This window comes from Vibrio sp. 10N.222.52.C3 (assembly GCF_041474195.1).
Classification (GTDB): domain Bacteria; phylum Pseudomonadota; class Gammaproteobacteria; order Enterobacterales; family Vibrionaceae; genus Vibrio; species Vibrio crassostreae_C.
Window position 1 is genome coordinate 1 of record NZ_JBFRTQ010000052.1, and the last position, 41,809, is coordinate 41,809.

The following is a 41,809-nucleotide window of genomic DNA, read 5'->3' on the forward strand; positions in this document are numbered from 1 at the left end:
GTTGGTTAATCAAATGTTAAAGAATATTAATATTAATATTAATGTTAATGCATATCATTGTGAGCAAAGGCATTAGATAACTTCTGGAACTCTTGCTTCCCAAACTAACTACACGACTTTTTCTTATCTAAATTTCTATTTATATCTTTCATAAACAGTAGCTTGCTGTACTTCTCGCAAGATCTTTAAGATACTCACCTTTGATTTATGTTGCATCTGAAACAAAAATCAATACAATGAGCGCATTATTTTGTTGCAGGTGAAACATTATGGCTAATAAAGCGTATCAATGGATGCTCTATCTAACACTTGGCACCAGTGCCTTGTTTGCTCTTTTCTTGGTGGCAAGTGACAACCTTGCGCCGTTCACAACTCAAGCTCAATTGCACATTCCAACCAGCCGTATTGCTGCAGAAGTGTCGGCGCCAGTGGTGGAGTTGGCTGTTAAGAATGGTCAGGATGTAAAAAAAGGGGAACTGCTAGTTCGCTTAGATCCAACTCGTTTTGAATTGGCGTTAACTCAGGCTGAAGCGGCTTTGGTTGAAGCAGAGCAAAGCTATGAAGCAAACAAGCAGCACTTGCATGGCGCGGAAGCGACGTTACGTCAGCGCCAACACGAAGCTCTGAATGCCGAGAGAAAATTGAAGCGTAACCAGCAATTGATTTCGAGAAAACTTGTTAGCCAAGAAACGCTAGACGATAGCCGATCGGACACGATTGTAAGACAGCAAGCCGTCGAAGCTGCGCAAGCCGATATTGAGCAGATAAAAGCTGAGCTTGAGAAAAGCAGCGACAACGGTGCTTTGGCTGTTGCTCGAACTCGCGTTGAACTGGCGCAATTGGATTTGGACAAAACGACAATCGTCGCGCCTGTTGATGGCGTAATCAGCAATCTCAACCTTAACTCAGGAACCTATGTTGGCGCTGGCAGCCCCGTTTTGTTTTTGGTTGATCGCCAGCATGCTTGGATTAACGCAGACTTCAACGAAAAGGGCAGTGCAAATCTGACTGCGGGAACAACCGTTCGTTTGGTGTTTGATGCAATGCCTGGTGAGGTGTTTGAGGGAAATATTCAAGGTCGTGAACTGGCTATCTATGATGCGAGCAGCGACAACAGCGGCCTCGCGAAAGTCGTGAATGATGATCGCTGGATTCGAGACCAACAAAAAGTGCGTACACAAGTAACGTTGCCGTCACTTGATCACTCATTGTTCTCAGGCTCTAAAGTGAGCGTGATGGTGGTGCCTGAAGCGACGTTTTGGGATGTGATCGGAAGTGCATGGATGGAAGTGCTAGCTCGCATTCGTTACCTAGTTTAACTGTGCTCTTCAATCATCGACTAACTGACTACCCACTGACGAAATAACGATTTACGACCTAAGAGGCAGATTATGAATAACGAAGTTCGAGGCCCGATTAACTGGTCTGAAGTAGCTTGGATCAGCGCTATCGTGTCTTTGGGTATGTTGGCTCAACTTTGGCTACAGCTAGGTGTTGCGGCGTACCTCGCTCTTTATCCGGTAATGGCGGCGACCAAGATTAACGACTACTCAGTGAGAGGTATGCTCAAAGCGTTTCTCCCTATCTTGGGTGTCGCTTGTGTGGCTCTGCTTGTCGATCAGTTATTTGCCTCACACCCGGCAGTGGTTTGGGGGATCAGTTTATGGGTATTTGATTTAGCAAGAAGGTGGGCCGACACGCCTGCCAAACTTGGGAAAATCTACATCCCATTGCTCAATTGGTTTTTGGTGATTGTGTTTGCACAACATGGCCCAATGCCGATGACGGACTGGGTTCGCGATATAGCAGTGAGCATGGTGACGACCATGGTTGTGGTGAGATTTGTGATGCTGTTCTTAAAGCCGCCCAAAGCGATGTCGCCGCTGCCAATGCAAAGTGTTCCTGTGACGTACCAGCAGCGAGTGATATATGTGGTCATGCTTGGAGTTGGTTTAGCATTTTTGATGATGGTCGATTTGATTGCCGCGACGTTCTGTATGATGCCTGTGATTATTGCGGCTGCGCAAAGTGAACGCATGAACTATCAAATGGTGGTGAAAAACTGTTTACAAGCCCACGTTGGTGGTTGTGCATTGGCGTTGGTCTTCGTAACCTTGTTAGCGGGGCAACACTCCTATAATTGGGTGTATATCATTGGACTAACAAGCTTGGTGACCATGATAGCAATTTGGATCAGCGGCAGTCGTGGTGGCGTGCGAGGTATGCATACTGAAGCGATGTTAGGAACTATGCTACCATTGCAACTCTATGTTTCAGCAACCGATCTTGGTTTGCAAGATACCTACTTTCGTGCAGAGTTAATGTCCATCGTGTTGGTATTATTAGTGGTCTGCCAAGGAATTATATATGGAAAATCAACCAGCATTATCCATCACCGGAATTGATGCACTCGACAGCAATCCTATGTTCTTAATGGGCTTTGCTTACAAACAGTTTCGAGCTCAAATCACCGCTGAGATGGGCACCACTTCGGGCATTTCTCTAGAGATGTTTGGTGCGCTTCGAGTGTTAGATAAGCATGGCAAAATCACTCAGCAAGAGTTAACCAATTACTTGCTTCGAAATCGCTCTGTGACCAAGCGTTTGGTTGATAACGCGATTAAGCTGAACCTTATTGAGGCCAGCAAGAGTGAAACGAACAAAAAGGTAAAACTTCTTTCTTTAACGGAAGAGGGCAAGAAGCTTGCCGAATATTGTGAGCCTATGGTCGATAGTATCAGCGAGCAGTTTCAGAGTGCGTTGAGTGAAGACGAATCCAAGCAGTTACAGACCTTGTTGGCTAAGCTTGTAAAAACAGACCAATTCGTCGACTGATTATGCGATCGAAGGTGTGGGTCTAATAACAATCGAATAAAGAGTAAGTGACATGACATACAAAATATTAGCGATGCTAATGATTAAGCTGTTGTTTACGTTTCGTGGCAGTAAACCTACGTCTAAAATCCCCGCCTCTGACTTTGATGCCGAACGCTTCGCTGGTACATGGTATTCCGCTTGTTTTATCCCGCATCCATTGCAATCAAAGCTCGGTTCTTTGTCGTTTAGCTTTTTATTTGAATCTGACGGTAATCTTAAGCTGACAACTCGAGGCTATAACGCGAAAAAGAATGAGTGGAAGACCAAAGAACAAGCCGCAACATTTAAGGGCTCTCAAACCGAAGCGTGGTTTTCAGTCGAAGCGAATAGCCCTTATGAGAAGCAGAGAAAGGTAATTTTCTTGAATGAAGATTACACTCAGGCTTTGTTGGTGGGTCCTACCAAAAATACCTTACAGATCTTGTATCGCACTGCAGAGTTCACCAAACAAGACTTAGACTCGCTGATTGAACGGGCGCAGAGCATGGGTTTTAAAACCAGTAAGCTAGTTCGTGTGTCACAACATATCAATGATGTGCCTGAACAATAAAGTAAGTTCGGCTAGTCCTGACTAGGTAGCTCGGCTAATAAGCAAACAACATTGCTAACCCGTTCTAATTCGCTGGCAACACCACTGCCGACGCTTCTTCCTCTGAATCTTCTTTGCCTTCTACTTGGTCAGCAACCCAATCGATTGTCTTGGTTAAATAAAGCTTATTAGTTTCGGTGTCACACCAACTTTTTGATAACCCTCTTCGATTGAATTCACTGCCAATTGCTGCGAGTGTCTGGTTGCTTGAGCGCCCGTAATACAAGGTGTCGCACAGTTGCAGGTCCGACATCGATTGAGGATATGTATTGACCGACGAGGAGTTCATGCTCAGTGCTTTTGATTGGTTATGAGTGCACCCTGTTAGGCTCAGGAAAAAGAAAAGGATTAGCGTGTCTTTCATGGTGTATCAGGTCTATTGCCGATGATTTGCAGACAGTATTGGCGTGTATGATTAAATTATTGTCAATTTTTTGCCAACTAGTTATAGACCAAGACTTTCCTCCCAGTTAGAAAGCGTTATTAAGCCAACGACAAAAACAGTATTAACAAACAAAAGCGCAATTTTGTACAAAAGCTGAAAGAGACAATAGAGTAGACTGATAAGTCGCTCGATAATTAACAGGCTTAGGAATTGTTATGGAGAACAAGAAACGCTCTAAAGAAAAGGCCGAATATAAGATAACCGAAGAGCTCGGCGGCCTTGAAATTCTTAATGCTGAATACGAAAAGCAGAACTTCTCGCGCCACAGCCACGAGGGCTATACGCTGGGAGTCATCGAGCAGGGCGCTCAGCGTTTCTATCGAACGGGCGGACATCATATTGCGCCACAAAATGCGATTATTCTGGTCAATGCCGACGAAGTCCATAGCGGTCACTCTGCCACTGAAGGCGGTTGGGCGTATCGAGCCATGTATCCACTCCCAGAGCAACTTGCTAAGATCACTCAAGAGCTTAACCTACCCAATTACGGCGCGCCTTACTTCCCAAGAGCGGTTGTTGAAGATCCTGAACTCGCTAATCAATTGAGGTTGGTCTTTAACACGATAGATGAATCCGACAATCGCCTGTTAAGAGAGACCTTGATGTATGGGATGTTGGTTAAGCTGATTAGCCGACATGGAAAATCGCCGCTTAACCCCCAACTCGATGGGAAAACTCAGCGCCAACTTGTCTTAGTGAAAGAGTTCTTAGATGACTTTCCACAAGCCGATGTGTCCCTAGAAGAGCTATCTAAGTTAGCGGCATTGAGTCCGTTTCACTTAGTACGTTCTTTTCAAAAAGAGTTTGGTCTTCCGCCACATGCGTATCAGATCCAATCTCGGCTAAGGCTTTCTCGTAAGCTATTGAAGCAAGGGCATACCATTTCAGATACCGCGCAAGAGTGTGGCTTTCACGACCAAAGCCATTTTCATCGACACTTCAAAAAGGCCAATGGCTACACGCCGGGGCAATACATTAAAATGCTCTAAATCGGACACCTTAATTGGTTCGCGAAATCGAGCAAGTTTGTGCAATCGAACCGACTCCACTCTTCTTACATTGAATAGCGAATGTAAAGAGAGAAAAGAATGATATGGACAGTGAAACAATGGATAGACGAACACAGTTATGGAAAGGCGTTTTAGCGGGAATGCCTTTGAGTATTGCGGTAATCCCTTGGGGAATTCTAGCCGGTTCATATGCGATAGATGCCGGATTGAATCAACTTCAAGCGCAAGCGATGTCGGCTATTTTGTTTGCTGGCTCAGCACAACTTGTTGCTGCAGGTATGTTTAAAGCGGGTATTGTTTTAGGCACTATGTTGTTGACCACACTGTTCATCACCTCAAGGCACTTTCTGTATAGCGTATCGATGCGTGACAAAATCAGCCATCTTCCTGCGCGTTGGCGTCTATTACTCGGTTTTTGGCTCACCGACGAGCTGTTCGCGATTTGTAGTGGGCAGTCTCAGAATGAATTTAATCGCTGGTATGCTGCGGGTGTAGGCGGCGGTTTTTATCTCGTTTGGAATATTGCGAGCTTCGTTGGCATTGTCGCGGGAAGCCAAATTCCTTCACTCAATGAAATTGGGCTCGATTTCGTGGTCGCAGCAACCTTTATCGCTTTGGTGTTCCCATTAATCCGAACTCTACCCGTCGTGGTGTGTGTGGTGGTTTCACTGGTCACTTCGGTTGCCATGTCGGTTAACAATATTGAGGGCGGACTAATGATTGCAGCGATTGCAGGTATGTTAGCGGGCTTTTTGAGTGAATCGTTCCAAGAGCGAAACAACGGTAACAAGACAATCGTGGAGGGGAAATAGAGATGATTTGGTTAACGATATTCCTCATGACTGCGATTGTTTTCTTTAGTCGGTATCTGTTTCTTGAGCCTGCAATCCCGCTTCGACTCAATCAAACCGCAAGGCGCCTATTGCGCTATTCAAGCCCAGCGGTGCTGACTGCGATTTGGGGGCCAATTGTATTTGCTCCTGAACAAACATTTTGGCCAAGCCTTGAAAACCCATACTTGATAGGCGCGGTGGTGACTGGCTTATTGATTTGGAAAACAGGCAATGTGCTACTAACGATCGGCGTTAGCATGGCGGTGTTTTTGTTCTATAACCTTGTCGCGGTTGATTACCTTTTCTCGTGAGCTTCAACTTCAATGTCAACTTAGGCTTTGTGTTTCTCCTATTATTTAAGGGCTGTATAAATATGATTACTTGTTATGTTCGATATGTGATTGATCCTAAAAAGGTAAATGAGTTTGAGGCATACGCAAAAATGTGGATTCCTCTGGTCGCTAAATTCGGGGGCCAACACAATGGTTATTTCTTACCGTCGGAAGGGGCGAACAATATTGCCTTGGCGCTGTTTACCTTTGAAAGTTTGGCTGCCTATGAAGAGTATCGGATTAAATCGTTGAACGATGCTGAGTGTATTAAAGCGTTTGAATTTGCAGACGAAGTTGATTGCATCGTGAGTTATGAACGCAGCTTTTTTAGACCTGTTTTAGAGTGATAGACCTTGCAACGTATAGCGTGGTGGCATCTAATGTACTGATTCACTGTTTGTGTGTTTAGGTTTTGGTAAGGAGTTAGTTTGGCTAAGAAATATTATGTGGTTTGGAAAGGTCGCACACCGGGTATTTTTACCACTTGGAACGAGTGTAAATCCCAAGTCGATGGTTTCGCTGGTGCGAGATATAAATCGTTTCCAACACTAGACGAGGCTGAGTCTGCTTTCGGTGGTAAAACGTCGTCTGCGTCAGGTTCTACTGCGACAAAGCCAAGCTCTGCGGGTAAGTCGACGAAAGCTAAGGTGCCGCCTCTTTCGGAGCAGCAAATCACAGATATGCCTTTTGATATCAAGATCTTTACCGATGGTGCGTGTGAACCAAACCCTGGTGAAGCAGGGACGGGGTTAGCGGTATACCAAAACAACCAATTAACCGAATTGTGGTATGGCTTGTATCAACCTGTTGGTACCAATAATACCGCTGAGTTGCATGGCCTTAAACAGGCGTTTTTGCTCGCAAAAGAGAAGTTAAACGCGGGTCTGTCTGTAGCGATCTATTGTGACTCTAAGTACTCGATAGATTGTATTACTAAGTGGGCAACGGGTTGGGAGAAAAAGGGCTGGACTAAGTCGGGCGGCGAGATCAAAAACCTCGATATTATTAAGCCGGCGTATGCGCTCTACCAAGAGCTGGCTTCAAAAATTACCATCTACCATGTGAACGGACACGTTGGTATTGAAGGTAACGAATTGGCCGATAGAATGTCGATTGTGGCTATTTCATCGAAAGAGCAACAACTCGCTCAATATCGTGACATCGACGATATTGAGTCTATTTTGGCACTGCGAGCAGGCTAGTTAGGCTTCTTAATGAAAAGCTACTGAAAGTCACTGAAAGCATAAGTCGCCATCATTAGGCAGTGCTAGACGAGCGTTACATTTCAAATGGATGTAGCGCTCTTTTGTTTTTGTGGTGCTCCGTTTTCTTATGGAACTGGGTTCTCTATCCAACGAGATAATTGCTGAGCTTGTTTGATCGAGTTAAAACTGTCTTTCACTCTCTCACGCGCCTTTAAACCCATCGATGCTTTATCGTTGCTGCTTAGCTGCGCGAAACGCTCAATCGCTTCTCTTAATTCTTCCACGTTTTTTTCGTTAACCACAAAACCTGTCTCTGGTGAGACGATCTCTTTGCATCCCATGATGTTGGTGGTAATGACTGGCGTTCCCACAGCCATCGCTTCTTTTAAAACCAGAGGCCCTGTATCCACACATCCGGTTTCGGAAAAACAGAAGGGCGCGATTAGGCTGTCATAATTCGATAGTTTCTCTTTCACCCATTCATGAGGCTTAGCGCCAAGAAAGGTCACGTTTCGAGTGAGCCCTTGCTCTTTGACCTGTAACTTTAACTGTTGCTCTAAATCGCCAGTACCGACGATATCGAGATGAATATCGAGAGGTTCGGCAATCGGCGCCAATGCATCAATAAGATGGTGGATACCTTTTTGCTCCACTAATCGGCCAAGGAAAACAAAGCGAAGTTGCTTCGTTTCGATTTTTGGGTTGAGTTGGAATTGTTTGGTATTAACTCCGCAATGCAAGAGTTTAATGTTTCCTTTCGCCATGGTGTTGAAGTCAGCAAGCATGTCTTTACACACTGCAACCACAAAATCACTCGATGAAATTTTATGTTCAATGTCATAAGCGAACTCATAAACATCATGACCATGAGCAACGAACGAGCAGGTGATATTCAGCAGTTTTGCCGCGACGATGGCGTGTGCTGTAGTGTGCTGACAAAAATGCGCATGAACGTGTTCGACGTCGCTTTCCGCAAGTTGTAGCGCTAATTTAAAACCATAAGCGAACAGTGACTTTTTGGGCATACTGGTTTGCTTAGAAATAAATGAGACAGCCTTGATGAAACCTATCCAGTTAATGCTGGCGACTTTACCCATCCGAACATTTTTACCTATTTCGACAATGTCGTAGTCGAACTGTTTTTCGCTGTTTTCAATTTTGAACGTCATTACACAAACATCGTGCCCACACGCTTTCACAGAGTCGACTTCTGTTTGAATGAAGGTCTCACTGAGTACTGGGTAGGTTGGCGCCACAAATGCTACTTTCTTCATTCCTTACTCCTCAAATCCATATGACTAAAGCTATCAAGCCAAGGTAATAACCAATAAAGCAAGATACGAACCAAGATCGAATCGTAGCTTTGGAGGGCTTTCTGATTGCTTTTCGAAGGTTACCCCTTAAGAGGTGGCTCGTTTTCTCAAATTGATAATCAAATTGGAGTTGCAGTTTTTTTGAACATCTGTGTTTGGTCGTCATTTTGAGAATGGACGCGTAGGTGACTGATATAGAGGTGATTTTGTAGTAAGACACTCTCGGCATAGAACATGCAACGTCAGCCATATAACGTATAAATCTGAGGGCGTCATTATGGCTAAAGTAAGTGTTGTTATTCCTACCTACAATTGTTTGGATTACCTGCCGAAAGCGATTGGTAGTGTACTAAAGCAGACTCATCAAGATGTTGAGCTGATTGTCATTGACGATAACAGTAACGATGGAACGTCGACGTATCTTGCTTCTATAGACGATGAACGCATTATTACGTTGTCCACATTGGGTGTTGGTGCGCCTCAAGCGAGAAACCTAGGGATTGAAAAGGCGACCGGTGAATACATCGCTTTTTTAGACGCAGACGATTTCTGGTTTCCTGAAAAAATTGAGCGCCAACTCGAATTTCATCAACGTTACCCTGATCTCGCGATGAGCTTTACTAACTACGAGCATCTTACTGAAGATTACCAAGTAATAGTCGACTGCTTTAGTTACTGGTCGCAGTTTCAAGATCAAGATGAGCTGTTCATCAATATCGAGAACCCGTTGGAGTTCATCATAGAAAATAACGTGATTGGAACATCAACGGTCATGGTGAAAGCGGATGTGTTTTCTCAAACAGACAGTTTCAATGCTGACATCAAGTATGGGGAAGATTGGGAACTGTGGCTTCGAATGAGTGAAAACCATCAGATCGGTGTGTTGAACTCGGTGCAGGTTGGCTACTTGATGAGAGCGAGCTCTGTTACCCAAACTGAAAGTCTTAAATTGAGAAATTTGCAGTCTATAGAGACTATTCTTCAACATTACCAAAATGACAGTCAACGATGGAATCTACCCACTTCTAGCTTCAAAATCGCAAAGGCGAGAATACTGGAAGGTTATGCTGACTATTATCGAGGTTTACAACAGAATAGACAGGCTATTGCCTACAGTTTCCGTTCTTTGGTCATGTCACCTCAAAAACGCACATTGCGACACCTAATTGGAGACTGTAAAAGTTTCCTAAAGCCAGCTTGGTAAGGAAAAGGTGACGACTATGGGTTCTTTAAAGCAGTCGGCTTACTACGCCATCGGTATATTAATGATGAAAGGGATTTCATTGGTGATGATCCCGTACATTACGCACAATATGACGTTGGCAGAGTATGGTTCCTTAGAAGCCATTGTCTTGCTGGCAGACATTGGGACGATATTGTTCAGCTTCGGTATTGTCGATGCCATGTATCGTTATGTGGGTGTCGCCGAAGGTGATGAAAAGCAAAAGCTCGTCTCGAACTGCTTCACATTGAGCGTGCTGGTGTGCGTGCTTGGGGGCGCCTTGATTGCCCTCAGTATGCCGTTGTTAATCTTAATGTTGCCAGTTGAATTCCAGCCTTACCAGATACTGCTTCTGCTTATTCCTACCATGCTCGATGGGGCGATTTCTATCCCGCTAACGCTGATGCGTATGAACGCGATGGCGAAACGTTTTTGCATGCTCAATGTGTTGAAAGCCGGTGTTCAAGCCATCATGACTTTTGTTTTGCTTGAGGCTGGATACGGTATAGATGGCGTGTTGATTTCAGCTGCGGTATCCAGTGTGTTGCTAATGGTTTGTTTAGTGCGTTATCAATGGCAAGAGATGGGATCTTTTGGTTGCTTCAAATACTCGGCGAAGATCTTAAAATTCGGACTGCCCGTTCTGGTTGGCGGTGCATCAATGTATATGATCATGGGGCTCGACCGCTGGGTAATGGCAAGCTTCGTCGGTGTCGAAGAACTCGCGATTTATGCGGTTAGCGGAAAGTTCGCGTTGATTCTTGGTCTGTTGTTGCAGCCTTACGCGCTTTGGTGGTTTCCAAACCGTGTGGCGATGCTTCAACAGCCGGGTGGCAGTAAGATGTGTGCCGATAGGGCGTTAGTCGGAGTGAACCTCGCCATTGTTTTAGGTTCGTTGATGATTCTAACGGTACCCGGATTTATTTCTCTCATTTTACCGAGCAGTTATCATTACGCGGGGGCCATTGTTGTTGCGCTGCTTGCGATTAGCGTTATCAAAAATGCAGGTGATTATCTTAACCTTGGTTGTTTCAGTGGCGATTCGAGTCAATCTCAAATGTGGATTCAAGGTGGATGTGCGGTCTTGGCGGCCATTGGTTATTTCACAGTGACGCCTATTTATGGCGTGTGGGGTGTTGTCGCGGTTCTTTGTGCAACTTATGTTGTGCGGCTCATGCTTCTGTATGTTGTAAGCCAAGCGATGGAACAATTACCTTATGAACACAGCAAGTGGGTAACCGCAGTTAGCATCGCATTAGTAGCGATAGCGAGTGATCAACTTCTGGGATTGGTGTTGGTTGATGTCCATGACTTTATTCTTGGATCGGCTGTTGGTGTAATCGCGCTGGTGGCCTTTGTTAAATACTCAGTGATCGTTGTCCCGCAAGCTCTGCTCGACAAGTTGATGCTGGGTAAGCAGTCTCACGCAAATTAAAATAAAACACTGTTCATAATGTGTGAGATTCGATAGTATTTATAAATTCAATGAATGCCATCAATGGAAAGATACATGAACAAGTGGATTGTGCTCTCAGCTCTATTCTCAACCTTATCGTATGCTTCGTCTGAATTGTCTAACCACGACGTACTCACTCAGCACTTTGACGTTCCTGAAGCTATCTCCTTAGAAAATCAAAACAGGGTATGTAATAGCCTTGTTTGTAGTTCGGTGTCTGCGCCAAAATCTGTTCCTGCTGTTGGCGACTTCCCAGAGCGAGAATCAAACCCAACGATAGATACAATTGCGAGCGCTATCTATTTCGTCGGTGAGATTGGTGTCGCCGAAAATCTAGCGACACCCGAGTACGAACAGTTTTTTGAGAACTGATTGAAAATTTACTGTATAGATTTGGTGCTTATTTTTTATGCAGTTACAAAAGATATGAAATGCTGTTATAAACGATAAGACCTTGTTTAAGGATTTTATAATCACGGCATTTGGCAATTAGGAAGCACCAATGGAAATCTGGAAGTTACTGCTGTTTATCCCCGCTTGTTTTGCGCTCAATATGACACCGGCTCCCAATAATTTGTTATCAATGAACAACGCCCGTTGTTACGGATTTCAGGCCGCCTTTGTCGCAGGCCTAGGAAGAATCCTCGCTTTTTCTGGCATGATTGCTTTGGCTGCATCTGGCTTAGCGGTTGTGCTTTATACTTCTGAAACGCTGTTTTTCCTGATCAAACTATTTGGCGCGATGTATCTGTTGTGGATCGCGTTCAACCTATGGCGCTCACAAGCTAGCCCAATAGCGGACATTGAACGTAATAAGAATTGGTTTGGTCTAGTTAAACAAGAGTTCACCCTTGCAGCTGGTAACCCTAAAGCGATACTCATCTTTACCGCATTTCTGCCTCAATTCGTTGATGTTTCAGCCAATGTAAACACACAGTTCTTCATTCTAGGTGGCACATTCCTAGTGTTAGAAATGCTCGCGATATCGATCTACGCGGCATTTGGCTTATACCTCAGAAACTGGTTCTCTAAGCCACAAATGGCAAAACGTTTCAACAAAGCGTGCTCGGTTTTTCTTGCGTTATCTGGCGCAAATTTGTTGGTTATTCGACAGTAAAACATAAGTAACCTAATCTACTCCTCAGGCGTTAGTTAAGTGGCATCTTCGTTAAGGTAGTTCGTAAGCCTTTAGGCTGTTGATATATTATTAATAGCACCTTTGAGTTTGCATGTTTAAACTTGAGGTTCGGTTTAAATGAGGTCTATCTATGAATGTTGTTTGTGCGGAAAAACAAGAACTGGCTGATATCTACCAGCTTGAACATGCTTTGTTTGGCGCTCACGCCTATCCGCTGTTTTTCTTTCGTCAGGCCTTTGATTGCTGGGGAAAAGGTTTATTGGTTGCTAAGCAAGACTCAAAGATTGCTGGCTATGCCTTAACGACAACCACAGACAAGCAGAATGAGTTTTGGGTCCTATCATTGGCTGTAGACCAGAATTATCGTGGCATGGGAGTTGGCCGGAAACTGATGCAACAGGCGGTTGAGCAGTTGCCTCGAGATGCTAGGCTTTTGCTCACTGTAGACCCAAATAACACATCGGCTCGTGCGCTTTATGCATCGATGGGGTTCGTTACCATCAAGCAAGAAGACAACTACTTTGGTGATGATGAGCCGAGGTTAGTGATGAAGCTCATCATCTAGATTGTTGCTAACGGTTTTTAACAAAGGCGCTTAACTAAATCAAAGGCTCACACTTCAAAGACAATCTCGTAGCTCTAGGTTAGCATCACGATACCGTGCATTAACACGACACTAGAGGTCAGCCGAGTCCTCATATCAAAGTAGCCATCAGGACCTTGGCTCTGGTTCTCTTCTCTCATCGTCCTTTCAGCTCGCCAAACCGCAATATAACCAAAGATGAGAATCAGAGTTGTCACTAGCTCTTTTTGTTCGCCAAGCAATACTGCCAGCCAAGCGATGAGCACAATCGCGTTGCTTATTAGCAGTGCTTTGTTACTTGATTGGCTTTCAAAGTTTTCGATGCCATTTGCCCACAAGATCCCTGAAAGAAAACTCAAAATTGCCACGCTGTAGGTGATGAACAGCGTTTCACCGCTTATCCCCATAAATTGGCTGTCGGTGAGCGAAAGGAGAAGACCGAATAAAAACGGAATTAACCCCATGTACCCCAGTTTGGCCATGGTGTTACGGGTTTGAGTTGTTGCCATGTAATCCGCCTTCATAACTGCTGCTCAATCGCGTTTTTGAGCGTGGCACTCACTGGAGATGTGGAGCTAGGGAAGGTGGCGACGACTTTACCTTCTTTACTGATCAAGAATTTGTAAAAGTTCCATTTAGGCGTTACGCCCGCTTGCTGTTGTATCTCTGTAAACACGGGGTTGGCGTTGCTACCAGACAGTGAAGCTCGCGCCATCATTGGGAAGGTCACGCCATAGTCTAGGTAACAAACCTTTGCCGTCTTCTCTTCGCTTCCCTTGTCTTGGCGAAAATCATTACTTGGGAAACCGATTACCGTGAAGCCTTGGTCTTTGTAGGTTTGATGAAGTTGCTCGAGTTGCTCAAACTGCGGAGTGAAGCCACATTGGCTCGCTGTATTTACCACCAATAGAGTTTTGCCTTGAAACTCATCGCACAAGGCGATTTCTTCGGTTGAGTTTAACAAGCGCTGTTTGCCATTAAGTATTTCGGGACAGCTCGCTGCAAAGGAGATGGAACTCGTGAGGCTTGTAATCAGTGCGGTTGAGCAAAGTAGTGAACATTTCATAGGGTTGGCTCATTTTAGTTGGCGTAATGGTTATTACTCTTGAGCACGATGAAATGATCACTTTGCGTATTATTTACTGTCTCATTAACTCGCGCTTTTAGTTGTGCTTTTGCTCTCTGAGATAAGATATGGAGCGACCAAGCGACTGATATTCACTTTTGCACCAAGGCGAGCCGCTAATAGATACATGCCACCAATTTTTCGGTGCAGGAACAGCGCATCGGCGGGCGGCGTATGCCAATACTCTTGTTCCATGCTCAAAATGGTGCCTGCTTCACGAAGCCTTTGTGCCAATCCACTGGCTTTGAAGTCGTACTCTTCGTCAACTAACATCGGCTCACAGGCCATCTTCACTAGATTTAGAATCGCTTGGCGTTGTTCGGGAAGAATTGTCTCGCTAAAGAATCCTATTTGCTCTAAAGCTCGGTTGAGCACTTGCTCATCGTTGTTAATGACAGAGGAAAAGGCCAAGCGATAACCCTCGCTGAAGCGGTCACTGTACTCACGGGTTGCTCCGAAATCTAATAAGCCAATTTGTCGGGTGTTTTCAACATAAAGGTAGTTGGCGAAATTGGGATCGGTTTGCACCATCTTAAAATCGAACAACTCTCTGAACAGAAGCTCCATTAAGCTGTGCATTACAAAGTCACGTGTGCTTTGGTCGTAACTTTCGATTTGCTCTATCGAGACGCCTTCGATGAAGTCCATGGCGAGCACCGATTCTGAAGAGACTTGCGGATGAATCTTAGGTACGACGAAGTGAGAGTATTCTTTCAATGCATCATGGTAACGAGTTGCGTAATCAGCTTCGCGAGCATAGTCTGCTTCATCGTGGAGCTGTTTCTTTGCCTCTTCTAACAAGCCTTTGTAGTCGACCGACTTTGGTATCAAGCCAACAATATTGAGCAGCGTGCCCACGTTATCTACATCACTGTCGATACTTTTTCTAATGCCGGGGTATTGGACTTTGACTGCGAGTTTGTCCCCAGCATCACTATAGGCTTGGTGAACTTGTCCGATAGATGCACTGGCGATCGGTTTAAAATTGAAGGACAGGAATTCGGTTTTCCAATGGTTCCCGAGCGAGCTTTCTAACACTTGATTGAGCTGTTTTGTTGGCAGTGGATCGGCATCGGAGCGCAGGCGAGAGAGAATGTCGGCTAACTCTGGTTCTAAGACATCACCCGCATCCATTGATAGCATCTGTCCTAACTTCATAGCCGCACCGCGCAGGTGTGCGAGTTGATCGGTCAGGCGAGCAATGTTTTGTGGCGTTAACAGTAAGTCTTTTGCTTTGGGCCTGTTGCCTTGTGCAATTTGTTTGGTGCCTTCCGTTAGCACGTTACCCGCGACTCTTGTCGCCAACGAAGCGAACTTACTGAATCTAGAAATTCGATGTGTGGGAAGGTTTCTCTCTTTTGCCGACATAAAGGTTCTCTCTGGGAATCAGGGTTGATACCAATCGTAGTAAATAACTGTTCACCCTAGCTTGTTAAAAATCTCGATAAAGTCGTTAGATTTTTTGATTGTAGAATAACTACTTATCTAAAAAATCCACCTTGTTCTCAAGCTTTTTTCCTGCGCTATTTCTTGACACTTACCTACTGTGATTGGTATGACTACAAAGTTCTATCAATCATTACACAACCGTATGTTTTGTTGTGCTAACTTGTCGCGTGGAACAGTAAACAGAATTAAAAGGACAAAGCATGAAATTTATTTGGTTGAAAGTGGCCGTTACGGTATTGGTGTTCGCAGCCCTATTTGGCATCGTTTACTACAAAGTCGCCAGCGGCATGTCTTAACTCAACACTATTTTGTGCAGCTGTTACCGTTGCAACGTGATTTTCCGGTTAGCCAAAACGAAATCTTATATCGATTTTTGGCAAACCGTAGATAACACCAATCTGCCATTGGCTTAAAAATCGCCCAACGTAACGGGGCATACAGCCAACCCTTTCCTACTAGCTTCCACGCTTGGTAAGTCACGTCTAAACCGAGCAGCAGCTTTCCGTTTTCGTCCAGTGCATGCAAGATTGTATTGGCTGCCTCGGCATCTATTTGCGGGTAGTTTGAAAACGCTTCACTGTAGATATCGACGGTCTGGATCTGATCTTTGGAATCAGACTTAGTCAGTGCTGCCATCTCTTTTGCACATAATGGACAAGTGCCATCATAAAATATCTTCAGTTGTGTCATTGTTTGTTCGCCTGTGGCTTGCTTAAAAGAACCTTCAGTTGACCGTTAAGTCGGCACCCTTAAGTTCAATCGCGTATTATTTTAGAATGTTAAAATGGCTACGCTATTGTACCTTTTAAAGATCACTCTCCTCGAATCAAAGCTCTAAAGATGTCTTACTTTGACACTTTGTTCACCCTTTCAAGTCCTTGATTATTTGGTCAAATCCCTTGTTTATGGACAAATGATAACAAAACGTCCAATAGAGGTGTGCCTTAAATATATAAACATCAACCAAATCAGATAGTTGAAGTTGGCTTGGAATATGCTCTATCGAACCTACGAATTGCTAAAGGATTTCTCCAATTTGGGCGGGCAGAACATCCTGAAAGCATAAGTATGAACAAATGGAGAGAGAACATGAAGGTTATAAATTATTTACTCAGTGTGCTTTTGTTGTTTAGTAGCCCCCAGTTGGCGTGGGCTACGGTTGATGTGATGGAACTTGATGGTAATGCGACCAGTGATAATAGTGGTATTGATTGGGACGATGTAAATGATCCCAACAGCATGGTTGGGATTGCAGAATTTTTCCAAAAAGACCGTAATGGTATCGACCAAATTTTTTGGAAGGGGGGATCAAAAGACGATTCCGACATTACGGATTGGGCGTTCCGTACAGCGTCACCACAACCAAAAGATGACTTTACCAATGCGTATGCTGCTGCCTTTGAAAGCGAAGGCGATTTGCTGATTTACTTTGGTGCAGACCGATATGCCAACAATGGTGATATGTATATTGGTTTCTGGTTCTTACAAGACCAAGTAGGATTACCAGATGGACAAACTAAGGGCGACTTTGTTGGGCAGCATGTCAATGGAGACATTCTTGTCTTGATTTCATTTCCTCAGGCGAGTGGCGGTAATCCCTATATAGAAGTGTTTCAGTGGGATTTAAATAATGGCGATGTCACCGACAATATGACGAGAATTTTCCAAACAGACGGTGACCCTAAATCGAATGATTTCGTGGGTGCAAGATGTGGCAGTGGCGCTGTTGGTGTCGATAAGATATGTGCGATTTCAAATGATGATTCTATCGGGGCAATACCGCTACCGAACGTGCAAGGTTGGGACTACCTAGCTAAAACTGGTGAAACAGCGTCAATTCCGACAGAGAGCTTTGTGGAAGGTCGATTAAACTTGTCAGCTCTGTTGAATGATGAGTTTGGTATTGAGGATATTCCTTGCTTCAGTAGCTTCTTAGTCGAGTCACGAGCTTCACGTTCGATTGATGCATCTTTGGCTGACTTCGTTGTCGGTTCATTCAGTTTATGTAGCATCAGTATAGCGGCGACTTGTAACACAACCAGCTTTACGGTTGATGGCATGTTTAACATCGATTACACCGTGACGGTCACCAACACCGGTCCTGGTTCGTTAGGCACCAATGGTGATTACCAAGTGGCCTTTTTATCTGAGTCACCAATATTAGGTGCGCTTCCTGTCGTGGGTAACGGTGATGAAGTGTGGAGTGTCGGTGAGTCATTCTCATTCATGGGTAATTACTTGTCTGTAAATAATGGTGCCGTTGGTGTGATCGATGGTTCAGTAGATCTTGATGGCCTTATCGTGAATGCTCAAGCTCCTGTGGCTTACAATTGTCCGCCAATCGACTTGAGTCCAATGGTTGAGATTTCTAAGGTATGTAATAGCTTCTTAGAGGTTGATAGTGGTCAAGTTGTGCTTAAGAAAACCTATGATGTTGAAATATGTAATACCGGTGATATCCCATTGGCCATTGAATCGCTGGTGGATTCTAAGGATGACTCTTTGAGCCGTTCTGACTTACCTACCGAAGTCGTCAACAGCAGTTATTACCTCGACTTCGCTTTACCTTGTGATGATCTTGAGGATGTGACCACGTGTGGTGCTGGTAATATATGTAGCGTATTAAGTGCCGATCCTGAGTTGTTTGCTTGTAAAACGGGTGAAGGAGAGTGGATACCGAACTTTGGTGATGCGATTGGTCAAGTGTGTACACAAGTAAGCAAAACTTATGCGCCAAATGTGTTACCAACTGGAGTAGACGGAATGCTATCGAATCAAGTGACAGCAACGTTTGACTCGCTGTTCTTGCAAGAAGCATTTATGGAAACATCGAACATTGCAACCTGTGATGTTTGTCCATTTACTGTTCCTGAGCCATAAGTACTTTCATTAACTGAGTACAACTAAACTCTAAAGCAGCCTAGTTCGTTAGGCTGCTTTTTTTAGTTAGGTAATTAACTAACTAGGCGACTTAAATTACTATCTGATGTTTTTTGATCAGCTTGTACAAGGTTGTCCGAGAAATAGACAACGCTTTAGCAGATTGGGAAATATTGTAATGGTGTTGCTGAATCACTCGACGGACATTTTTTGAAGAAAGTCGAGTGTCACTCTCAGTGGCGAGCGATGCACCTTTCAATTGAATCCCCATGTGATGAGTAGAAAGGGCGCTTGAGTTAGAAAGAACAATCGCTCTTTTTATGCAGTTGAATAACTCCCTGACATTGCCCGGCCAATGGTACTGTTTCATTTGCTCAAGGGTGTCACTAGGCAGTTTGATTTTGGATGCGTAATTGTGTTTTAGTTCAAATCGAATCAAATCTTCAATGTCTTCTTTATGATCATTGAGTGGCACTAGATCCAATGGAAGTACATTGATCCGATGAAAGAGATCCTTTCGAAATTTACCCGCCGCGACGGCTTGTTCTATGTTGACGTTGGTGGCGAAAATTACACGGCAATCTACAGTTAGTTGGTTGTTACTGCCTAATCGCTCTATCAAGTTATTTTCTAGAAAGTGGAGCAGGTAAGTTTGCAGCGACAGTTCCAGGTCGCCGATCTCATCGAGAAATAGTGTGCCACCATTCGCTCTTTCTACATGTCCGACGTAGCGCTTGTTTGCTCCCGTGAACGAGCCCTTTTCAAAGCCAAACAACTCGGAGTGAACCAGTGACTGTGGTATTGCGCCACAATTTACAGCGATAAACGGTTTCTGACAGCGGGCTGAGGCCTCATGTATTAAACGTGCACAGAGGCTTTTTCCTGTACCTGTTTCCCCTTGAATCAGTACTGGGAAATCGTTGTTAGCGATCTTAGTTATTTTCTTTTTAAGTTGTTGGATGGTGCTGGATTTCCCCACCAATTGATATTCATGGCATGAAGCAGGCTTAGGTTTGTTCTGTTTGGTGTCTACCATGCCATACGCATGCCCTAAATTTCGACAAAGCCACTCTGTATCAATTGGTAGGTGGTAATAATCCCAATAGGTTTGCTTAATGAGCGATAAGTTTCGGCTTGGTGGTTGTTTGAAGATAGCGATTGCTTTTAAACTTGGAAAGCGTGCCTTCAACGTTGATATTTGCTCACATTGCTTGTCGATCGAGGATGATGTTAGACAGGAAACGACAATTGGTGCGCAGCAGTGGCTGTGGGAATTGAGCAAGTGAATGGCTTGTTCGGTCGTTTCTGCAATTTGAGCTTTCCAGTTATGGAGGCGCAGTTCTCCCGCCCACTGATTATGGTGCAGGCATGTTGAGTTACATAGCAGAACCACAGAACGAATTTTAGGTTCAGGTGATACTCTCGCTGATGGCATTGTGCTCACTCTTCATGTTTCGACTCCATGATGAAACCTACAGTAAGCCCCCTAAATATCCCATAAGCTTAGAAGAGTTTAATTAATTCGACTACACAAATTTGACGAATTTGAACTAACAAATGGCGTTGTCTTAAGCAGGAAGGCCAATCAGGTGCTTTACTTACTGATATTTGTGCTTATTAATTAAAGGTATTCACGAATATCGTGTTTTTACTGTTTTATTTATTGATGAGCACACAGTAAACTCCGCGCTAATCACTAACGATAAAGAGCTGATATTGATGATAATTAACGTAGCAAAAAAGTTCATTTTAGCAGCGTCTGCGCTAGTTCTAGGTGGTTGTGTCAGCTACAGCGTTACTGAACAAGAAATGACGAACTACCTGCAAGATTCGGTGATGTTAGAACAAGAAGTCGGTGTGCAAAACGTTATGTATGCGCAAGTGGCGGTTGATGACTTAGCGGTGCAAATTGGTCGAGCTGATGCCGAGCGTGTGTCTGTTCTGGCGAATACCAATGCAAAGATTCAAGTGTTTAACATGCCAAACATGGGGCTAGATCTGGATATCGAATTCAGCGCGATTCCCGAATACGACAAAGAGAGTGGTGAGGTCTACTTAAAGTCTCTGCGTCTAGAACGCTTTGAGGAAAAGGGAAAGCAGCTTTCTCCTGAGATAGAGAAGTTACTTAAGCCTGCCGTTTCTATGATTGGCTTTGCTTTGTCTCAGTCACCGGTTTACAAATTGGACAGCAACAAGGTTCAAGAGTCATTGATCAAGTCATCGGAACCTAATCTAGTGATTAAAGACAACAAGTTAGTCATCGAGTTATTTGATTAACCCTTCCCGTTTAGCTGACACTCAGATTTAAAACACAATGGCTGCCGATTTGGTGGCCATTTTTGTTCGTGTTGAATCAGCAAGATTTCTGTTTTGAGGCTGTCCATTAAGCTTGTTTTCTATGGTTCATTTATTGAATTCGCTGGGTATCTCACCTTTACTTTACTCTTGTGAGCAAGTCATCGCTTCAGTCATCAAATCATAAAAAAGAAAAGGTGAACGAACTATGAAGAGTCCAGTAATCGCGGATACCAAGCCAATCAAAGTGGAGCTAACTGAAGGGGAAGAGTATTACTTCTGTACCTGTGGTAAATCGAAAAACCAACCGTTTTGTGACGGTTCTCATGCCGGTACGGGGTTCAAACCGAAAAGCTTTGTCGCCGAAGAGAGCGGAGACGCCAACCTTTGTCGCTGTAAGTATTCCAACAACCTTCCTTTCTGCGATGGCACTCATAAACAGTTCACAGCGGAACAAGTTGGGCAAGAAGGCCCGGAGGTTCACATTCAAGCGGCTGCGCCAGATTTGTCGCCAGCTGCGAGCGCAACCAAAGAAGAACCTACCGTCGAGTTTATTCATCAACTGGCGCGTGATGGTTTATCCAAGGTTGGACATCATGGGCCAATGACCTCCATGGGCGTTCCAAGACATCTATTGCCTCACTGGGACGATATTCAAGTGATGGTCGCGCAAATGGCCACCAAGCCTTTGCTGGAGAATATGCCCGTTGGAACTGAACTGATTATTGGCCCCAAAGCGAAGAAGCCACTCAAATTGGACATCTCTTTGTTTGTGTCTGATATGAGCTTTGGCTCGCTATCTGAAGAAGCAAAAGTCTCATTGGCGAAAGGTGCCGAACTCGCAGGGACGGGTATCTGCTCCGGTGAGGGCGGTATGTTACCCGAAGAGCAAGCGGCGAACTCTCGCTACTTTTATGAATTAGCCAGTGCTCAGTTTGGTTACGATGAAGCTAAGCTCAAAAACGTTCAAGCCTTCCACTTTAAAGGCGGGCAGGGTGCCAAAACCGGAACGGGCGGGCACTTACCGGGCGCGAAGAACATAGGCAAGATCGCGGAGGTGCGTGGCATTGAAGCGGGCACGGCAGCGATTTCTCCACCCACCTTTGTCGACCTTAACACGGTCGAGGATTTTAAAAAGTTCGCCGACCGTGTTCGAGAGGTGACAGGCGGTATCCCGATTGGCTTTAAGTTAAGTGCCAATCACATCGAAGAAGACATTCAGTTCGCGCTTGATGCCAGTGCCGATTACATCATCTTAGATGGGCGTGGTGGCGGTACAGGGGCGGCGCCAGAAATGTTCCGTGACCATATCAGTGTTCCCACTATTCCAGCACTCGCTCGCGCTAGAGCGTATCTCGATAAACAAGGGGTCAGTGACAGAGTCACATTGATCATCACGGGCGGCTTGCGCGTGCCGATGGATTTCGTAAAAGCGATGGCGCTTGGTGCTGATGGTGTCGCTATCTCAAACAGTGCCATGCAGTCGATAGGTTGTGTGGCGGCGAGAATGTGTAACACCAATAATTGCCCTGCTGGTATTGCAACTCAAAAAGCCGATTTACGTCAGCGTTTGAATGTCGAGAAAGCATCGAACCAGCTTAAGAACTTCTTTGAAGCCTCGACAGAATTAATGCAAGTGATGGCGAGGGCATGTGGGCATGATCATTTGAATCAATTTAACCCTCATGATTTGGCAACATGGAATCGCGAAATGGCCGAGCTATCCGGTGTCGCTTACTCTGGTGTCTGTCCATTAAATCACTTTAAGTAAATAATACTTCGATAAAGCACACTCAATGTATTTTGGGTGTGCTGACTTTTTCCTGTGTAATGCCAACCTATGTTAAACCTTTCATAATCAACTGCTTTATAAGTGTTTTTAAACTATTTCCTATATTTTGAAAATATCGCTTTACCTCAAGTTAACTTGAGGTTTTATCATCATCCCCAATCTAAAAACACAATCTATCACCTTGTCGCCTAGTGCAGGTTTTGATGTTATCAAACAGACGTTACGAATCTTCAGTTATGAATTTTGAGCTCCGTAATTGAAGTCATGAGTGCAAAAAGGTGAGAAAAATGAACAAGGATCAACAATGAAAGTATTAGCGATTGGCGCGACCAACAGTACAACATCAATTAATCAACAACTTGCAGCGTACACCGCAGGTTTAGTCGAAGGCGCGCAAGTCGAGGTGCTCGACCTTAATGATTTCGAGATGCCAATTTACAGCGAGAAAAGAGAGCAAGATTCAGGTGTTCATCAACACGCTCAACGCTTTTTTAGCAAGATTGGCGAAGCAGATGCTGTGGTCATCTCTTTTGCAGAGTATAACGGCTCATACACCGCAGCCTTTAAGAATGTGTTTGATTGGACATCACGAATCGACATGAAAGTGTACCAAGGCAAACCTGTTGTGATGCTCTCCACATCACCAGGCCCAGGCGGCGCAAACTCTGTGTTGTCGTCTGCGGTAAATTCGGCACCTTACTTTGATGCAGATGTGAAGGGGTCGATGTCGGTGCCAAGTTTCTACGACAACTTTAATGTAGAAACGGGTGAGATCATCAATGCCGAAATGGCCGAGAGCCTGAAATCGATCATGAGTCAGATTTAGAGAGCGAGAACACCACAATAAAACAAAGCAGCCATGTTCACGATTGCTTTTCATTGCGCCCGTTGTCAAAGTTTAAGGACATTAATTGGTTAAGGTAACAATAGGTCGCTACTCTAAAGTTAAAGTAAGCTTTAAATATTTATGATCTCAAGGATAGTGTCGTAATGAGAAACATCGTATACCTCACCATAGGCCAGTTGGCTGAGCGCAGTGGCGTGGCTCCTTCGGCGTTACGTTTTTACGAAACCAAGGGGTTGATTGCTTCGATTCGTACTAACGGAAATCAGCGCCGTTATCAGTCGGCGATGTTGAGACGAATTGCGTTGATCCAAGTCGCGCAGTCGATAGGCTTCACGCTGGAAGAGATCACCGAAGAATTATCGACACTGCCGATGAACCATACCGCGACTAAGCGAGATTGGGAGCGCGTTGCTAAGAAGTGGCAGGGGCAACTCGACAGTAAAATGGCGCAGATTAAATCGCTACAAGAGAACTTAACCGGCTGTATCGGTTGCGGATGCTTGAGTATGCAAAAGTGCAACTTGCTAAATCCTGATGATATCTTGCATGACCAAGGGCAGGGCGCACAACGAATTGTTGAACAGACTAGCTGAGTTCCCGAAAGGCATGGAACAGCGAACTAAGTTTCAGGTGTTTGCTCAATGGGTTAAGCAACAGTTGTGACCGAATAGCGTGCCTAGACAAACACGAATTATAGGTCTAGTTTAGATGGTTCTTTCAATAAAAGAAGAGGTTAGTTATGTTCAGCCATGTTTTTCTCGGTACCGATGATATTGAACGCGCGAAGGCTTTTTATGACCCAATCATGAAAGTGCTTGGTTATAGCGAAGGCTCTGTTGATCCCAAAGGGCGCTGTGTTTACGTTAGCCAAACGGGTGTGTTGGGCTTAACGAAGCCGATTGATGGTCAGCCTGCGACTCACGGCAACGGCATGACGGTGGGTTTTCTTGCGCCTTCTCCTGAAGTTGTAGATGAGTGGCATCGAGTTGGCGTCGAAAATGGCGGTACCAGCATTGAAAATGGCCCCGGAGCGAGAGGTTCTGACGAGCGTCGCTTGTACATGGCTTATTTGCGAGATCCTGATGGAAACAAGATTTGTGCAACGCACTTTATGCCGTAGTTTACGTTATGCCATCGTTCATTTTATGCCACAGTGGCGTATACTTAGATCATATTGATGGTTCGGAGTTGGCTAAGTTGCGGCTCTGGACTTGTTAGCTTCCCGATAACTCAAAATTTTGCAAAGGACTGGCTAGATGAAACCGAACGAACTGTTTTATGAAAGTTTTGAGCGCTGCCGGATTGACCAAGAATTTCTCGAAACGTTTTTGGCTGATTTTTGCGAGCATAACCCAAGGTTTTCAGAACGTTTTGAAAATATAGGGTTAGAGCAACAAACCAAGATGCTTAAAGCCTCGATCATTCTTATCTATAACTCTGCGGGTCTACCAAGCGTGCGTAACTCAGTAAAGAAATTGGGTAAAAGGCATAAAGACCTAGGGCTGGATATTTCCGAGATTGAGCTCAACGAGTGGTTCAATTCGTTACTCAATACAGTTAAAAAATATGACCCTCACTACGATGAAAGCGTCGAACAAGCTTGGACAGAAACTCTCGAGGCCGGCTTAACTATCATGAAGAAAGAGTGCGTAGTTCCAAACACTGTGAATAACTAGGTCGTTGATGGGTAGTTTTGCTTGTTCGTTAGTTAAAACCGGCATTAACTCTTGAAAGATTGACATTGTCAGGTAAGCCTAACGATATCAGGCTTACCTCTTATTGTTTGACTAGAAATGAGCAGCCCAACCAATCAGGAACCCTTGCGATGCGGTATCGTATTCAAAGGTCCCCTTGTTTTCGTAATCAACCCAGGTCGATTTGTAGGCAACATTTAAGTCAGACCAACTGTTTATCTGGTATCGCACGCCAGTTAACAGAGATGAGGTAAAGTTGGTGTCACTACCAAGCCCTGCATCAATGGTTGCGTGAAACTTCCAATCCTTATTGATCTGCGTTATCCATCTCACACCTATTTGGTACTGTCCATCACGCGGTCACGTTTGGACGCACCTGTCACCTGAATACGAAGCGATGCTCGGTCAAAACGGTTGGGGACTCCAAGAAGTGGTCATGAAAGATCTTGATGATCACGTCGGTGAGATGATGGCGAAGATGGAAGAACTCGGTATTGCTGACAACACCATCATCATTTTCACTGCCGATAACGGCCCAGAGATCATGACTTGGCCAGATGGCGGTATGACACCTTATCACGGTGAGAAAGGCACAACTTGGGAAGGTGGCGTAAGAGCCCCTGCATTGGTTAGCTGGCCGGGTAAAATCCCAGCGGGTACTGTAGGCAATGGCATCTTTGATGGTATGGATTGGTTACCCACTCTTGTCGCTGCGGCTGGTGGTCCAACGGATCTAAAAGAAAAACTGCTGAAAGGTCACGATGGCTTTAAAGCGCACCTTGATGGTTACAACCAAGTGGATATGCTGACCGAGAAAGGCGAGTCAAACCGTAAAGAGATCTACTACTACGAACGAGACAAGCTGCAAGCGGTTCGTGTTGGTGATTGGAAGGCGCATTTCATCGTGCAAAACCACGGTTGGAGTGGCCCTAAAGAAGAGCTAAACGCACCATTGCTGTTTAACTTACGTCGTGACCCATACGAGCGAGCGGCGGAAGAGTCGGGCATGTACCTAAAATGGATGGGACAAAAAATGTGGGCATTTGGCCCGGCTCAAGCGGCGGTACAGCAACACCTAGCGACCTTCAAAGAGTGGCCACCTAAGACGCCAGAAACTCAGCCAGACAATACCGGTGGTGTGGGGAATTAGCGTACACTCACTTCCAGAACCTAAATAAACAAAGCTCAGCCCCTAAGTTTTAGAAACCTAGGGTGTTGGGCTTTTGTTTTGCTAAAAGAAAAAGGCTATCAGAAGAAGTGAACTAGTCCTCAAGAGGAAGCTGATAGCTGTTTTTCAACTCTTTTACTGAGATGTTCGACTGAATCGCACTCACGCCTTTGACTCTTCTGATCGAGCTAATACGCTCAAAGTACTCTTCCAAATCTTTCGCCAACACTTGCACCATGTAATCGGCGCCGCCTGCAATGCAGTGACACATTGGAATCCAATCGGTTACCGCGACAAACTCTTCGAACGGTTCTGTGTTTTCAACTTCATGATTGCCCAAGGTTACAAGTGTAAAACCAGCCACATGAAAGCCTAATTTTTTACGATTCAGCTTAGCGGCGTAACCATCGATATAGCCAGTTTCTTCCATGCGTTTCCAACGACGCCAGCATGGGGTTTCGCTGAGGTTGACCTTCTCTGCGAGCTTACTGTTGCTCATGCGTCCGTCTTGTTGGATATGCTCTAAGATGGCGATATCTGTGTCATCTAACACTTCTTTGGTGGATTCTTTCTGTTTCATGGCTATTTTAGAAAAGTCTTGCTCAAATTTGGATTAATATTAGCCTATATAGCAATTTAATTCCTAGTCGAATCTGTAAACTCTCTCCCTATAAATACTTTACTTATTAGGAGTGAGAGGAAATGAGCTCTCAATTAATGCTGGCGTTCTTGCTATTTTCAACATCAATTGCAATTACCCCTGGGGCTGGCAATATCGCATTACTTGGGATTTCAAGTCGTTATGGATTTGCTGCGACTTTACCTTTTATCTCTGGGAACGCTGTTGGCATCATCATCGTATTGGCGGGTTCTAGTGTCGGTTTGGTGAGCCTATTTACCCTTTACCCAGAGCTATACAGCATTTTGAAATACGCGGGTGCGGCTTATTTGCTGTTCATGGCGTGGTCGATTGCGAACATGCAGATCGAAGAAAGCACCACCGACAATCGTTCAGGTTTCATGTCTGGTGTGCTGGTGCAGGTGTTAAACCCTAAAGGTTGGATAGCGTCATTAACCGTGTTTTCACAGTTCATTACTCCGAATGCCGATTACTTGATTCAAGTCGTGACCATTATCGCGGGCATGGTGATTACTGGTGTGCCGTGCATGTTGGTGTGGGCGTATTGCGGCACCATGCTTAAAAAGTTGCTGCAATCACCAAAACAGATGATGTTTGTGAACCGTTGCTTGGGTGGAAGCTTAGCGATGGTGGTTGCCTTCATGCTTTATCAACCTGCATAAATCACAAAGAAAAAAAACCACTCCTAAATCCATAGGAGTGGCGTCTAAATGTCGACTAAGTCGTTAACAGTAAAGAATTAAGTTAACAAATATTTAAGGAACTTGAGTTAAAAGCTTTAAGCTTTTCAGTGTAAAGGTTAAGCGGTTTCAGCCTCTTTAACTGGAGCTGAGTTACGGATTAGGTGGTCAAATGCACCTAAGCTTGCTTTCGCACCTTCACCCATCGCAATGATGATCTGTTTGTAAGGTACGGTTGTCACGTCACCCGCTGCGAACACACCTTTCATAGATGTTGCGCCATGAGCGTTAATTTCAATTTCACCGCGTGGTGAAAGCTCTACCTTTGAACCCTTCAACCATTCGCTGTTTGGCATCAGGCCGATTTGAACAAAGATACCTGCGAGTTCAATCTGTTTCAGCTCATCGGTGTTGCGGTCTTTGTATTCCAGACCGGTTACACGGTTGCCATCACCAATCACTTGCGTTGTTTGTGCCATCTTGATGATTTCGATGTTTGGTGTTGCGTTCGCTTTGTCGATAAGCACTTGGTCGGCACGCAATGTGTCTGCAAATTCAAGTACGGTTACGTGTTCAACGATACCCGCTAAATCAATTGCCGCTTCGATGCCTGAGTTACCACCACCAATAACCGCTGTTTTCTTACCTTTGAATAAAGGACCGTCACAGTGTGGGCAGTAAGCGACGCCTTTATTGCGGTACTCTTGCTCACCCGGAACGTTCATTTCACGCCAGCGAGCACCGGTACTTGTGATAACCGTGCGAGCTCGTAGTGTTGCGCCGCTCTCTAGCTCAACGTGGATGTAGCCGTCTTCAGTGTCTTCTGCTGCAATGATGTTTGCAGCGCGCTGCTCAGTCATCACTTCAACACCGTACTCTTTTACGTGCTCTTCAAGGCTTGCCACTAATTTAGGGCCAGTTGTCGCTTTTACTGAGATAAAGTTCTCAATCGCCATGGTATCCATCACTTGGCCACCGAACCGGTCAGCAACCACACCAGTGCGAATGCCTTTACGAGCAGCATAGATAGCGGCTGAAGAACCTGCTGGGCCACCGCCGACAACCAATACATCAAACGGTGCTTGTTCGTTTAGGTTAGCTGCTTTCTTTTCTGCAGCGCCTGAATCAACTTTGTTGAGAATTTCAGCCAGTGACATACGTCCTTGACCAAATAGCTCACCGTTAATAAACACGCTTGGCACTGCCATGATGTCGCGAGACTTCACTTCGTCTTGGAATGCTGCGCCGTCGATCATGGTTGTCTTAACCAGAGGGTTAATCGCCGACATCATGTTGAATGCCTGAACCACTTCTGGACAGTTTTGGCACGATAGTGAGATAAAAATCTCTACATTAAGCTCTTGATCGAGTTCTTTAATTTGCTCGATTACGTCCGCTTCAAGCTTGATAGGGTGACCACCACTATGAAGCAGTGCAAGTACCAATGATGTGAACTCGTGGCCCATTGGCAAACCTGCAAAACCGATCGCTGTGCCTTTCTCTTGGTTCACGACCTGCATAATTGGGCGGCGAGTGCTTGCGCTATCATCTCGAACTACTTCAATTTTGTGGGTGAGAGAGGCGATATCATTCGCCAGATCTTGAAGTTTGTTCGCGGTGTCGCTGTCATCCAGGCTAAGGACTAACTGAACATTGGTTTTTAGGTTTTCTAGGTATGCTTTTAGCTGCTGCTTCATTGCTTGATCTAACATAATCGTGCCTGCTCTTAAATTCTGTGTCTTGGTATTGACCAATACCTTCTTGCTGAAAAAGGAAAATAAAAAGGGGGCGCAAGTCGGCAAATATTGTGGTGTTGATGTTTTGAAAGGGTGGCGCGCGACTGCCCTTTAGGAGGGGGGCCGAAGCGCGCCTGTAGAACCGTTTAGCTATTCTTGTTAGCTAGGCTTAGATTAAATCTTGCCTACTAGGTCTAGAGATGGAGCTAGAGTCTCTTCGCCTTCTTTCCATTTAGCTGGGCAAACTTCACCTGGGTTAGCGGCTACGTATTGTGCTGCTTTAACCTTGCGTAGTAGGTCTTCTGCGTCACGGCCGATGCCTTCAGCTGTGATTTCCATTGCTTGGATAACGCCTTCAGGGTCGATTAGGAACGTTGCACGGTCTGCAAGGCCTTGACCTTCACGCATAACGTTGAAGTTATTTGTGATGTTGCCAGTTTGGTCGCCTACCATGAAGTATTCGATAGTGCCGATTTTGTCAGAAGTATCGTGCCATGCTTTGTGAGAGAAGTGAGTGTCAGTTGATACTGAGTAAACTTCTACGCCGCGAGATTGAAGCTCTGCGTATTTGTCTTGTAGGTCAACTAGCTCAGTTGGACATACAAATGTGAAGTCTGCTGGGTAGAAGAAGAATACAGCCCACTTGCCTTTAACGTCTTGCTCAGTGATTTCTACGAATTCGCCGTTTTTGAATGCTGTTGCGTTGAATGGTTTGATTTCTGTGTTGATCATGATTTGACTCTCTTTCTAATTTGTAGTGTTTAACGCTATCCCGCGTCGATGTAGATATATTGCATTGCCACCGAAAATTAGTGAAATCGGACATTTCTATAGATTCAATAGGCGAATCCTATCTTTGAAAGGAAAGGACTATCGGTAAAAGCTATCAACAAAAACTATTAACAAAAGCCATCAAACATCAGCCCCCCCAATTTGAGTAGCTATGCTTTTTAGGTTGCTCTCTATTTAGGTAAGGGGAAGTACGGTTTCTTTACGCGAGTTGAGTTGTTATACCAAATTGTAAATAACAAAAAATTATCATTAATATAATTTATGATAATTTCAGTTAATCGTCGCATCTCCATATACTCTCTCCATCGAAACGAAACACCGAAGCTAATCTTCGGAAAGCACAGAATTAAAAACGAATTTGGAGCAAGTTATGAAAATGAATCACGTAGGCATCATGGTAGGCGACATGGACCAAGCAGTAGAGTTTTACACTAAGGCTCTGGGTCTAAGAATCGTAATGAACAACACTAAGGTTATGGAAGAGCGCGAATCAGCAATCGGCCGTATGTGTATCGCAGTATTTGGTGAAGGCTTCAAAGGCTTCAACATTGCACACCTAGTCACATCAGATGGTATCGGTGTTGAGATGTTCGAAATGGTTGACCGTGAAGATCGTCATAAGGTTGATTTCTCTCGCCTAGGCATCTTCCACTTCTGTCTACAGCTTCCAAAAGAGCAGTTTCATTCAGCGATTAAACGTGTTGAAGAGTTTGGCGGTAAGGTCCGTATGGACATCATGCGTTACCACCCAGAAGACGAACTAAAACAAGCACAAATGGTTTACCTAGAAGACCCGTTTGGCAACCTGTTCGAATTCTACTCGCACACATACGAAGACACTTACGCGACTGACTACGAGTAATAGTGTTATCTACCTGTCATAAGGTAGAAAACCGAAACACCCCCTAAAGAGGATTGGTAGAGATACCAATCCTTTTTTTGTGTCTGCGATATTGAGTGGAAGGTTACGGATAAACCTGGTCAAAGGAGTGCTTTGTGCTCTTCGTTGCACTAAAACAAGCCGACAGTGTTGCTCTATAGTGCAGCACTGGCTAAAGATGAAACTTAACTGATTGATAAGTATGATGTTAAACCATTGGCATATATGTTGCTCTATTGTCTTTATGTAAATTGTATACAATAAAAAATACATAAAGGAAGTCACATGGAACAGAACAGTGAATTGATCTACGGATTAGACGATCGACCATCAGTCAGAGCTGCCAGTTACGCAGCGTTGCAGCATGTATTAGCCAGTTTCGTTGGTATTATCACGCCCACACTCATTATTGGCGGTGTGCTTGGGTTGGGTGAGCACATTCCTTATCTGATCAGCATGGCACTCATGGTGTCTGGGGTCGGTACCTTCATTCAAGCGAGAAAAATAGGGCCAGTTGGCGCAGGGATGATCTGTGTCCAAGGAACCAGCTTTGCGTTCTTGGGATCTGTATTAGGTGCGGGCTTCCTTGTTAAAGCGAATGGCGGTGGGCCGGATGAAATGCTCGCCACCATTTTTGGCGTTTGTTTCTTCGGTGCGTTTGTAGAAATTGTCCTATCGCGTTTTATCGAAAAGTTGAAAGTGGTGATCACCCCAGTTGTAACCGGAATCGTTATCACCACAATTGGCATCTCTTTGATTAAAGTTGGCGTCACAGATATTGCTGGTGGCGTTGGTGCCGAAGATTTTGGCTCTGGAAGCAATCTGATGTTGGGTGCCATCGTCCTCGGAACCATAGTCGTGCTTAACCTGAGTAACAATAATATGGTTAGGCTGTCGTCGATTTTAGTTGGGTTGGTAGTTGGCTGGGGCGTTGCCATTTTGATGGGTAAAGCGTCTATGGTTTCTTTTGCTTCTCAACCGCTATTGAGTATTCCTGTCCCATTTAAATATGGCTTCGCTTTTGATTGGCAAGCCTTCCTGCCTATCGCTTTTATTTACTTGATTACCGTTATTGAAACGACGGGCGACCTTACCGCCAACAGTATGTTCTCAGGGCAGCCAGTTAAGGGGCCGAAATACATCAATCGACTCAAGGCTGGCGTGCTAGGTGACGGTGTGAACTCGCTTATCGCAGCAGTATTCAATACTTTTCCAAATACGACCTTCAGCCAGAACAATGGTGTGATTCATTTTACGGGGATCGCGAGTCGCTACATCGGCTACTTCATTGCCGCGATTCTTTTTCTGTTAGGGTTATTTCCCATCTTAGGTGCGGTTTTAATGACGATTCCAAAGCCAGTATTGGGCGGGGCGACATTAGTGATGTTCGGTACGGTTGCTGCGGCGGGCATCAAAATCATCGCCAATGAAAAACTGGATCGCCGCAGAATTATGACGATTGCCATCTCATTAGGTTTAGGGCTTGGGGTGATGCTAGTGCCGGATTTATTGAAAGAAGCGCCCAAGCTAGTGCAAAGCATATTTGGCTCACCTGTAACCATGTCTGGTATTGCCGCGCTTGTGACTACCGGGTTGATGTCTTTGGTGCCTGAAACAAAAGCCAAGCAGATTTCGAACGTCGTACAGACCAGTAAAGCGTAACTTATACAGCCGAGAAGAAGCGTAGGTGACTGATTACGGACAATTGCGTTATCTACCTACCATAGGCAGAAAAACGAAACATCCCATAGAGAGGATTGGTAGAGATACCAATCCTTTTTTGTATTTGGATGTTTGGCTGAGTGACTTATCTACATGAAGTGATTAAGAAATATACAGATTTAAGACGTTGTTAAAGTTGACGTTTTGAAGATAAAACCTTTCATGAATATGACTGAAGCGAGCGTGCTTCATGAAAACATTGCGGAATCACACTAGTGATAGCCTTCGCTGAGAACTCATAATACTCAGTTCAATACTGCTGAACCGCACTACAATGAAAATAGATAAACATTACATGAAGAAGATCTACTGAAATAGCATGAAAAAACTAAACCTTATCTTTGCCGCTTTTCTTATTACTTTGCTTGCCGGATGCTCGTCACATGCGGCCGTCGATACTTCAAAAACAAAGGGCTATGCCAATTCACATGCGCTTGTGGGAGTGGCTTCTTGGTATGGCGATAAGTTCCATGGAAGGCTCACAGCAAGCGGTGAGACGTATAATATGAATGCGAATACTGCGGCTCATAAAACCTTGCCATTCGGCACTATCGTGAGGGTGACCAATACAACTAATAACAAGTCTGTTGATGTGAAAATTAATGATCGAGGCCCTTATGTAAAAGGCCGAGTGATTGACCTTTCCCACAAAGCATTTTCTCAAATTGGTGACGTTAAGAAAGGCGTAGTAAAAGTCAAAATTGAGATCATTGATGACAGTAACACCTTTCGATACAAGCACTAGAATCCCCTCATAACCTTCCCTTGGTTGACATCTACGATCCCTTACCAGCAACGGGAAGGGGAGGAAAAAAACCTCGATCTCGATGATTGAATAGCATATTTATGCTTACTCGATAAGGCTGCTTTTGCAGCCTTTTTTGTGCCTTTCGATAATCCATTTTTAATAAGATTATCTTATTTTCAGTATGTGGGTTGATGATGTTATGTGGTCAATAAATCAGTGTCTTAGCTTTCTTATCATTAGGGTTCATTGAAATTCATTGTGAAATAATGAAAAGCTAACCTAATCCAAGTTGAGCTTTGGTGTGATTAACAGTGAAAGCCTAAGGGCAATTACATTTAGTTACTTACTGAAGTAAAACTGAAATATTAGTTACACGGTTCTGAAATTTTTGGTGTTTAGCTTATGGGCTTCTATATCGCATTTAAATAAGGAAATACCCGTGAAGCTAACCCCTGTCGTGGCAGCCGTAATTATGTCTTTCAGTTCAGCAAGTTTTGCTTTTAGCTTGCAACAATCTGCCAATGAAAACAGTGAAGATCTCGTATGGACAGGGCACCTAAGCCCAGACAGCGACACGGTAATGTCTGCGATGCTCGCGGCTCCTATTTATGGTGGTACGGCGACAGTGCCTGAGCCGATTAATCCTGAATCGACGTTTATCTTGAACTACTGTAATGCAGAATCTCCACGTGTAGAGACAGATTACTCTTCATACCGAGTGGGGCTGGTTGACTTCAACCAAGTGACTCAATTAGCACCAACTATTGATCAAGCATCCATTGTGGCAGTGGTCGATCATCATGCGATTGGTGGCTCTCCAATTAACACCCCGCAGATTGTCGAGATGGATATCCGAGGTTGGGGTTCAGCTGCAACTATACTGGCTGACAATGCTGAAAAGCTCGATGTGACATTACCTAAACACCTCGCTTGTGTTGGCTTGGGTGCGATTCTTTCTGACACAGTGGTATTCCAATCAACAACTACAACAGATCATGATCGTGAATACGCAGAGAAGCTGGCGAAGGTTGCAGGCATTTCAGATATCGAAGACTTCGGTCAACAGATGTTGGTTGCTAAGTCAGATCTTAGCCACCTTTCATCTGAAACCATTCTGACGCTGGATTACAAAAACTTTAAGTACGGTGGCAAACAGGTGGGTATCGGTGTTGCTGAAACACTAATGGCTCAACAACTGATTGACCGTAAAGACGATCTTCTAGCAGCTATGAAAGCCTACAAAGAAGAGAACGGGCTAGACTATCTGTTCTTCTCTATCACAGACACCAAGAACAAAGAAGCAAACTTATTGTGGGTGGATGAAAGCGACTATCAAGTCATCAAATCGGCTTTCAACGCTGAACCAACAAGTGACATGCTGACTTTGGAAGGTGTCACTTCACGTAAGCGCCAGATTGGCCCTGCGGTTCAAAAGGCAATTGAGAGCTTGTAAGTAGAAAGAGAGTTTGGAGGGGATTGGTAGAAATACCAATCCCTTTTTTAATTATTGGGCGTCTAAATGGGATTTGGACAGAAATGGTTTAGATCAAACGCACTAAACCATTAAATGAAGATTAGAAAAAGTATCCTGAACTGAAGCCTTAGACACTAATTATGTGTGATTTTAGGTAAGGGCGGATTCTTTCAAATAAGTCTTCATCGCTAACTTCATGCAAGGACAGTGCTAAAAAGTGGACCTTACCCTCTATCAATTGGTAAACCATCCATTCTCCAGTTTTGTTACGTTCACCCCATTCGAAAGACTTCAATAATTCTGAATGTACAAACATAGCAATATGGTCATTCCTCTCTGGGGAACTTTCTTCTAGATTTTGTATTGCCTGATAGATCGATTTATCGTTCGGATACTCGTCTTCGAGATAGCGCTTGAAGTTAAAGATTACTTCGAAGTTCAAGCTATGGTGAACGTGGTATAAATTCCAGCCGACCAAAGGGGAACCCTCACCTTTAAAAGGTTTATAGCTAGGTTTATTTTCCTCAACTCTTCTCATGCGCTCTAGCAGCTCAGTGTAGATATAAGGATAACATTTGCCTTGAAGTTCTAAGAATTTGTGGCTGTGAACCATAGCTAACTGATGAACCATTAACTCAGAAAAAGTAGACTCTGGGCAATAGTAGGTCAAAGATTCACGCACATTGTTATATGCACCTTGAACCTTTAAGGCATCTACATCCACTTGGGAAAGATGATAGATTGCATCTAGATGGGATACCGAATTGACAATTAAATCTCTGAATTTATTCATAATAAAAAACATAAAGCGATTTCACAGCGGCTCTATGTTCCTAATTCGCTCTACATTTATAGGTGTTCCGTAGGAATTAAAAAAGGTATTCGCTGAAGAACCGGACTCAAGTTCGGATTCACCATCTTCGATAAGCTTTAAGAAAAACAATGCCCTCGAAACTTCACCACCTTTTGGCTTAGCTGTGAATGATACGATAAAGGGATTTGTAATGTCTCGAAAGCGTTGAACCAGCTGCTCATAGTTTTCACCCAATAGGCTACCAGCAATATCCTCAACCATTTCAGGTGTGTGAGTATAGCTATGATTGGATCCCGGAGCCTCAATTGCCACACATCTGATTAGGAAAGCAAATGGTCCCTCATCATTGACAAACCCTTTTCCAGCAATAGATTCACAAAAAGGGTTTTTTCCTTTTTTTTCCAACCCCGAGGATAATGATATTAATCGAGAGTATAGCGTATCTCTAACTTTGCTCTTAGTCAGTATCCCATGGCTATAAAATAATGATTCATCCTCGACACGAGTTCCGTGAAACCAGAGAACTTCCATGTCATCATCAGGTTCTCCGAATTGCTGGCGAATATAAGAATCAACATTTTTCTCTAACGTGTAGTAGTCAATTTTTCTGTCATTTTCAACACTATCTAAGGCTGCTAAAAGGGCTTCCTCTGTCACATGAAATATCTCACACAGTGACTTCTTTGCTGACTCGTACGATGAGCAATCCAATATCATTGACAGACTCCTTTTGTGGTAAAGACTGAAAATATCAAGCGTCAAAAATTACGCCTAACTACCTGTAATGTGGTAATTTTTAGAATAAGATATTTTGCATATTTATAATACCCGAAACTTCCTTGTAAAACGGTCTGTCGTTCTTATCACACAGTTCGATAAACGCTTTGTAGGTGGTACTTTTAGTGAAAAGAAGTGTTACGTCCTCAATAGCAAACTCAAAGTCACCTTTCACTCTCCACTCTCGCTCATGTGTCCAATCAATGATGAAATCTGGATTTGATAGATCAAAGTTAACAATACGCCACCACTCAGACTCTGGTAAATACTTCTTAGCGTCTGCTGTTTTATCGTAGATTACTGGACGACCGCCGCTTTTATATATTTTTTGTTTAGGAAACATGAAACCACAAGGATGGTACCTTGTTTTTGATGTGTGACCACTAGCCCTAAGCTTTTGCTCAAACCAAGTGTTTTGACAAACAGAGCTTAAAGGAGCATCTTGGAAGCACACAGCCGTATCTTTACCAACAATAAAGCCTTGCTCTGTAGTGCTACCTTTTAGGGTTTGTTCAGTCAATATATTGAACATTAGTTCAGCAACAGCTGCATTGTCTGTAGCTCTTGTTAAATGAACTAATCCCGTGGATAAATCCGAACGCTCTGAATAACGATTGCGCCAATCTTCAAATTTATACGACATGTTTCCCTCATCACATAATGCTATTAGGCGGCTAATAGCCGCTTGTAATTCTCACATAATGCCGTCATTCATTTATCTCTTCAATGTATAATCAATAGGTTAGTGACATTGTTAGAGAATTAACTGTTCAGAGATGCATAATTTCTAGATGTGTTTAATTCGGATAACTTTTGGTAAGGCAAAGGCGCATTAACAGGATGTGACTGAGAAAAAGCACTAACCAAATAAGAGGCAGATCTGAGCTAGCTGGCACTTTTTAGAAAAGTGCCATGAGTAAAACTTCAGGTCTATGAAGCCTCTGGACAAAAGTGAGTTTGGCTTGTATGGCAAAATCTACCCATCATAAAGTTTTTCATCTCCCAAACAGCAGAAAGGCACCACTTCAGGTAATGCCGCTCGTAAACGAAACCGGACAATAGATTGGACAATAGCTTCCATCTCTGGTCCTCGGTGTCAGATTCACTTTATGCAAAGTATTGTCAATCAAGATAAACTCAATGCGTTATTTTCAATAACCTACAATCAATGACAAACTCAAGAAACATTGGACTAATCTGCCCAGTTTTTGACCTTATTTGACAAGTGCCAATGCACAACTTATTACTATTATCTCGTCCATCTAATCAATGATGGAAATCGTAATGAAAACAATATCAATCAATTCAAAAAATTTAGCCCGTGCAACCTTCGTATGGCTCGCGATATTTACCGTTTATGAAATTGTAGACAGCCTTATGTGGATGACACAGACTTCTACAATGTTTTTAGCTCACCCTGCATTAGGAAAATTTTCCGGTTATGATGCAGCTATGATGGGAGACGGTTCACTACAACGTTTACCAATAATTGTTGGAAAATGGATTGGTATGGCGAAGTTTTTTTTAACCGGAGCGCTACTTACCGTGCTCATTTTTGGTAATAATAAAGCAAGAGGATTTCTGTTTGCGTGGAATTTTATATGTCTGATGATTATGAGTGCCGCACTGTACCCAACACTTGATCATATTGCAGTGCAGTACCCTGAAGACTTCTCTAATGGTTTTTCAAAAATGTGGACACTTGAGACCTTGGTTGGTGTGTTTAGTGGTATTTTTTGCGTAGTTGCGATTGCTTCAGAAGTTCTTGCTCAGCAGGAAAAATAACAACATTAAAAATACCCATCATTACTTTAGTTACAAGATGAATCTATTAGTCAGTAAGCCGAGTGAGTAGATATCTTTAATCTGCTTTATCCTAATCGTAGTGTTATGAACGGTGCCTTAAAAATGAAAACAATCAAATATAATGGACTTGTTGTTTTTCAAAAACAAGATATCCCCAGTTTCAAGCGTATGCCGCGTGTGTTTGTAGACAGTGAAGCCTGTTTTGCGTTTGTTACGAATGGTAATTTTAACGTCAGGGAGCAGACAGAGTCCGCTTCATTGAACAAAAACTGTGGAGTTCTGGCAAAATGCACCAACTACTTTTATGAAAATACCAGCTACCATAATGATGAAGGTGTAGGTGAAGCGATTGGCATCTTGCTTTACCCTGAAATATTTCAGTCACTGTTTAACTTTGATATTAGCCAGTCAAACTACAGGGTTGATTATAATATTATGCAGGTTGAAGTGGATAGATTGCTTGAGCACTATCGCGACAGCATTAGCATATTGCTAGACTCTCCAGAGTTGGCGGATGATTTACTTATCGAGAGTAAGCTACGCGAATTTGTCATTCTTATGGCGAAAAGAACCAATGCCCCGTCTGAACTCGATTTTCTTGCTTCCATGTTTAAACCTAATTTTGCCAAATTTGAAGATATTATCCAAAGTAATCTGTATGCGGATCTGAGTGTGAATGAGTTGGCGGCATTGTGTCATATGAGTATTTCAACCTTTAAACGAAAGTTTAAAGAGGTGTATTCAGAAACACCAATGAAATACATTACCAAATTAAAGATCAACAAAGCTAAGGTATTATTGAAAAATAATACTTTACGTATCTCTGACATTGTTTTTGAAACGGGTTTCGAGTCTATTTCTACCTTTAACCGTACCTTTAAAGCTCAAACAGGTCTATCTCCTTCCGAATTTCGTTTAGCTTGACACCTCGTACTTACTCTTCGTACTCAGAATGGTTCGCTTGAGCTAATCTGAGCAATATTTGAACTTTTTTGAAGAGTCTGTCTCCTCCATATTCCATATAGTTACCCCATCAGAAAAACTGAGAAAGGTAACGAATTATGGGTATAAGCTTCAAAGAAAAGTATGGTGAATGGGCACTTATCACAGGGGCAACGTCTGGCATCGGTGCCGAAATGGCCAGCCAGATTGCGGCGAAAGGATTGAATGTTGTTTTGGTTGCTCGTCGAGAAAAAGAACTTGAAGAGCACGCTACTTTGCTTGCGGAACGCTACGGAGTTAAAACAATGATCGTTTCAGCAGATTTAGGTACCGCTGAAGGCGTTGAAAAAGTGAAGCAAGTGAAGCAAGCGATAGGCTTACTGGTACTTGCAGCAGGCATTGAAGTGAATGGCGCATTTGCTAAGTCATCGATAGACAAAGAATTACAGATGGTACAACTTAACGTGACCTCTGTATTACAACTTACTCACCACTTTACACCAGCGATGGTCGAAAGAAAAAGTGGTGGCATTCTAATGATATCAAGTCTTTCTGGTCATATGGTTTCCCCATACTTTTCAAATTATGCAGGTACCAAAGCCTATGTTCTTCAGCTGGGGGCATCTCTTCATGGCGAGCTTAAGCCCAAGGGTATTGATGTAACCGTTCTTTCTCCGGGGCTAACTAGCACTCCGATGACTGCGGACAATGGTGTTGATTGGACCAAATTACCGATGGTTGCAAAGGACCCTGCGGAAGTAGCAGAAATTGCTATCAAAGGTCTAGGTAAAAAAGCGGTTGTGGTTCCCGGTAAACGAAATCGAATGACTGCTATTCTTTCTGGAATAATTCCTCACCAAAAGCAGGCCACGATGGGTGAGTCAATGATTGGCAAAGCAATGCCTAAGGACAAAATGTAAAACTCAACTACTTAAAACTTAACTTAAAGAAAAGGTAAAACAATGATTAAAGCATACGTACTGTACCCAAATAAAGATGATGTTATTTTTGATTTTGATTACTACTGCAACAAACATGTTCCTATGATCGGAGAGCTGTTGGGAGAGGCCGTAAAAGGGGCAACTGTCGATGCAGGGGTTGCCAGTGTAGTTCCCGGCGAAGCTGCGCCATATGTGGCAATCAGTACCATTTCATTTGAATCTTTAGAGTCATTTCAAACTGCTTTTGGCCCAAATGCAGAAAAGATAAAAACCGATGTTCCAAACTTTACTAATACCGCTCCGACAATCCAGCTTTGCGAGCAAAAAATATAAACCGTCAGTTTTCAAATGTGAAAATAAGCAGGATACGAATAGCCAATAAATTTGGGTTCTGCTTAAAGTTATTTTGGTAAAAAAAATCAAAGGCGAAAGTCATGGGAGTATTGGGAATAAATATGAGCAAGAAGATCAAATTAGATATTGTCTCAGATGTGGTTTGTCCTTGGTGCATTATCGGTTATAAGCGTTTAGATGCCGCCATAAAAGAGCTTGGTATGGAAGATAACATTGAGATTGAGTGGCAACCGTTTCAGCTAAATCCAGATATGCCACCTGAAGGTGAAGACTTACGTGCCCACCTCAAAAGAAAGTACGGCACCACACTGGAAGATAGTATTCGTTTCAGAAAAGAGATGGCAGAGCTTGGAGAAGAAGTTGGATTTAAATTTGACTACTTTGACGGACTAAAAGCTGTAAATACGCTTGATGCTCATATTCTTCTAGAATACGCAAAAAGTGTAGGTAAGCAAACCGAGCTTAAAAATAGATTATTTGCTTCGTTTTACAGCGAGCAAAAAGATATATCCAACAAAAGTATCCTCGAACAAGAGCTGCAAAGTGTTGGTCTCAATGTTGACGACGCAATGGCATGTCTTGATGACGATATTCTGCGAAATCATGTCCGAGCGCAGGAACAACAATGGAAACATACGGGTATATCAGGAGTTCCAACGATTGTATTCAATCGTGAGAGTGCTATATCTGGAGCCCAATCAGTGGATACGTATAAGCAAGTATTAACTGAATTAGCTAAGGCGTAATTACTGCATCCCACACAATCGAAATTTTACACTATTTTGGCGTTCTGAAAAGGTAACGGTCTATATGAAAAATAGAGAACTTGAAGCCTACCTTCATCTTCATATTCCAGTCTCAAAGTCTCTCGGTATCGGTGTGAATATTTGTAGCGACAAAAATATCGAGCTTAACGCACCATTGAAAATAAACATCAACCACATGAATACGGTGTTTGGTGGCAGCTTATCTGTTGTCGGTATTCTAGCTGGCTGGTCTTTAGTTCATGCCCAGTTGGAGGGGGAGAAACATCAAATAGTAATTCAAGAAAATAACATTCGATACCTGAAACCCGCCAACGGTGATGTTCGTGTTGTATGTATATATGACAACCATACAATGTGGTCTCGGTTTCATCGTGCGTTTCAACGTAAAGGCAAAGGACGTGTTCAAATAGCCTGCAACCTATTTTGTGCTGATGAGTTGGTTGCTACTTTTGAGGGTGTATATGTCGTTTTTAATAAAGAGT

General features: G+C 43.7%; 45 protein-coding genes and 2 pseudogenes. 33 read left to right on the forward strand and 14 right to left on the reverse strand.

Features of this window, described 5'->3' with window-relative positions; translation table 11 throughout:
* Positions 1-269: 269 nt before the first annotated feature.
* From AB4517_RS09620 to AB4517_RS09635, 4 genes are all read left to right on the forward strand, one after another.
* Positions 270-1,319: an HlyD family secretion protein gene (locus AB4517_RS09620; RefSeq protein ID WP_017062229.1), complete on the forward strand. Its 1,050-nt coding sequence runs from the start codon at positions 270-272 to the stop codon at positions 1,317-1,319.
* 72 nt (positions 1,320-1,391) lie between these two features.
* On the forward strand, positions 1,392-2,405 hold the full coding sequence (locus AB4517_RS09625) for a DUF2955 domain-containing protein (protein ID WP_017070267.1): 1,014 nt from the start codon (positions 1,392-1,394) through the stop codon (positions 2,403-2,405).
* Positions 2,368-2,835, forward strand: coding sequence for a MarR family winged helix-turn-helix transcriptional regulator (locus AB4517_RS09630; RefSeq protein ID WP_372148263.1), 468 nt, complete (start codon positions 2,368-2,370; stop codon positions 2,833-2,835). Before AB4517_RS09625 ends, AB4517_RS09630 begins: the two co-directional genes overlap by 38 nt.
* A gap of 52 nt (positions 2,836-2,887) precedes the next feature.
* Positions 2,888-3,427, forward strand: coding sequence for a lipocalin family protein (locus tag AB4517_RS09635; RefSeq protein ID WP_017062226.1), 540 nt, complete (start codon positions 2,888-2,890; stop codon positions 3,425-3,427).
* A 64-nt stretch (positions 3,428-3,491) separates the two neighbouring features.
* Here the strand turns inward: AB4517_RS09635 and AB4517_RS09640 are convergent, their stop codons facing one another.
* Positions 3,492-3,830 carry a hypothetical protein gene (locus tag AB4517_RS09640; RefSeq protein ID WP_372148264.1) on the reverse strand — a complete coding sequence of 113 codons (339 nt, stop codon included), beginning with the start codon at positions 3,828-3,830 and terminating at the stop codon, positions 3,492-3,494.
* Positions 3,831-4,066: 236 nt separating this feature from the next.
* Between AB4517_RS09640 and AB4517_RS09645 the strand changes: the two genes are divergently transcribed.
* The 5 genes from AB4517_RS09645 to AB4517_RS09665 all read left to right on the forward strand — a co-directional run bounded on the left by AB4517_RS09645 (position 4,067) and on the right by AB4517_RS09665 (position 7,288).
* Complete coding sequence (locus AB4517_RS09645) at positions 4,067-4,900, forward strand: AraC family transcriptional regulator (RefSeq protein ID WP_048614742.1); 834 nt, start codon at positions 4,067-4,069, stop codon at positions 4,898-4,900.
* 104 nt (positions 4,901-5,004) lie between these two features.
* The gene (locus tag AB4517_RS09650) at positions 5,005-5,733 is read left to right on the forward strand and encodes an AzlC family ABC transporter permease (RefSeq protein WP_372148265.1); all 729 of its coding nucleotides are present in this window, start codon (positions 5,005-5,007) and stop codon (positions 5,731-5,733) included.
* 2 nt (positions 5,734-5,735) lie between these two features.
* Positions 5,736-6,065 carry an AzlD domain-containing protein gene (locus tag AB4517_RS09655; RefSeq protein WP_029235401.1) on the forward strand — a complete coding sequence of 110 codons (330 nt, stop codon included), beginning with the start codon at positions 5,736-5,738 and terminating at the stop codon, positions 6,063-6,065.
* A 62-nt stretch (positions 6,066-6,127) separates the two neighbouring features.
* On the forward strand, positions 6,128-6,433 hold the full coding sequence (locus AB4517_RS09660) for an NIPSNAP family protein (RefSeq protein ID WP_017070270.1): 306 nt from the start codon (positions 6,128-6,130) through the stop codon (positions 6,431-6,433).
* Positions 6,434-6,514: 81 nt separating this feature from the next.
* Positions 6,515-7,288, forward strand: coding sequence for a viroplasmin family protein (locus tag AB4517_RS09665; RefSeq protein ID WP_017070271.1), 774 nt, complete (start codon positions 6,515-6,517; stop codon positions 7,286-7,288).
* Positions 7,289-7,416: 128 nt separating this feature from the next.
* Here AB4517_RS09665 and AB4517_RS09670 read toward each other — a convergent pair whose 3' ends face one another.
* Entirely contained in the window at positions 7,417-8,565 is a 1,149-nt protein-coding gene (locus tag AB4517_RS09670; RefSeq protein WP_372148266.1) for a glycosyltransferase family 4 protein, read from the reverse strand.
* Positions 8,566-8,881: 316 nt separating this feature from the next.
* Here AB4517_RS09670 and AB4517_RS09675 point away from each other — a divergent pair, with 316 nt between their 5' ends.
* The 5 genes from AB4517_RS09675 (at position 8,882) to AB4517_RS09695 (ending at position 12,985) form a co-directional block, all read left to right on the forward strand.
* Complete coding sequence (locus AB4517_RS09675) at positions 8,882-9,808, forward strand: glycosyltransferase (protein ID WP_017062218.1); 927 nt, start codon at positions 8,882-8,884, stop codon at positions 9,806-9,808.
* 16 nt (positions 9,809-9,824) lie between these two features.
* On the forward strand, positions 9,825-11,261 hold the full coding sequence (locus AB4517_RS09680) for a lipopolysaccharide biosynthesis protein (RefSeq protein WP_017067059.1): 1,437 nt from the start codon (positions 9,825-9,827) through the stop codon (positions 11,259-11,261).
* Between the two features lie 75 nt (positions 11,262-11,336).
* Complete coding sequence (locus AB4517_RS09685) at positions 11,337-11,654, forward strand: hypothetical protein (RefSeq protein ID WP_017070274.1); 318 nt, start codon at positions 11,337-11,339, stop codon at positions 11,652-11,654.
* A 130-nt stretch (positions 11,655-11,784) separates the two neighbouring features.
* Positions 11,785-12,399, forward strand: a complete 615-nt coding sequence (locus tag AB4517_RS09690; RefSeq protein WP_372148267.1) for a LysE family translocator — start codon at positions 11,785-11,787, stop codon at positions 12,397-12,399.
* Positions 12,400-12,550: 151 nt separating this feature from the next.
* On the forward strand, positions 12,551-12,985 hold the full coding sequence (locus AB4517_RS09695; protein ID WP_017062214.1) for an N-acetyltransferase: 435 nt from the start codon (positions 12,551-12,553) through the stop codon (positions 12,983-12,985).
* A 74-nt stretch (positions 12,986-13,059) separates the two neighbouring features.
* On the opposite strand, the gene AB4517_RS09700 is transcribed toward AB4517_RS09695, so the two are convergent.
* The 4 genes from AB4517_RS09700 to AB4517_RS09715 all read right to left on the reverse strand — a co-directional run bounded on the left by AB4517_RS09700 (position 13,060) and on the right by AB4517_RS09715 (position 16,268).
* Positions 13,060-13,527 carry a DUF3429 domain-containing protein gene (locus AB4517_RS09700; protein WP_017062213.1) on the reverse strand — a complete coding sequence of 156 codons (468 nt, stop codon included), beginning with the start codon at positions 13,525-13,527 and terminating at the stop codon, positions 13,060-13,062.
* A complete protein-coding gene (locus AB4517_RS09705; RefSeq protein WP_372148268.1) occupies positions 13,524-14,069 on the reverse strand; it encodes a glutathione peroxidase in 546 nt (181 codons plus the stop codon). Before AB4517_RS09705 ends, AB4517_RS09700 begins: the two co-directional genes overlap by 4 nt.
* Before the next feature lie 84 nt (positions 14,070-14,153).
* Positions 14,154-15,497 (reverse strand): ABC1 kinase family protein, encoded by a 1,344-nt coding sequence (locus AB4517_RS09710; RefSeq protein WP_372148269.1) that lies wholly within the window; start codon positions 15,495-15,497, stop codon positions 14,154-14,156.
* 384 nt (positions 15,498-15,881) lie between these two features.
* Complete coding sequence (locus tag AB4517_RS09715) at positions 15,882-16,268, reverse strand: thiol-disulfide oxidoreductase DCC family protein (RefSeq protein WP_136974207.1); 387 nt, start codon at positions 16,266-16,268, stop codon at positions 15,882-15,884.
* Positions 16,269-16,667: 399 nt separating this feature from the next.
* On the opposite strand from AB4517_RS09715, the gene AB4517_RS09720 reads away from it, so the two are divergent.
* A complete protein-coding gene (locus AB4517_RS09720) occupies positions 16,668-18,458 on the forward strand; it encodes a hypothetical protein (RefSeq protein ID WP_136974206.1) in 1,791 nt (596 codons plus the stop codon).
* 91 nt (positions 18,459-18,549) lie between these two features.
* Here AB4517_RS09720 and AB4517_RS09725 read toward each other — a convergent pair whose 3' ends face one another.
* Entirely contained in the window at positions 18,550-19,893 is a 1,344-nt protein-coding gene (locus AB4517_RS09725) for a sigma-54-dependent Fis family transcriptional regulator (RefSeq protein WP_136974205.1), read from the reverse strand.
* A gap of 284 nt (positions 19,894-20,177) precedes the next feature.
* On the opposite strand from AB4517_RS09725, the gene AB4517_RS09730 reads away from it, so the two are divergent.
* The 6 genes from AB4517_RS09730 (at position 20,178) to AB4517_RS09755 (ending at position 25,068) form a co-directional block, all read left to right on the forward strand.
* Positions 20,178-20,735 (forward strand): DUF1439 domain-containing protein, encoded by a 558-nt coding sequence (locus AB4517_RS09730; RefSeq protein ID WP_372122026.1) that lies wholly within the window; start codon positions 20,178-20,180, stop codon positions 20,733-20,735.
* Between the two features lie 226 nt (positions 20,736-20,961).
* The gene (locus AB4517_RS09735; RefSeq protein WP_372148270.1) at positions 20,962-22,524 is read left to right on the forward strand and encodes a glutamate synthase-related protein; all 1,563 of its coding nucleotides are present in this window, start codon (positions 20,962-20,964) and stop codon (positions 22,522-22,524) included.
* Between the two features lie 325 nt (positions 22,525-22,849).
* Complete coding sequence (locus tag AB4517_RS09740) at positions 22,850-23,371, forward strand: NADPH-dependent FMN reductase (protein WP_017062187.1); 522 nt, start codon at positions 22,850-22,852, stop codon at positions 23,369-23,371.
* A 164-nt stretch (positions 23,372-23,535) separates the two neighbouring features.
* Entirely contained in the window at positions 23,536-23,985 is a 450-nt protein-coding gene (soxR, locus tag AB4517_RS09745) for a redox-sensitive transcriptional activator SoxR (protein WP_136974201.1), read from the forward strand.
* 146 nt (positions 23,986-24,131) lie between these two features.
* Entirely contained in the window at positions 24,132-24,512 is a 381-nt protein-coding gene (locus AB4517_RS09750; protein WP_372122029.1) for a VOC family protein, read from the forward strand.
* A 136-nt stretch (positions 24,513-24,648) separates the two neighbouring features.
* The gene (locus AB4517_RS09755; RefSeq protein ID WP_017071826.1) at positions 24,649-25,068 is read left to right on the forward strand and encodes a globin; all 420 of its coding nucleotides are present in this window, start codon (positions 24,649-24,651) and stop codon (positions 25,066-25,068) included.
* A gap of 111 nt (positions 25,069-25,179) precedes the next feature.
* On the opposite strand, the pseudogene AB4517_RS09760 reads toward AB4517_RS09755, so the two are convergent.
* Positions 25,180-25,431: pseudogene (locus tag AB4517_RS09760) on the reverse strand (DUF481 domain-containing protein); the annotation flags it as partial.
* Between AB4517_RS09760 and AB4517_RS09765 the strand changes: the two are divergent.
* A pseudogene (locus AB4517_RS09765) lies at positions 25,427-26,236 on the forward strand (sulfatase-like hydrolase/transferase); the annotation flags it as partial. The pseudogenes AB4517_RS09760 and AB4517_RS09765 overlap by 5 nt on opposite strands.
* Positions 26,237-26,348: 112 nt before the next feature.
* Here the strand turns inward: AB4517_RS09765 and AB4517_RS09770 are convergent.
* Positions 26,349-26,834 carry an Lrp/AsnC family transcriptional regulator gene (locus AB4517_RS09770; protein WP_102320540.1) on the reverse strand — a complete coding sequence of 162 codons (486 nt, stop codon included), beginning with the start codon at positions 26,832-26,834 and terminating at the stop codon, positions 26,349-26,351.
* 122 nt (positions 26,835-26,956) lie between these two features.
* Here AB4517_RS09770 and AB4517_RS09775 point away from each other — a divergent pair, with 122 nt between their 5' ends.
* Positions 26,957-27,556, forward strand: coding sequence for a LysE family translocator (locus AB4517_RS09775; protein ID WP_017065259.1), 600 nt, complete (start codon positions 26,957-26,959; stop codon positions 27,554-27,556).
* Positions 27,557-27,693: 137 nt separating this feature from the next.
* Here AB4517_RS09775 and ahpF read toward each other — a convergent pair whose 3' ends face one another.
* Together ahpF and ahpC are read right to left on the reverse strand one after the other, a co-directional pair.
* A complete protein-coding gene (gene ahpF / locus AB4517_RS09780; RefSeq protein WP_372148271.1) occupies positions 27,694-29,286 on the reverse strand; it encodes an alkyl hydroperoxide reductase subunit F in 1,593 nt (530 codons plus the stop codon).
* A 198-nt stretch (positions 29,287-29,484) separates the two neighbouring features.
* A complete protein-coding gene (ahpC, locus tag AB4517_RS09785) occupies positions 29,485-30,042 on the reverse strand; it encodes an alkyl hydroperoxide reductase subunit C (protein WP_016798107.1) in 558 nt (185 codons plus the stop codon).
* A gap of 430 nt (positions 30,043-30,472) precedes the next feature.
* Between ahpC and AB4517_RS09790 the strand changes: the two genes are divergently transcribed.
* The 4 genes from AB4517_RS09790 to AB4517_RS09805 all read left to right on the forward strand — a co-directional run bounded on the left by AB4517_RS09790 (position 30,473) and on the right by AB4517_RS09805 (position 34,905).
* Positions 30,473-30,964 (forward strand): VOC family protein, encoded by a 492-nt coding sequence (locus AB4517_RS09790; protein WP_017062683.1) that lies wholly within the window; start codon positions 30,473-30,475, stop codon positions 30,962-30,964.
* A 303-nt stretch (positions 30,965-31,267) separates the two neighbouring features.
* Entirely contained in the window at positions 31,268-32,644 is a 1,377-nt protein-coding gene (locus AB4517_RS09795; protein ID WP_017071678.1) for a uracil-xanthine permease family protein, read from the forward strand.
* A 379-nt stretch (positions 32,645-33,023) separates the two neighbouring features.
* Positions 33,024-33,449 carry a septal ring lytic transglycosylase RlpA family protein gene (locus tag AB4517_RS09800; protein WP_372057411.1) on the forward strand — a complete coding sequence of 142 codons (426 nt, stop codon included), beginning with the start codon at positions 33,024-33,026 and terminating at the stop codon, positions 33,447-33,449.
* 442 nt (positions 33,450-33,891) lie between these two features.
* Positions 33,892-34,905, forward strand: coding sequence for a manganese-dependent inorganic pyrophosphatase (locus AB4517_RS09805; protein WP_372148272.1), 1,014 nt, complete (start codon positions 33,892-33,894; stop codon positions 34,903-34,905).
* Positions 34,906-35,053: 148 nt separating this feature from the next.
* On the opposite strand, the gene AB4517_RS09810 is transcribed toward AB4517_RS09805, so the two are convergent.
* From AB4517_RS09810 to AB4517_RS09820, 3 genes are all read right to left on the reverse strand, one after another.
* Positions 35,054-35,719 carry a hypothetical protein gene (locus AB4517_RS09810; protein WP_133146319.1) on the reverse strand — a complete coding sequence of 222 codons (666 nt, stop codon included), beginning with the start codon at positions 35,717-35,719 and terminating at the stop codon, positions 35,054-35,056.
* Positions 35,720-35,740: 21 nt separating this feature from the next.
* Positions 35,741-36,397: a hypothetical protein gene (locus tag AB4517_RS09815; RefSeq protein WP_198599634.1), complete on the reverse strand. Its 657-nt coding sequence runs from the start codon at positions 36,395-36,397 to the stop codon at positions 35,741-35,743.
* 139 nt (positions 36,398-36,536) lie between these two features.
* A complete protein-coding gene (locus tag AB4517_RS09820) occupies positions 36,537-37,160 on the reverse strand; it encodes a hypothetical protein (RefSeq protein ID WP_102353898.1) in 624 nt (207 codons plus the stop codon).
* A 641-nt stretch (positions 37,161-37,801) separates the two neighbouring features.
* Here AB4517_RS09820 and AB4517_RS09825 point away from each other — a divergent pair.
* From AB4517_RS09825 to AB4517_RS09850, 6 genes are all read left to right on the forward strand, one after another.
* Entirely contained in the window at positions 37,802-38,302 is a 501-nt protein-coding gene (locus tag AB4517_RS09825) for a hypothetical protein (RefSeq protein WP_102353899.1), read from the forward strand.
* Between the two features lie 123 nt (positions 38,303-38,425).
* Positions 38,426-39,247, forward strand: coding sequence for an AraC family transcriptional regulator (locus tag AB4517_RS09830; RefSeq protein ID WP_198591244.1), 822 nt, complete (start codon positions 38,426-38,428; stop codon positions 39,245-39,247).
* Between the two features lie 137 nt (positions 39,248-39,384).
* Positions 39,385-40,185 (forward strand): SDR family oxidoreductase, encoded by an 801-nt coding sequence (locus AB4517_RS09835; RefSeq protein ID WP_102353901.1) that lies wholly within the window; start codon positions 39,385-39,387, stop codon positions 40,183-40,185.
* A gap of 42 nt (positions 40,186-40,227) precedes the next feature.
* Positions 40,228-40,539: an EthD family reductase gene (locus AB4517_RS09840; RefSeq protein ID WP_102353902.1), complete on the forward strand. Its 312-nt coding sequence runs from the start codon at positions 40,228-40,230 to the stop codon at positions 40,537-40,539.
* A gap of 122 nt (positions 40,540-40,661) precedes the next feature.
* Positions 40,662-41,306, forward strand: a complete 645-nt coding sequence (locus tag AB4517_RS09845) for a DsbA family oxidoreductase (RefSeq protein ID WP_102353904.1) — start codon at positions 40,662-40,664, stop codon at positions 41,304-41,306.
* A gap of 64 nt (positions 41,307-41,370) precedes the next feature.
* Positions 41,371-41,809, forward strand: a 439-nt coding sequence (locus tag AB4517_RS09850; protein ID WP_102353903.1) for a YiiD C-terminal domain-containing protein, incomplete at its 3' end; no start/stop codon positions are given.

Bases quoted from the DNA above. Each gene is read 5' to 3' on its own strand.
- soxR (WP_136974201.1), top strand. From the start codon at position 23,536: ATGAGAAACATCGTATACCTCACCATAGGCCAGTTGGCTGAGCGCAGT.
- AB4517_RS09740 (WP_017062187.1), top strand. From the start codon at position 22,850: ATGAAAGTATTAGCGATTGGCGCGACCAACAGTACAACATCAATTAAT.
- AB4517_RS09845 (WP_102353904.1), top strand. From the start codon at position 40,662: ATGAGCAAGAAGATCAAATTAGATATTGTCTCAGATGTGGTTTGTCCT.
- AB4517_RS09685 (WP_017070274.1), top strand. From the start codon at position 11,337: ATGAACAAGTGGATTGTGCTCTCAGCTCTATTCTCAACCTTATCGTAT.
- ahpC (WP_016798107.1), bottom strand. From the start codon at position 30,042: ATGATCAACACAGAAATCAAACCATTCAACGCAACAGCATTCAAAAAC.
- AB4517_RS09720 (WP_136974206.1), top strand. From the start codon at position 16,668: ATGAAGGTTATAAATTATTTACTCAGTGTGCTTTTGTTGTTTAGTAGC.
- ahpF (WP_372148271.1), bottom strand. From the start codon at position 29,286: ATGTTAGATCAAGCAATGAAGCAGCAGCTAAAAGCATACCTAGAAAAC.
- AB4517_RS09840 (WP_102353902.1), top strand. From the start codon at position 40,228: ATGATTAAAGCATACGTACTGTACCCAAATAAAGATGATGTTATTTTT.
- AB4517_RS09620 (WP_017062229.1), top strand. From the start codon at position 270: ATGGCTAATAAAGCGTATCAATGGATGCTCTATCTAACACTTGGCACC.
- AB4517_RS09770 (WP_102320540.1), bottom strand. From the start codon at position 26,834: ATGAAACAGAAAGAATCCACCAAAGAAGTGTTAGATGACACAGATATC.
- AB4517_RS09795 (WP_017071678.1), top strand. From the start codon at position 31,268: ATGGAACAGAACAGTGAATTGATCTACGGATTAGACGATCGACCATCA.
- AB4517_RS09660 (WP_017070270.1), top strand. From the start codon at position 6,128: ATGATTACTTGTTATGTTCGATATGTGATTGATCCTAAAAAGGTAAAT.
- AB4517_RS09750 (WP_372122029.1), top strand. From the start codon at position 24,132: ATGTTCAGCCATGTTTTTCTCGGTACCGATGATATTGAACGCGCGAAG.
- AB4517_RS09635 (WP_017062226.1), top strand. From the start codon at position 2,888: ATGACATACAAAATATTAGCGATGCTAATGATTAAGCTGTTGTTTACG.
- AB4517_RS09755 (WP_017071826.1), top strand. From the start codon at position 24,649: ATGAAACCGAACGAACTGTTTTATGAAAGTTTTGAGCGCTGCCGGATT.
- AB4517_RS09670 (WP_372148266.1), bottom strand. From the start codon at position 8,565: ATGAAGAAAGTAGCATTTGTGGCGCCAACCTACCCAGTACTCAGTGAG.
- AB4517_RS09800 (WP_372057411.1), top strand. From the start codon at position 33,024: ATGAAAAAACTAAACCTTATCTTTGCCGCTTTTCTTATTACTTTGCTT.
- AB4517_RS09695 (WP_017062214.1), top strand. From the start codon at position 12,551: ATGAATGTTGTTTGTGCGGAAAAACAAGAACTGGCTGATATCTACCAG.
- AB4517_RS09655 (WP_029235401.1), top strand. From the start codon at position 5,736: ATGATTTGGTTAACGATATTCCTCATGACTGCGATTGTTTTCTTTAGT.
- AB4517_RS09835 (WP_102353901.1), top strand. From the start codon at position 39,385: ATGGGTATAAGCTTCAAAGAAAAGTATGGTGAATGGGCACTTATCACA.
- AB4517_RS09645 (WP_048614742.1), top strand. From the start codon at position 4,067: ATGGAGAACAAGAAACGCTCTAAAGAAAAGGCCGAATATAAGATAACC.
- AB4517_RS09680 (WP_017067059.1), top strand. From the start codon at position 9,825: ATGGGTTCTTTAAAGCAGTCGGCTTACTACGCCATCGGTATATTAATG.
- AB4517_RS09820 (WP_102353898.1), bottom strand. From the start codon at position 37,160: ATGTCGTATAAATTTGAAGATTGGCGCAATCGTTATTCAGAGCGTTCG.
- AB4517_RS09725 (WP_136974205.1), bottom strand. From the start codon at position 19,893: ATGCCATCAGCGAGAGTATCACCTGAACCTAAAATTCGTTCTGTGGTT.
- AB4517_RS09650 (WP_372148265.1), top strand. From the start codon at position 5,005: ATGGACAGTGAAACAATGGATAGACGAACACAGTTATGGAAAGGCGTT.
- AB4517_RS09675 (WP_017062218.1), top strand. From the start codon at position 8,882: ATGGCTAAAGTAAGTGTTGTTATTCCTACCTACAATTGTTTGGATTAC.
- AB4517_RS09640 (WP_372148264.1), bottom strand. From the start codon at position 3,830: ATGAAAGACACGCTAATCCTTTTCTTTTTCCTGAGCCTAACAGGGTGC.
- AB4517_RS09810 (WP_133146319.1), bottom strand. From the start codon at position 35,719: ATGAATAAATTCAGAGATTTAATTGTCAATTCGGTATCCCATCTAGAT.
- AB4517_RS09735 (WP_372148270.1), top strand. From the start codon at position 20,962: ATGAAGAGTCCAGTAATCGCGGATACCAAGCCAATCAAAGTGGAGCTA.
- AB4517_RS09705 (WP_372148268.1), bottom strand. From the start codon at position 14,069: ATGAAATGTTCACTACTTTGCTCAACCGCACTGATTACAAGCCTCACG.
- AB4517_RS09715 (WP_136974207.1), bottom strand. From the start codon at position 16,268: ATGACACAACTGAAGATATTTTATGATGGCACTTGTCCATTATGTGCA.
- AB4517_RS09690 (WP_372148267.1), top strand. From the start codon at position 11,785: ATGGAAATCTGGAAGTTACTGCTGTTTATCCCCGCTTGTTTTGCGCTC.
- AB4517_RS09790 (WP_017062683.1), top strand. From the start codon at position 30,473: ATGAAAATGAATCACGTAGGCATCATGGTAGGCGACATGGACCAAGCA.
- AB4517_RS09830 (WP_198591244.1), top strand. From the start codon at position 38,426: ATGAAAACAATCAAATATAATGGACTTGTTGTTTTTCAAAAACAAGAT.
- AB4517_RS09700 (WP_017062213.1), bottom strand. From the start codon at position 13,527: ATGAAGGCGGATTACATGGCAACAACTCAAACCCGTAACACCATGGCC.
- AB4517_RS09625 (WP_017070267.1), top strand. From the start codon at position 1,392: ATGAATAACGAAGTTCGAGGCCCGATTAACTGGTCTGAAGTAGCTTGG.
- AB4517_RS09630 (WP_372148263.1), top strand. From the start codon at position 2,368: ATGGAAAATCAACCAGCATTATCCATCACCGGAATTGATGCACTCGAC.
- AB4517_RS09710 (WP_372148269.1), bottom strand. From the start codon at position 15,497: ATGTCGGCAAAAGAGAGAAACCTTCCCACACATCGAATTTCTAGATTC.
- AB4517_RS09825 (WP_102353899.1), top strand. From the start codon at position 37,802: ATGAAAACAATATCAATCAATTCAAAAAATTTAGCCCGTGCAACCTTC.
- AB4517_RS09730 (WP_372122026.1), top strand. From the start codon at position 20,178: ATGATAATTAACGTAGCAAAAAAGTTCATTTTAGCAGCGTCTGCGCTA.
- AB4517_RS09775 (WP_017065259.1), top strand. From the start codon at position 26,957: ATGAGCTCTCAATTAATGCTGGCGTTCTTGCTATTTTCAACATCAATT.